The organism is Nonomuraea fastidiosa (assembly GCF_042751225.1).
GTDB classification, from domain to species: Bacteria; Actinomycetota; Actinomycetes; order Streptosporangiales; family Streptosporangiaceae; genus Nonomuraea; species Nonomuraea fastidiosa.
Genome location: NZ_CP170570.1, coordinates 7613738 through 7668773, shown reverse-complemented (window position 1 = coordinate 7668773; position 55036 = coordinate 7613738). Strand labels below are relative to the sequence as shown.

56 protein-coding genes and 1 pseudogene (2 of these 57 cut by a window edge) are annotated in these 55036 nt (G+C 72.3%); 27 read left to right on the top strand and 30 right to left on the bottom strand.

The genetic code is table 11. The annotated features are described in order from the left end of the window. The 6 genes from ACFMQL_RS35240 to ACFMQL_RS35215 form a co-directional block, all read right to left on the bottom strand. A protein-coding gene (locus ACFMQL_RS35240) for a DUF6596 domain-containing protein (protein ID WP_364057373.1) crosses the window boundary here: on the bottom strand, window positions 1-541 show its beginning. Its footprint begins 596 nt before the window's first position; the window shows 541 of its 1137 coding nt (coding positions 1-541); its start codon is at window positions 539-541; the stop codon falls past the left edge of the window. Between the two features lie 7 nt (window positions 542-548). Then, window positions 549-956: a YciI family protein gene (locus ACFMQL_RS35235; RefSeq protein WP_364057376.1), complete on the bottom strand. Its 408-nt coding sequence runs from the start codon at window positions 954-956 to the stop codon at window positions 549-551. 105 nt (window positions 957-1061) lie between these two features. After that, a complete protein-coding gene (locus tag ACFMQL_RS35230; protein WP_364050744.1) occupies window positions 1062-1553 on the bottom strand; it encodes a hypothetical protein in 492 nt (163 codons plus the stop codon). Then, window positions 1550-1885 carry a hypothetical protein gene (locus tag ACFMQL_RS35225; RefSeq protein WP_364050747.1) on the bottom strand — a complete coding sequence of 112 codons (336 nt, stop codon included), beginning with the start codon at window positions 1883-1885 and terminating at the stop codon, window positions 1550-1552. Before ACFMQL_RS35225 ends, ACFMQL_RS35230 begins: the two co-directional genes overlap by 4 nt. Before the next feature lie 139 nt (window positions 1886-2024). Then, on the bottom strand, window positions 2025-2189 hold the full coding sequence (locus ACFMQL_RS35220; RefSeq protein ID WP_364050750.1) for a hypothetical protein: 165 nt from the start codon (window positions 2187-2189) through the stop codon (window positions 2025-2027). Next, the gene (locus tag ACFMQL_RS35215; protein WP_364050753.1) at window positions 2176-2598 is read right to left on the bottom strand and encodes a hypothetical protein; all 423 of its coding nucleotides are present in this window, start codon (window positions 2596-2598) and stop codon (window positions 2176-2178) included. The genes ACFMQL_RS35220 and ACFMQL_RS35215 overlap by 14 nt, the downstream gene beginning before the upstream one ends. A gap of 36 nt (window positions 2599-2634) precedes the next feature. On the opposite strand from ACFMQL_RS35215, the gene ACFMQL_RS35210 reads away from it, so the two are divergent. Next, window positions 2635-2838 (top strand): hypothetical protein, encoded by a 204-nt coding sequence (locus ACFMQL_RS35210; protein WP_364050756.1) that lies wholly within the window; start codon window positions 2635-2637, stop codon window positions 2836-2838. Here ACFMQL_RS35210 and ACFMQL_RS35205 read toward each other — a convergent pair. Then, a complete protein-coding gene (locus ACFMQL_RS35205; protein WP_378789117.1) occupies window positions 2832-3458 on the bottom strand; it encodes a GNAT family N-acetyltransferase in 627 nt (208 codons plus the stop codon). The genes ACFMQL_RS35210 and ACFMQL_RS35205 overlap by 7 nt on opposite strands. A gap of 180 nt (window positions 3459-3638) precedes the next feature. On the opposite strand from ACFMQL_RS35205, the gene ACFMQL_RS35200 reads away from it, so the two are divergent. The 3 genes from ACFMQL_RS35200 to ACFMQL_RS35190 all read left to right on the top strand — a co-directional run bounded on the left by ACFMQL_RS35200 (window position 3639) and on the right by ACFMQL_RS35190 (window position 7381). Next, window positions 3639-4562, top strand: a complete 924-nt coding sequence (locus ACFMQL_RS35200) for a GntR family transcriptional regulator (protein ID WP_378789115.1) — start codon at window positions 3639-3641, stop codon at window positions 4560-4562. 95 nt (window positions 4563-4657) lie between these two features. Next, window positions 4658-6187, top strand: coding sequence for a phosphodiester glycosidase family protein (locus ACFMQL_RS35195; protein WP_378789112.1), 1530 nt, complete (start codon window positions 4658-4660; stop codon window positions 6185-6187). 66 nt (window positions 6188-6253) lie between these two features. Next, window positions 6254-7381, top strand: coding sequence for a winged helix DNA-binding domain-containing protein (locus tag ACFMQL_RS35190; RefSeq protein WP_364050768.1), 1128 nt, complete (start codon window positions 6254-6256; stop codon window positions 7379-7381). 11 nt (window positions 7382-7392) lie between these two features. Here ACFMQL_RS35190 and ACFMQL_RS35185 read toward each other — a convergent pair whose 3' ends face one another. The 4 genes from ACFMQL_RS35185 to ACFMQL_RS35170 form a co-directional block, all read right to left on the bottom strand. Further along, the gene (locus tag ACFMQL_RS35185; protein WP_378790245.1) at window positions 7393-8631 is read right to left on the bottom strand and encodes an FAD-dependent monooxygenase; all 1239 of its coding nucleotides are present in this window, start codon (window positions 8629-8631) and stop codon (window positions 7393-7395) included. Between the two features lie 28 nt (window positions 8632-8659). Then, the gene (locus tag ACFMQL_RS35180) at window positions 8660-10753 is read right to left on the bottom strand and encodes an NACHT domain-containing protein (protein ID WP_378789110.1); all 2094 of its coding nucleotides are present in this window, start codon (window positions 10751-10753) and stop codon (window positions 8660-8662) included. Window positions 10754-11234: 481 nt separating this feature from the next. Then, window positions 11235-11927 (bottom strand): hypothetical protein, encoded by a 693-nt coding sequence (locus ACFMQL_RS35175; RefSeq protein WP_364050774.1) that lies wholly within the window; start codon window positions 11925-11927, stop codon window positions 11235-11237. Continuing rightward, window positions 11918-12958: a WD40 repeat domain-containing protein gene (locus ACFMQL_RS35170; RefSeq protein WP_378789108.1), complete on the bottom strand. Its 1041-nt coding sequence runs from the start codon at window positions 12956-12958 to the stop codon at window positions 11918-11920. Before ACFMQL_RS35170 ends, ACFMQL_RS35175 begins: the two co-directional genes overlap by 10 nt. Between ACFMQL_RS35170 and ACFMQL_RS35165 the strand changes: the two genes are divergently transcribed. Then, window positions 12917-14215: an ATP-binding protein gene (locus ACFMQL_RS35165; protein WP_378789106.1), complete on the top strand. Its 1299-nt coding sequence runs from the start codon at window positions 12917-12919 to the stop codon at window positions 14213-14215. The genes ACFMQL_RS35170 and ACFMQL_RS35165 overlap by 42 nt on opposite strands. Before the next feature lie 50 nt (window positions 14216-14265). Here the strand turns inward: ACFMQL_RS35165 and ACFMQL_RS35160 are convergent, their stop codons facing one another. Further along, window positions 14266-16614, bottom strand: a complete 2349-nt coding sequence (locus tag ACFMQL_RS35160; RefSeq protein ID WP_378789105.1) for a glycoside hydrolase family 65 protein — start codon at window positions 16612-16614, stop codon at window positions 14266-14268. After that, window positions 16611-17363, bottom strand: a complete 753-nt coding sequence (locus ACFMQL_RS35155; protein WP_364050786.1) for a beta-phosphoglucomutase family hydrolase — start codon at window positions 17361-17363, stop codon at window positions 16611-16613. Before ACFMQL_RS35155 ends, ACFMQL_RS35160 begins: the two co-directional genes overlap by 4 nt. 429 nt (window positions 17364-17792) lie before the next feature. On the opposite strand from ACFMQL_RS35155, the gene ACFMQL_RS35150 reads away from it, so the two are divergent. Then, window positions 17793-18299: an AAA family ATPase gene (locus tag ACFMQL_RS35150; RefSeq protein WP_364050789.1), complete on the top strand. Its 507-nt coding sequence runs from the start codon at window positions 17793-17795 to the stop codon at window positions 18297-18299. Here the strand turns inward: ACFMQL_RS35150 and ACFMQL_RS35145 are convergent. Beyond that, complete coding sequence (locus ACFMQL_RS35145) at window positions 18296-18661, bottom strand: MerR family transcriptional regulator (RefSeq protein WP_364050792.1); 366 nt, start codon at window positions 18659-18661, stop codon at window positions 18296-18298. The two genes, ACFMQL_RS35150 and ACFMQL_RS35145, sit on opposite strands and share 4 nt — an antisense overlap. A gap of 93 nt (window positions 18662-18754) precedes the next feature. Here ACFMQL_RS35145 and ACFMQL_RS35140 point away from each other — a divergent pair, with 93 nt between their 5' ends. Next, complete coding sequence (locus tag ACFMQL_RS35140; protein WP_378789102.1) at window positions 18755-19651, top strand: NAD(P)-dependent oxidoreductase; 897 nt, start codon at window positions 18755-18757, stop codon at window positions 19649-19651. A 238-nt stretch (window positions 19652-19889) separates the two neighbouring features. Next, entirely contained in the window at window positions 19890-21203 is a 1314-nt protein-coding gene (locus ACFMQL_RS35135) for an MATE family efflux transporter (protein WP_364050798.1), read from the top strand. A 57-nt stretch (window positions 21204-21260) separates the two neighbouring features. Here the strand turns inward: ACFMQL_RS35135 and ACFMQL_RS35130 are convergent, their stop codons facing one another. Continuing rightward, entirely contained in the window at window positions 21261-21893 is a 633-nt protein-coding gene (locus ACFMQL_RS35130; protein ID WP_378789100.1) for a TetR/AcrR family transcriptional regulator, read from the bottom strand. 57 nt (window positions 21894-21950) lie between these two features. On the opposite strand from ACFMQL_RS35130, the gene ACFMQL_RS35125 reads away from it, so the two are divergent. Further along, window positions 21951-22568 (top strand): maleylpyruvate isomerase family mycothiol-dependent enzyme, encoded by a 618-nt coding sequence (locus ACFMQL_RS35125; RefSeq protein ID WP_364050804.1) that lies wholly within the window; start codon window positions 21951-21953, stop codon window positions 22566-22568. Window positions 22569-22586: 18 nt separating this feature from the next. Here ACFMQL_RS35125 and ACFMQL_RS35120 read toward each other — a convergent pair whose 3' ends face one another. Continuing rightward, on the bottom strand, window positions 22587-23033 hold the full coding sequence (locus ACFMQL_RS35120) for a MarR family winged helix-turn-helix transcriptional regulator (RefSeq protein ID WP_364050807.1): 447 nt from the start codon (window positions 23031-23033) through the stop codon (window positions 22587-22589). Between the two features lie 93 nt (window positions 23034-23126). On the opposite strand from ACFMQL_RS35120, the gene ACFMQL_RS35115 reads away from it, so the two are divergent. Continuing rightward, window positions 23127-23564 carry a hypothetical protein gene (locus ACFMQL_RS35115; RefSeq protein WP_364050810.1) on the top strand — a complete coding sequence of 146 codons (438 nt, stop codon included), beginning with the start codon at window positions 23127-23129 and terminating at the stop codon, window positions 23562-23564. Between the two features lie 45 nt (window positions 23565-23609). Next, a complete protein-coding gene (locus tag ACFMQL_RS35110; protein ID WP_378789097.1) occupies window positions 23610-24383 on the top strand; it encodes a MerR family transcriptional regulator in 774 nt (257 codons plus the stop codon). A gap of 29 nt (window positions 24384-24412) precedes the next feature. Here ACFMQL_RS35110 and ACFMQL_RS35105 read toward each other — a convergent pair whose 3' ends face one another. Both ACFMQL_RS35105 and ACFMQL_RS35100 read right to left on the bottom strand, forming a co-directional pair. Continuing rightward, window positions 24413-24823, bottom strand: a complete 411-nt coding sequence (locus tag ACFMQL_RS35105; RefSeq protein WP_378790244.1) for a MarR family winged helix-turn-helix transcriptional regulator — start codon at window positions 24821-24823, stop codon at window positions 24413-24415. Window positions 24824-24828: 5 nt separating this feature from the next. Next, window positions 24829-25209, bottom strand: a complete 381-nt coding sequence (locus ACFMQL_RS35100; RefSeq protein ID WP_378789095.1) for a hypothetical protein — start codon at window positions 25207-25209, stop codon at window positions 24829-24831. A 149-nt stretch (window positions 25210-25358) separates the two neighbouring features. Between ACFMQL_RS35100 and ACFMQL_RS35095 the strand changes: the two genes are divergently transcribed. The 6 genes from ACFMQL_RS35095 to ACFMQL_RS35070 all read left to right on the top strand — a co-directional run bounded on the left by ACFMQL_RS35095 (window position 25359) and on the right by ACFMQL_RS35070 (window position 34144). Then, window positions 25359-26423, top strand: coding sequence for a sugar ABC transporter substrate-binding protein (locus tag ACFMQL_RS35095; RefSeq protein ID WP_378789093.1), 1065 nt, complete (start codon window positions 25359-25361; stop codon window positions 26421-26423). Continuing rightward, the gene (locus tag ACFMQL_RS35090) at window positions 26423-27958 is read left to right on the top strand and encodes a sugar ABC transporter ATP-binding protein (protein WP_378789091.1); all 1536 of its coding nucleotides are present in this window, start codon (window positions 26423-26425) and stop codon (window positions 27956-27958) included. The genes ACFMQL_RS35095 and ACFMQL_RS35090 overlap by 1 nt, the downstream gene beginning before the upstream one ends. Window positions 27959-28012: 54 nt before the next feature. Next, on the top strand, window positions 28013-28924 hold the full coding sequence (locus tag ACFMQL_RS35085) for an ABC transporter permease (RefSeq protein WP_378789089.1): 912 nt from the start codon (window positions 28013-28015) through the stop codon (window positions 28922-28924). Between the two features lie 58 nt (window positions 28925-28982). Next, window positions 28983-31025, top strand: a complete 2043-nt coding sequence (locus ACFMQL_RS35080) for a hydantoinase/oxoprolinase family protein (protein WP_378789087.1) — start codon at window positions 28983-28985, stop codon at window positions 31023-31025. Further along, window positions 31025-32752: a hydantoinase B/oxoprolinase family protein gene (locus ACFMQL_RS35075; protein ID WP_364050831.1), complete on the top strand. Its 1728-nt coding sequence runs from the start codon at window positions 31025-31027 to the stop codon at window positions 32750-32752. Before ACFMQL_RS35080 ends, ACFMQL_RS35075 begins: the two co-directional genes overlap by 1 nt. A 147-nt stretch (window positions 32753-32899) precedes the next feature. After that, window positions 32900-34144, top strand: a complete 1245-nt coding sequence (locus ACFMQL_RS35070) for a hypothetical protein (protein WP_364050834.1) — start codon at window positions 32900-32902, stop codon at window positions 34142-34144. Window positions 34145-34483: 339 nt separating this feature from the next. Here the strand turns inward: ACFMQL_RS35070 and ACFMQL_RS35065 are convergent, their stop codons facing one another. Beyond that, window positions 34484-35398: an SDR family oxidoreductase gene (locus tag ACFMQL_RS35065; protein WP_364050858.1), complete on the bottom strand. Its 915-nt coding sequence runs from the start codon at window positions 35396-35398 to the stop codon at window positions 34484-34486. 120 nt (window positions 35399-35518) lie between these two features. Between ACFMQL_RS35065 and ACFMQL_RS35060 the strand changes: the two genes are divergently transcribed. Beyond that, window positions 35519-36088: a TetR family transcriptional regulator gene (locus ACFMQL_RS35060; RefSeq protein WP_364050861.1), complete on the top strand. Its 570-nt coding sequence runs from the start codon at window positions 35519-35521 to the stop codon at window positions 36086-36088. Window positions 36089-36242: 154 nt separating this feature from the next. Here the strand turns inward: ACFMQL_RS35060 and ACFMQL_RS35055 are convergent, their stop codons facing one another. After that, the gene (locus tag ACFMQL_RS35055) at window positions 36243-36602 is read right to left on the bottom strand and encodes a hypothetical protein (RefSeq protein ID WP_378790290.1); all 360 of its coding nucleotides are present in this window, start codon (window positions 36600-36602) and stop codon (window positions 36243-36245) included. A gap of 208 nt (window positions 36603-36810) precedes the next feature. Beyond that, window positions 36811-37083 (bottom strand): annotated as a pseudogene (locus ACFMQL_RS35050) (OmpA family protein); the annotation flags it as partial. 28 nt (window positions 37084-37111) lie between these two features. Here ACFMQL_RS35050 and ACFMQL_RS35045 point away from each other — a divergent pair. After that, complete coding sequence (locus ACFMQL_RS35045) at window positions 37112-37384, top strand: hypothetical protein (protein WP_378790289.1); 273 nt, start codon at window positions 37112-37114, stop codon at window positions 37382-37384. A gap of 721 nt (window positions 37385-38105) precedes the next feature. Further along, a complete protein-coding gene (locus ACFMQL_RS35040) occupies window positions 38106-38570 on the top strand; it encodes a hypothetical protein (RefSeq protein ID WP_378789085.1) in 465 nt (154 codons plus the stop codon). Between the two features lie 58 nt (window positions 38571-38628). Here the strand turns inward: ACFMQL_RS35040 and ACFMQL_RS35035 are convergent, their stop codons facing one another. From ACFMQL_RS35035 to ACFMQL_RS35025, 3 genes are all read right to left on the bottom strand, one after another. Next, a complete protein-coding gene (locus ACFMQL_RS35035; RefSeq protein ID WP_378789084.1) occupies window positions 38629-39999 on the bottom strand; it encodes a hypothetical protein in 1371 nt (456 codons plus the stop codon). 218 nt (window positions 40000-40217) lie between these two features. Beyond that, window positions 40218-41093 (bottom strand): hypothetical protein, encoded by an 876-nt coding sequence (locus tag ACFMQL_RS35030; RefSeq protein WP_378789082.1) that lies wholly within the window; start codon window positions 41091-41093, stop codon window positions 40218-40220. After that, on the bottom strand, window positions 41090-41647 hold the full coding sequence (locus ACFMQL_RS35025) for a sigma-70 family RNA polymerase sigma factor (RefSeq protein ID WP_364050875.1): 558 nt from the start codon (window positions 41645-41647) through the stop codon (window positions 41090-41092). Before ACFMQL_RS35025 ends, ACFMQL_RS35030 begins: the two co-directional genes overlap by 4 nt. A 276-nt stretch (window positions 41648-41923) precedes the next feature. On the opposite strand from ACFMQL_RS35025, the gene ACFMQL_RS35020 reads away from it, so the two are divergent. Further along, on the top strand, window positions 41924-42922 hold the full coding sequence (locus ACFMQL_RS35020) for a putative FMN-dependent luciferase-like monooxygenase (protein WP_364050878.1): 999 nt from the start codon (window positions 41924-41926) through the stop codon (window positions 42920-42922). A 19-nt stretch (window positions 42923-42941) separates the two neighbouring features. Here ACFMQL_RS35020 and ACFMQL_RS35015 read toward each other — a convergent pair whose 3' ends face one another. Beyond that, window positions 42942-43568, bottom strand: a complete 627-nt coding sequence (locus ACFMQL_RS35015) for a lactate utilization protein (protein WP_364050881.1) — start codon at window positions 43566-43568, stop codon at window positions 42942-42944. Window positions 43569-43721: 153 nt separating this feature from the next. On the opposite strand from ACFMQL_RS35015, the gene ACFMQL_RS35010 reads away from it, so the two are divergent. Further along, window positions 43722-44108: a helix-turn-helix domain-containing protein gene (locus ACFMQL_RS35010; RefSeq protein WP_364050884.1), complete on the top strand. Its 387-nt coding sequence runs from the start codon at window positions 43722-43724 to the stop codon at window positions 44106-44108. Between the two features lie 4 nt (window positions 44109-44112). On the opposite strand, the gene ACFMQL_RS35005 is transcribed toward ACFMQL_RS35010, so the two are convergent. Beyond that, the gene (locus tag ACFMQL_RS35005; RefSeq protein ID WP_378789077.1) at window positions 44113-45576 is read right to left on the bottom strand and encodes a multicopper oxidase family protein; all 1464 of its coding nucleotides are present in this window, start codon (window positions 45574-45576) and stop codon (window positions 44113-44115) included. A 256-nt stretch (window positions 45577-45832) separates the two neighbouring features. Between ACFMQL_RS35005 and ACFMQL_RS35000 the strand changes: the two genes are divergently transcribed. Beyond that, entirely contained in the window at window positions 45833-46450 is a 618-nt protein-coding gene (locus ACFMQL_RS35000) for a class I SAM-dependent methyltransferase (protein ID WP_378789076.1), read from the top strand. A 30-nt stretch (window positions 46451-46480) separates the two neighbouring features. Here the strand turns inward: ACFMQL_RS35000 and ACFMQL_RS34995 are convergent, their stop codons facing one another. From ACFMQL_RS34995 to ACFMQL_RS34980, 4 genes are all read right to left on the bottom strand, one after another. Continuing rightward, a complete protein-coding gene (locus ACFMQL_RS34995) occupies window positions 46481-47407 on the bottom strand; it encodes a BTAD domain-containing putative transcriptional regulator (RefSeq protein WP_378789074.1) in 927 nt (308 codons plus the stop codon). A 250-nt stretch (window positions 47408-47657) separates the two neighbouring features. Next, the gene (locus ACFMQL_RS34990) at window positions 47658-48596 is read right to left on the bottom strand and encodes an aromatase/cyclase (protein WP_364050896.1); all 939 of its coding nucleotides are present in this window, start codon (window positions 48594-48596) and stop codon (window positions 47658-47660) included. Between the two features lie 69 nt (window positions 48597-48665). Next, window positions 48666-49832, bottom strand: coding sequence for an MsnO8 family LLM class oxidoreductase (locus ACFMQL_RS34985; protein WP_378789072.1), 1167 nt, complete (start codon window positions 49830-49832; stop codon window positions 48666-48668). Next, complete coding sequence (locus ACFMQL_RS34980; protein ID WP_378789070.1) at window positions 49829-51442, bottom strand: ABC transporter substrate-binding protein; 1614 nt, start codon at window positions 51440-51442, stop codon at window positions 49829-49831. The genes ACFMQL_RS34985 and ACFMQL_RS34980 overlap by 4 nt, the downstream gene beginning before the upstream one ends. Window positions 51443-51719: 277 nt before the next feature. On the opposite strand from ACFMQL_RS34980, the gene ACFMQL_RS34975 reads away from it, so the two are divergent. The 4 genes from ACFMQL_RS34975 to ACFMQL_RS34960 all read left to right on the top strand — a co-directional run. Beyond that, the gene (locus tag ACFMQL_RS34975; protein WP_364050904.1) at window positions 51720-52376 is read left to right on the top strand and encodes a TetR family transcriptional regulator; all 657 of its coding nucleotides are present in this window, start codon (window positions 51720-51722) and stop codon (window positions 52374-52376) included. Window positions 52377-52497: 121 nt separating this feature from the next. Continuing rightward, window positions 52498-53412 carry an NADP-dependent oxidoreductase gene (locus ACFMQL_RS34970; protein ID WP_378789068.1) on the top strand — a complete coding sequence of 305 codons (915 nt, stop codon included), beginning with the start codon at window positions 52498-52500 and terminating at the stop codon, window positions 53410-53412. Window positions 53413-53516: 104 nt separating this feature from the next. Next, entirely contained in the window at window positions 53517-54542 is a 1026-nt protein-coding gene (locus tag ACFMQL_RS34965; protein WP_378789066.1) for a DUF6081 family protein, read from the top strand. 10 nt (window positions 54543-54552) lie between these two features. After that, a protein-coding gene (locus ACFMQL_RS34960) for an SRPBCC family protein (protein ID WP_378789064.1) crosses the window boundary here: on the top strand, window positions 54553-55036 show its 5' portion. Its footprint extends 398 nt past the window's final position; the window shows 484 of its 882 coding nt (coding positions 1-484); it begins with the start codon at window positions 54553-54555; the stop codon falls past the right edge of the window.

The following is a 55036-nucleotide window of genomic DNA, read 5'->3' as shown; positions in this document are numbered from 1 at the left end:
GGTCCACGTCGCCGGAGTAGCCCTCGTTGAAGACCAGGTAGAGCACGCGCAGCACGGTGGCGACGTCGCCCGGCCGGTCGAAGCGGACGTTCGCGACGGTCCGCTTGGCCCTGCTGATGCGCTGCGCCATCGTCGCCTCCGGCACCATGTACGCCTGCGCGATCTGCCGCGTGGTCAGCCCGCCGACCGCGCGCAGCGTGAGCGCCACGGCCGAGGACGGCGACAGCGACGGATGCGCGCACAGGAAGTACAGCCACAGCGTGTCGTCCACCGCCGTGCCGGGGCCGGGCGGCGGCTCGGCCCCGGCACGCGCCTCGCGGTCGCGGCGCGCGGTGTCGGCGCGGGCGGCGTCGAGGAACTTGCGCCAGGCCACGGTGACCAGCCAGCCCTGCGGGTCGCGCGGCGGGCCGTCCCGCCAGCCGCGCACGGCCTCGACCAGCGCCTCCTGTACGGCGTCCTCGGCCGCCGCGAAATCCGCTCCGCGACGGACGAGGACGCCGATCACGACGGGGGTGAGGCTGCGCAGCAGGGCCTCGTCCACCATGCGGCTACTCCGTGATGGTCTCGGGCTCGTGGAGGAACGGCCGCACCTCCAGCCATTCGTGGATCGGCTCGCCGCCCGCGCCCGGCGCCGCCGACAGCTCGGCGGCCAGCTCCAGCGCCCGCTCCTGGCTGTCGACGTCGATCACCATCCAGCCGGCGATCAGGTCCTTGGTCTCGGGGAACGGGCCGTCGGTGACCGGCGGCCGGCCCTCGCCGCCGTATCGGACCCACATGCCCTCCGGAGCGAGCGCCTGGGCGTCGACGAACTCGCCGGTGTCCTCCAGCCGCTTGGCGAAGTCGCGCATGTACTGGATGTGCGCCGAGACCTCCTCCGGCGTCCACTGGTCCATCGGCACGTCGTTGACCGGCGCGGGCGCGCCCCGGTAGTGCTTGAGCAGCAGGTACTTGGCCATCGCGTTCTCCTTCGTACGGTCGGTCGTCATCGCGGTGTTCATGCCGGGGACGGAGCCGCCGCCGCGTTCTCGACATCTTCGCCGCGACTTTTTTGAAGGGCGCGATCAGGCCCTGGATCGCAGCCGCCGCCACCACGGCGGCCCGGAGACGCGGGCGGCCGTCCCGTGCGGCGGCTCGCCCGTGCGCGCGTACGCGAAGAACGCCGCGAGATCGTGCGCGGGGCCCTGGCCGATGCGCTTGGCGACCTTGTTGTGCGGGTAGCCGCGCAGCCCGTCGGGGCTCTCCACCGCGGCGGCCCGCTGATCGGTGCAGTACACCCACGACCAGCCGCAGTTCCTGACGATCATCTCGCCCAGGTACGCGCCCGCACCCATGATCACCTCGTGCGCGTCCTCGGGAGCCGGCTTGGTGGCCACGAACGCGGCGCAGTAGTTGTCGAGGTGATGCAGGAACGCCGGGTCCCAGTCGAGCGCGAACCCCTCGGCCCGCGCCCGCTCCACGAAGCCGTCGGCCAGGACGCGCATGTGCTCGGCGGTCTCGGCATCGCTGGGCGGCTCGCGCCGCGGCCCCCTGCCCAGCAGCCGGCCCAGCGTCATGGCAGCTCCTCGCGCAGGAGGGCGCGGGCGAACGGCTCCCCGGCGGCCCGCGCGTACGCCTGGCGCTCGCGTACCTCGGCGAGCGTGCGCGGCCGGTAGCCGGGACCGTCGCCGCACCCCATGGGGAACCGGATCCCGGCGTGCAGCAGCACCGACAGCACCCGCCAGCCCTCGACGTCGCGCCGGGCCGGCGCCGCAAAGGCGGATCCGACGTGGATCAGCGGCCCGGCGCACCCCGGGCACACCCGGTCACCCTCGCCCCTGGCGAGGTGGGGCTGCTTGTACGAGGCGCGGCACGGCAAGCAGACGAACGACGTCTTCCCATGACCCATGCGCCTACCTTAGGCCCTTGATCGACTCAGGTCGCGGTCATGCGGGGTGGGTCTCGGGCAGGACGGCGTCCACGGCGTGACGAACGGCGCGCGGCCGGGCCCGGCCCCGCGTAGCCGCTACGTGTCCGTGGCACAGACGTCACACGTACGGCGCCTCAGTGCTGACGCGCGCCGCATCACCGGTGGCCAGGCGGGTGAGGAGCTTCAGGGCGGCCGCGTCGGGGGAGCCCGGGGCGGCGGTGAAGACCGCCAGGCGCCGGCCGTCGTCCTGGGGCAGCTCCATCAGCTCGTCATTCAGCGTCATCGACGCCCACCAGCGGGTGACGGAAGGCGCGCGTGGGCGGGATGCAGGCGGGTACGTGGTGAGCCGCCCACAGCGCGGCGAACTCCGCGCTGTTCAAGGTCAGCTCGCCGATCAGCTCGGCCAAGTCCGGATCGTCGGGGTAGCGGGCGGCGATCAGGCGCAGGTCGGCCACGGTGTCGCGGGCCTTGCCCCGCCAGTCGGCGTACAGCTCGCGGGTGTGCGGGTCGAGGAAGACCAGGCGTGCGATGTTGGGGCGCTGCCAGGGCTGCTCGGGCGCCTCGTACGGCAGATGCCCGGCCAGCAGCGCGTGCGCCGTGCGGTTCCAGGCCAGCACGTCGGTGCACCGGCCGATCACGAGCGCGGGCACGTCGCCGAACGCCTCGATCATCAGCCGGAGGACCGGCCGCACACGTTCGGGACGCGGCCGCCGGCGGCGCTTCGGCCGGTGCGGGCCGCCGCTCGACGAGGAGGCGCGATCGGCACCGCGGGGCTGGCGGCCGTCGCGACCGCGCGTACCGAGGCGCTGGCGGCGGCGACGCCCGTGCTCGCCACGCTGGGCGGGCTCCACGCGGCGATGCTCGTGGCGGGCGTGGTCTGCCTGGCCGGGGCCGTTCTGGCGGTCGTGCTGCTCGGCCGGTCGTCTCAGTGACGCTCGTCGACGGCCCGCCTTTCGGCCTGTACGAGCCGCAGGGAGATGTAGTAGTTGATCCCGGTCTTTCGGGTGTGGCGCACTTTGGTGCGCTGGAACTCGCGGAAGCCGAGCTTGTCGTACAGGCGCAGGGCCGCGGTGTTGACGTCGGAGATCTCCGCCAGGACGTACTCGTCGTACTGGGGGAGGGCGAGCAGGTGGGTCAGCAACGCCGTCGCGACGCCCCGGCCCCGGTACCGGATGGCGGTGGCCACGAACTCCAGGGAGGCCATCCCGTCCTTGGCGTAGGGGAGAGGTTTGGCGAACTCGCGGCGGAAACCGATGTCGGCGATGGTGCCCTTGTAGAACCCCAGGTGCCTGCGCAGCTCGCGCCTGTCGTGCTGGAACGACGGCCGCCTGCCGTCCGTACAGGCGGTGATCCCGGCGGGACGCCCGTCGACCAGGGCCACGTAGAACACGTCGAGGACCAGCGCGTGCTCCAAGGCGTCGGCGAGCTTGGCGGGGTCGTCGGAGAAGGAGGAGAAGTCGGGGCCGAACCCGTCGACGAAGACCTCGGCGATGGCTCGGCGATGGCTCTCGCCCAGCTCGGCGGCGCGTACCACTTCGATGGCGTCGGGCAATGCTCACCTCGGAGGAGTCGTTGTACGGTGTACGAACGGAGACGGTAGCCCGCCCCGCGAGGCGGCGCCTGCCATGAGCGGCGGTGTGCTAGGCCAGCTCATCAGCCCTCCACCAGGGGCGATCCCGTCACTGTGGCCGGTGCGCCGCTGCCCTAGTACAGGAAGAGGACGCGATCGGTCATGCGGAGAAGCCTCCCGCCCTATCAGCGGATCGTGCGGGAGATCGAGCGGCGCATCGACACGGGCGCGCTGCGGCCCGGCGACCGCGTCCCCTCCATCAGGCAGGCCGCCGCGCAGTGGGGCGTGGCCACCGCGACCGCCGCCAAGGCGCTCGACACGCTGCGCAGGCGCGGCCGGGTGGTGGCCGTCCCACGCGTCGGCACCGTCGTCGCGGAACCCGCGCCAGCCCCGAAACCCCGGCCGCGCCGGGAGCGCCGCCCGGTCGCCTCCGGCCCGGACGACGAGCGGCGGCGGGTCGTGCGGGCCGCGATCGCGCTCGCGGACGAGCAGGGCTTCGAGGCGGTGTCCATGCGCGGCGTCGCGGCCAGGCTCGGCATGCCCACCATGTCCCTGTACGGCCTCGTGGACGGCAAGGAGGAACTGGCCGCGCTCATGGCCGACACCGCCTTCGGCGAACTGGACCTGCCCCAGGAGCCGCCGCCGAGCTGGCGGGCGCACCTGGAGCTCGCGGCGCGCCTGCAATGGGGCCTCTACCTGCGCCATCCCTGGCTGCCCCGGGTCATGTCGCTCACCCACCCGCAGCCCCTGCCCAACATGCTCAGGTTCGGCACCTGGGGCATGAACGCCATACTCGGGCTCGGCCTCGATCCCGAGACGGCCCGGATCGTGTGGTGGGCGGTGGCCAACCATGCCAGGGGGACCGCCACCAACCTGGAGGCGCAGCGCGACGCCGAGCAGCACACGGGCCTGTCGCCCGACCAGTGGTACACCGCCCACCTGCCGTCCCTGCACGCCGCGCTCTCGACGCCCGCGGCGCCCATCGACGACACCCTCGGATTCGACCTGACGGTGTTCTTCGAGGCCGGGCTGCGGTTGCTGCTGGACGGTGCCGCCGTGCTGATCGGACGGCGGCACCGCGCGTAGCGAGCACTTGGCGAAGCCCGCCGTTCACGTGATCTTCAGCGCCGGAAACAGGTATGAATCCCGCAACGTAACCCTTTTCCGGTGGAGTGACACGAATGAACGGCAAAGCCCTCCTCTCCCTCGTGGTGGCCGCGGCGCTCCTGGCGCCGACCGGCCCCGCGCAGGCATCTCCCGCTGAACCCGTCACGGTGGCTCCCGGCGTCACGCTGACGCAGCTCAGCCTCGGCGCGAAGGACTCGGACGACGTCTGGACCGTCCACGTGTACCTGCCGGCCACCATTGACGGCCCGCTCGACCGGGCCGCCACGGCGCTGGGCCCCAGGGAGATCGCCGACCGGGTCCACGCGGCCCTGGTCGAGAAGGGATTCGAACCCCGCATCGAGCAGGTCGTCATGCCCGCCTTCGCCGACCACCCCGGCGGCCCGCTGGGCTGGATCGTCCGCATCGGCCGGTACGCCACCGCCGACGAGGCCGCCGCCGAACTCGCCGAGGTCAAGGCGGCCGGTTTCGCCGGCGGCACCCGCTACACGGCGCAGGACGGCACCGACACCGGGGCGCCGCAGAAGGTCCACGTGCTCCGCGTGGACTTCCGCGACTTCCACGGCACGGTCGAGACCGGCTTCGGGCCCACGCTGAACGGGATGGAGACCCTCACCGACCTGGTCTCCTCGACCGGCGCGGTGGCGGGCATCAACGCCCAGTGGTTCCTCAACGGCTCACCCACCGGCCTGTACGTCAAGAACGGCAAGCTCATCGGCTCGGCCACCCAGGGCCGCGGCGGCATCAAGCTCACCAAGGGCGGGCGGCACGTGGAGGTCGACTCCTACACCGCCCACGTGACGCTCCGCGCCGGCCGCGCCACGGCCGAGATCGACGGCGTCAACCGGATACCCGGCGAGGTCTGGAACTGCGGCGGCGTCGGCGGCGACCAGCCCACCGAGAAGCCGCAGCACGACTTCAAGTGCACCGACGACAGCGAGCTCGTCCGCTTCACCCCGGAGTGGGGGACGCCGCCGGCCGGTGAGGGCGCGGAGGCCGTACTGGACGCCCACGGCAAGGTCCTCGCGGTGAACGCGACGCGCGGCGCCGCCGTCCCGCCCGGCGGCTCCACCATCCAGGCCATCGGCGACAGCGCCGGCTGGCTGCTTGCGAACGTCAAGCCGGGCCGGCGGGTGACCGTCACCGAACGGGTCGAGGACGGCCGCGGCCACCAGGTACCGCTCACCAAGGACACCACGATCCTCCAGGTCGGCCCCACGCTCGTCCGCGACGGCCGGATCTCGGTCAACGCGGCCGCCGACGGCATCATCCGCGACGGCAGCGACCAGACGTTCACCTACAACTGGACCGTACGCGCCAACCCGCGCTCGATGATCGGCGTCGACCGCCAGGGCCGCCTGCTGCTCGTCGTCGTGGACGGCCGCCAGGACGGCTACAGCGAGGGCCTCGGCATCGCGCAGACGGCCGCGCTGATGAAGCGGCTGGGCGCGGTGCAGGCGCTCAACCTCGACGGGGGCGGATCCAGCGTCATGGCCACCGCCCGATCGGGCATCATCAACCGCCCGTCCGACGCCACCGGCCAGCGAGCCCTGGGCAACGTGTTCCTCATCCATAAGGGACGGTGATCGCGGCGGCCATCCGGGAGGGTGATCGGGGGCGTTTCTGTCGGTCCCGCTCGGAAGAATGGCCGCATGCTCTCCCCGCGTGCACTCAACCGCTCCACCCTCGCCCGCCAGTTCCTGCTGGGGCGGGAGGCCGTCGATGCCGGCGAGGCGGTTCGCCGGGTGGTGGGGTTGCAGGCACAGCATGCGGCCTCGCCGTACCTGGCCTTATGGAACCGCGTCGCCGGCTTCGACCCGGCCGATCTGGACGCGGCGTTCACCGAGCGCAAGATCGTCAAGGCCACGCTCATGCGGATCACGCTGCACGCCGTGCACGCCGACGATCACCCCTGCTTCCACGAGGCGATGCAGCCCACGCTGCGCGGCTCCCGGCTCGGTGACCGGCGCTTCACCGGCAGCGGCCTCACCGCGGCCGACGCCGACGCGCTGGTCGGCGACCTGCTGGCCTTCGCCGACCGGCCGCGTTCGACCGGCGAGCTTCGTGCGTGGATCGAGCAGCGGCTCGGCGTTCCGCCTCAGGGCGTGTGGTGGGCTTTGAAGAGCTTCGCGCCGCTGGTGCACGCGCCCACGGGCCCGCCGTGGTCGTTCGGCCTCCGCCCGGCCTACGTCGCCTCCGGCCTGCCGCCCACGCTCGGAGCGGACGCCGACCAGGCCCTGCAGACGCTCGTTCTGCGGTATCTAGCGGGGTACGGCCCCGCGTCGGCGCTCGACGTCGCCCAGTTCGCGCTGGTGACGAGGAAACGCGCCCGCGCCGCGCTGGACGCGGTCGCCGACCGGCTCGAGCGGCTGACCGGCCCGGGCGGCTCGGAGCTGTTCGACCTGCCCGGCGCGCCCCGCCCGGCCGAAGACACGCCCGCGCCTGCGCGGCTGCTGCCGATGTGGGACAACGTCCTGCTCGCCTACGCCGACCGCAGCCGGGTCGTCCCGCCCGAATACCGCGGGTTCGTCACCCGGCGCAACGGCGACGTCCTGCCGGCACTGCTGGTGGACGGCTACGTCGCCGGAGTCTGGCGACCGGTCGGCGGCGGGATCGAGGCCACCGCCTTCCACCGGCTGCCCGACGAGGCGTGGGCCGAGCTGGCCGCCGAGGCGGAGGCGCTGACGGCGCTCCTGGCCGGCCGCGACCCGGCCGTCTACCGCCGCTACGACCACTGGTGGTCGGACATGCCGGGCGCGCAGGTCCGGATGCTCCCGTAGAGGGGCGGCCATCAGCGGTGTCCGTGAGGGGCGGGCGTTTCGGGCGCGGTGGCGGCGGCGTTCGCCGGAAGCGGGTAGTCGTCCACGGCGATCGAGTCGTGCAGGCGGGCCGTTTTGCTGGCGAGGCGGGTCAGGGCGCGGCTGGGACCCGCAGGCAGGGCGGAGATCAAGCGGGCGCCCCGGGCCAGGCCCCACACCCCGAGGCGCGAGGCCGGGACGAGCGTGCGCGCGGCGCCCAGCGCGACGTCGCGGCTGCGGCGCACGTACTCGGCCATCGCGCGCTCGTACGCGGGAAAGGCGCGCTCGTGGTCACCGCCCGCCCTGGCGAGCTCCCCCGCGAGCACGTACGCGCCGACGACGGCCAGGCTGGTGCTGCCGCCGACGGCCGGGCCGGGGCAGTAGCCGGCGTCGCCGACGAGCGTCACCCGTCCGCGCGACCAGGTGTCCATGCGGAGCTGCGTGATCGAGTCGAAGTAGAACGCGGGAGCGCCGCCGAGCCCGGCCAGCCAGCCGTCCACCTCGGGGTGCATGCCCTGGAACGCCTTGCGCAGCAGCTCCTTCTGCCGGGGCACGTCACGGTGGTCGTAGTCGAGCCGCCCGCTGCGGAACAGGAACAGCACCCGGGCCTCGTCGAGGTGCCGCGCGCCGTACACGCCGGCGGTCCTGCCCACGCCGACGTGGATGCGCAGCTCGCCGTCGAGGTCGCGGCGGCCGGGCATGGACAGCACCGCGAAGTACGCGCCGGCGAAAGCGCTCAAGGAGGACGTGTCGCCGAAGATGAGGCGGCGCACGCCGGAATGCAGCCCGTCCGCGCCCACGACGAGGCCGAAGCGGCGCGGCCCGCCGCGCTCGAAGCGCACCTCGCCGTCCGGCGAGATCGCGGTGATCGCGTCGCCGAAGACGTACTCGACGCCGTCGCGCGTCGCCTCGTGGTAGATCGCGGTCAGGTCGTCGCGCATGATCTCGACGTGCCGCGCGGACGTGGCGCGGAAGATCTTGCCGAGGTCGGCCCGTACGGCGCGCCGTGAGCCCTCGGGGTGGACGCTCATCCGGCTCGTGCCGGTGGCCCGCTCCGCAATGTGCGGCAGTACGCCCATCTTCTCCGAGATGTCCACCGCGGGCCGGAAGAGATCGACGGCGTGGCCGCCGGTCCTGCGCAGCTCCGGGGCGCGCTCGACGACGGTCACCGCGAAGCCGTTCCTGACCAGCCAGTACGCCGGCACCGGCCCGGCCACTCCGGCTCCGGAGATTACGGGCCGAGGCCGGCGGTCTTCGCGGTCAAGAGCCGCTGTCGGCGGAGGTCAGGAAGTCCTGGAGCTCGCGGTGCCGGAACTGGTACGTGGCGCCGCTGACGCGCAGCAGCCGCGCCTCGCACGCCCAGTCGAGGAAGCTCCACAAGCGCAGCGGCAGCAGCCCGCGCGCCGCCGCGACGATGAGGCCGATCACGGTACGGGTCCAGGCGAGCGCGCCGAAGCTGAGCCCGAAGGCGACGCCGCCGACGACCGCGCACGCCAGCGACACGGCGAGGCTCTGGCTCATCACGAACACCAGGAAGGCCGCGACCCCGCCGGTGAGCCCGAAGGCCATCCCGATGGTGGGGTTGCGGTGCAGCGCCTCGCGCGGGTGCGCCAGCTCGGCGTCCATGCTCCACCCACCCGTAGTGATCGTGAAGACGACTCCGAGCGCGAACGCCAGCACGAACGCCCCGGCCACGCCCACGACCAGCGCCGCGGGTCCGGCGTGGGCAAGCCGGAGCGGGGCCAGTCCGGTGAGCGCGCCGCACAGCCCGAAGCCCATCAGCGTGACCGGCTCGGCACGGATCGCCTCGGCGACCGTCATGCGCCCGGCGCCCACCCGCCCGGCGGCGGTCAGCCCGATGACCGACCCCAGCGCCAGCCCGCCCGTGCCGCCCGCGACGACCGCGAAGAGCGGGCCGAAGACGTCGCCGCCGGTCAGCAGCAGCCCGGCCAGCCCGCCGAGCACCGCCCCCGTCACCCGCCTGCGGCGCGGCACGTTGGCCCGGCCGCCCGCGGCCGACGGCCACGGCGACAGCGACAGGCCGCTCACGATCACCACCCAGGACGCCATGATCGCCAGCGTCAAAGCCTGCTCTCCGCCCCCGGCCGCGCCAAGATCCGGCGCGCCGAGCGCCGAACCCGTCCAGAACGCGACCATCGCCACGATCGCGAGCGCCACCGCGCACAGGCCGTGCAACGCCCGTACCAGGAACCGCCCGCCGATCGGCCACAGCAGGTGGGGCACGATGTCGATGGCCGTCAGCCCGGGCGGCGGCCGGTCCGACCTCGCGCTGACGGCGGCCTGCCAGCGCAGGTGGGCAGCCAGCCGTTCAAGCCAGGCCCGCACCTGATCCGGCCGGTACGCGGCGCCGTGCGCGTCCCGGGGCGTCAGCCGGGTCGCCGCCGGGACGTACGCGTCGAGCAGCCGCCCGGCGATCGCGTCCGCCCCCTTGCGGTGGTCGGCGTGCGGATCGACGCGCAGCAGCTCGTCCGGGTCGGCGCCGGACTCCACGGCGGTGACGGTCAGCAGCAACCGCCACGGCGTGGCCAGCGCCAGGTGAACGGCTCGGCCGGCGGGTCCGGTGAGCGCCGCCTGAACGGCGTCGCGGTCGCCCGCGCAGGGGTGGCCGTCCGGCCAGCGGGCCTTCAGGTAGGCGGCGATCTGCTCCACGGTCAGGTCGTGGAGCCGGATCAAGGTGGCGTCGTCGAGCCAGACACCGGCCGCGCGCAGCTCGGCGTGGCGGTCGGCGCGGCAGGTGACGACCACCGCTCCGGCGCGGCGGCCGGACAGGTCGCTGTAGCGGTTGAGCTCGGCGAGCAGGCTCATCGCCCGGCGCGGGGGCCCGGCGGGCGGGCCGGGGTCCAGCTCGTCCAGGCCGTCCACCACCGGCAGCACCTTGCGGTCGTGTACGAGCCGGTGCGCGTCGTCGCCCGCCAGGCCGAAGTCTTGGACGAGCTGCTCGGCCAGCCAGCTCTCGAACGGCCTGCCCGGGGTCCAGCGGGCGGCGTTCAGGCGTACCGGGACCATGCGCGGGGGCTGACCGGTGGCCAGGGGGGACTCCAGGAGCTGCAGCACCAGCTCGATGGCGAGGACCGTCTTGCCCGCGCCCGACTCGCCCACCACCAGCAGCCGATGGGGATGGAGATCGGTGAAGAACCGGCCGATCGTGTGCAGGTCGTCAGGGCCGGGAGCGGCGGCCTCGGTGTGGCCGGGACTGAACGAGACCGGTGCGATGTCATAGCCGCCGAGCAACCCCTTGCGGGCCCGGTCCTCCTCGCGCAGCACCCGCCGTACCAGCAGCTCGACCGCCGCATCCCGCCCCTGCACCGCCCCCGCCCATGGCGCGGCGGGCACGGCCGGCGGGGAGGGACGGCCACACCGCCCCCGGACCGTCCCGCAGCAGCCGGACACGCCTCGCCCGGAGCCGCTGGGTCCGCGGCGGACGGAGGCGGCGCCGCGGCATCGGTACCGGCCGCAGGCGGTGAGTGCGGGGGAGCGGCACCTTGGGTGAGGGCGGCGCGGGCGAGGCGCCACCGTTCCAGCTCCTCGGCGATCAGCTCCTCGGGATGATCGCAGGACCGCAGGCAGGCCGTGACGAACGCCCGTACGAACTCCCACCGCGGCAACCGATCCCGCTGCCGCAGCACGTGCGAGGTGGTGCTCTTGGGCAGCGCGTCCACCAGGGCGCCGTCGGCGGCGGGGATACGGCCGCCGAGCGCGCGCAGCCGGCTCAACGAGGGCTCACCCGCCCACTGCCGGAGAAGTACCAGCGCGGCGACGAACTCGGCCGCGGAGCCGGCCTGGGACGGGTCGGGCGGAAGTGGACGGTCCGCGCTCACCGTTCCTCCGTCCTGACCAGCGCCCACGTGAACGCCGCCCGCCCGCGTCGCGGCCACCGCCCGGGGACGCACACCCCCTCCAGCGTCTGGACGTGCCGCGACTCCATGAGGAAGTTGCGCGCCTCGTCGGCCTCCACCAGCTCCCGGCCCACCGCGATGGGCACGAACCCGTGCCGGGGAATGTAGACCCAGCGTCCACGATCCCAGTCGTAGGGGTCGAACCAGCGGTGCCGCACCGTCCCCGACATCCGCACCTGCGGCCCTTCCCTGGTCAGCACGAACGACCCCTGCGACCGCAGCAGGCTCATCCTGCTGACGTAGAACAGCTCGGTGCCGATGAAGGCGTTGATGCGGGCGTCCCAGTAGTCGTGCAGCCAGTCGGAGGCGTGGTCGTCCAGGGTCGCGGCCCGGCGCAGGAGCTGGCGTTCGAAGCGGCGCTGGTTCCTGCGCTCGGCCTTCTTGATCACCTTGAACGAGCGCAGCCAGCGCAGCGACATCGTCCTCGACTCGCCCGCGCCGTCCATGAAGTGCTGCAGGAAGTCGGAGGCGATGGGATGGAAGTCCCGTCCGCCCTCGATGATCGAGCGGAACAGCTCCACCAGTTCGGGCACCGGCTTGCCCGTCCGCCGCCGCAGCCCTCGCAGGAACATCCCGGCCCTTCCCCTGGTGAGATCGAGCGTCACGTACACGTCGGGCGGAACTCCTCCTCCGGGAGGAGGGTCTCCCATTCGGCGCGGGTGAGTGCCCGGCCCGCGTTGGCGCAGGCGGCGGCCACGAGGTCGGCGGGCATCCCGGTGTGCCACAGCCGCGCGGTGCCGTCGGTGGCGACCGAGGCCACCTTCGCGCCGTCGGCGGCGTAATCGAGCGCGATCACGCCGCCCGTGTGGCCGGTCATCGGGTGGCCGATGGGCCGGTACGTGCGCAGATCCCACAGCAGCACGTCACCGTTCCGCAGGCCGGTGGCCAGCACCTCGCCGTCGCGGCTGAACGCGAGCGCGTTGGGCGCGGCGTCCTCGGGGATCAATGCGACGCCTTTGACGCGGCGGTGCCGCACGTCCCACAGCCGCACGGCGTCGTCGGAGGCCGTGAACGCGAGCGTCCCGCCGTCGGGGCTGAAGGCCAGGCCGTTGACCAGCCCTCCGGCCGCGGCGGGCGGGCTGCCTTCGATGGGGCGGCGGGTGGCGACGTCGAAGAGCCGTACCCGCGAGTCGAGGCCCGCGCTCGCCAGCGTCCTGCCGTCGGGGCTGATGGCCATGCCGGTGATGACGTCGGTGTGACCGGGTACGCGGATGCGCGGCCCGATCTCGCGGCGGCTCGCGACGTCCCAGAACGCGATGGCCTGCTCGTGCTGGACGGCGGCGAACCTGCCGTCGGGGCTCAGCTCGGCCACCCCGCCGAACGCGGGGTCATGGGCGAGCACGCGGCGGCCGGCGACGTCCCAGACGCGCAGGCCGTCCGTGGCGGAGGTGAGGAGCGTGCGCCCGTCCGGCGTGAACGCGATCTTGTTGACGGTGCCCTCGGCGCCGGGCGCGAGCAGCGGGGGGCCGATGGGGCGCTGGGTGGCGGCGTCGTGCAGCCGTACAGCGGGGTCGTCGCCGGGGCCGCCGGTGGCCAGGATGCGGCCGTCGGGGCTGAGCGCGACCGCGCCGCCCGCGGGCATCGGCGTGCCGATCTGCAGGTGGACCTGCGGGTCGGCGCGCGGGGAACCGGCGCCGCGCACGCGGTGGGCACGCTGCTACGGGGATGGCGCAAGCGGGCGCTGCTGACGCAGGAGCAGCTCGCCGAGAAGGCGGGGCTCAACGTCAGGACCGTACGAAGGCTGGAGAACGGCGGGCTGTGGCAGCCGCGCAGCAGGTCCGTCCTGCTGCTCGCGCAGGCACTTGAGCTGGGCGGCGAGGAACGCGAGCAGCTCGCCGCCGCCGCGCGCGGCCTGCCGGTCGCCGGGACCGGCGAGGTGGCCGCGCGCCCGATCGTGCCCCGGCAACTGCCCGCGGGGCTCGCGGCGCTGGCCGGTCGCGAGCGCGAGCTGGCCGTCGTCGAGGACGCGCACCGCGCGCGGACGGCGCTGGTCGTCGCCATCGACGGCATGGCGGGGACCGGCAAGACGGCGCTCGCCGTGCACGCCGCGCACCGGCTCGCACCCGGCTTTCCCGACGGCCAGCTCTACGTGGACCTGCACGGTCATGGCGCGGCCCCGGTCGAGCCGGGCGAGGCCCTGGCCCGCATGGTGCGCGCGCTCGGCGTGCCCGCCGAGGAGATTCCCGACCACGACGAGGACCGCGCCGCGCTCTACCGCAGCGTGCTGTCCGAGCGCAGGGTGCTGATCGTGCTGGACGACGCCGCAGGAGCGGAGCAGGTCAAGCCGCTGCTGCCCGCCGGTCCCGGCTGCCGGGTGATCGTCACCGGCCGGGGGCGGCTGAGCGGGCTCGGGGACACGCGCGCCGTGTCGCTGGACGTGCTGCCCGCCCCGGCGGCGGTCGCGCTGTTCGCCGAGGTTGCCGGGCATGAACGGGCGGCGGGCGCGTCCCCCGGCGAGCTGGAGGAGGTCGCGGCCAGGTGCGGGTGGCTGCCGCTGGCCGTGCGCATCGCCGCCGAGCGGCTGCGGGCGCGGCCTACATGGAGCGTGCGCGACCTGCTCAAGCGGCTCGCCGGTGATCGGCTGGCCGAGCTGGCGGCGGGAGGGCACGACGTGGCCGCCGCCCTGGACCGCTCCTACGACCGGCTCCCCGCCGAGCTGCGGCGGGCGTACCGGCTGCTGGGGGCGCGCGCCGGCGACGGCGCCGACGACGGCGCCGACGACAGTGCAAACCTCGACTCGCGCACGGCCGCCGCGCTGCTGGGGACGAGCGCGCCGCACGCGGAGCGGCTGCTCGAACGGCTGCTGGACGCGCACCTGCTGCGGGAGTCCGCGCCCGGCCGCTACCGCTTCCACGACCTGGTACGGGACCACGCCTCGCGTTCGAGCCGGGTGGCCTAGCGCTCAGAGAAGGCGGCGGGGGCGGGGCTCGCGGCCGGGCGGCGTGGCGCTCAGGAGCGGGGGCGGGGCTCGCGGCCGGGCGGCTGGCGTACCTCCTGATCCGGCTCATGGCGCGGCGGGTTGGGCCGGGTGACCTCCTCGGCGCCCAGCTCGACCTCCTCGCCGTGGTGCAGCAGCGTGAGCGGCGGGCCTTCCAGCAGCCGGTACGTCGTCGCCTCCCGCGTCGCGCTGACCGACAGCCGGCTGCCGCGATAGCGCAGCCGGAAGCCGAGCCGGGTGATCCGGGAGGGCAGGCACGGCGAGAAGCGCAGCCGCCCGCCGCCCGCGCGCATCCCGCCGAACCCCGACACCAGCGCGATCCACGCCCCCGCGAGCGAGGCCATGTGCACGCCGTCCACCGTGTTCTTCTCCAGGTCGTCGAGGTCCATCAGGGCGGCCTCGCCGAGGTAGCGGTAGGCCAGCTCCAGATGGCCGACCTCGGCGGCGATGACCGCCTGCGTGCAGGCCGACAGGGACGAGTCGCGCACGGTCAGCGCCTCGTAGTAGGCGAAGTTCCTGGCCTTCTGCTCGGGCGTGAACGCGTCGGGGCGCAGGTGCATGGCGAGCACGACGTCCGCCTGCTCGACCACCTGCCGGCGGTAGAGGTCGAAGTAGGGGAAGTGCAGCAGCAGCGGGTACTTGTCGGGTCCGGTCGCGTCGAAGTCCCACGGCGCGTGCCGGGTGAAGTCGTCGCTCTGCTGGTGCACGCCGAGCCGCTCGTCGTAGGGGACGGTCATCGCCTCCGCGCCCGCGCGCCAGCGGCGGATCTCCTCCTGGGTGACTCCGAGCTCGGCCGCCCGCTCCGGGTGACGCTCGGCCGCGGCGGCGGCCTCGCGGAGGTTCTGCTGGGTCAGCAGGTTCGTGTAGAGGTTGTTGTCGGCGACCGCGGTGTACTCGTCCGGACCGGTCACGCCGTCGATGCGATAGTGCCCGGTCGTGTCGTGGTGGCCGAGCGAGCACCACAGCCGGGCGGTCTCGACCAGCAGCGGCAGGCCGGTGTCCCGGTCGAACTCCTCGTCCTGACGGGCGTCCACGTACTGGGTGACCGCGTGCGCGATGTCGGCGTTGACGTGGAAGGCGGCGGTCCCGGCCGGCCAGTAGCCGGAGCACTCCTCGCCGTGGATGGTCCGCCAGGGGAAGGCGGCGCCGCGCAGTCCGAGCTGCCGTGCCCGCTCCCTGGCCAGGGGCAGCGTGGCGTACCGCCAGCACAGCGCGTCCGCGACGGCGCGGGGATAGGTGTAGGTGAGCACCGGCATGACGAAGATCTCGGTGTCCCAGAACGTGTGGCCGTCGTACCCGGAGCCGGTCAGGCCCTTGGCCGGGATCGGCCGCTTCTCCAGCCGCGCCGATGACTGCAGCAGGTGGAACATGCCGAACCGGACCGCCTGCTGCACCTCGTCGTCGCCCTCCACCTCCACGTCCGCGCCGTCCCAGAAGGCGTCGAGGAAACGCCGCTGGTCGGCGCAGAGCCCGTCCCAGCCGGTCAGCCGGGCCGCCGCCAAAGCCGCGGCCACCTGGTCGTGCAGGGCGGGCCGCGAGCGGCGGCGCGACCAGCCGTACGAGAAGAGCTTCACCACCCGCAGCGTCTGGCCGGGCGACAGGCGCGTGGCCACGGTCATCCGGCTGACGTCGTCGCCGCCCCGCCCCTCGGCCAGCGTCTCGTCCGGACCGTCGATCTCGTGCCACATGCCTGCCGCCAGGCGCAGGCCGCTGTCGCGGGTGCGGTGCACCATGATCGCCAGGCCGTCGTCGCTGGTGACGTTCTCCTCACCGATCAGCGGGGAGCGCAGCGGCGCGGCGGCTCGCGGGTCGCCGGAGGCCGGCGTGCCCATCTCGTTGGCGACCAGCTCCGACTGGACGACGACGCGGATCGGGCGGCCGACGGCCTGCACCTCGTACCGGATGGCGGCGACCGCGCGATGGGTGAACGACACCAGCCGCGTCGATCGGATGCGCACCGGCGTGCCGGTCGGTGAGCTCCAGTGCACGTTGCGGGTGAGCGTGCCCGCCCGCAGGTCGAGCACCCGCTCGTGCTCGTGGAGCGTGCCGTAGCGCAGGTCGAACGGCTCGTCCTCGACCAGCAGCCGGATCACCTTGCCGTTGGTGACGTTGACGACCGTCTGGCCGGACTCCGGGTAGCCGTAGCCGGCCTCCGCGTACGGCAGCGGGCGCAGCTCGTAGAACCCGTTGAGGTACGTGCCCGGCTCGGCGTGCGGCTCGCCCTCGTCGAGGTTGCCGCGCAGCCCGATGTGCCCGTTGGACAGGGCGAACACCGACTCGGTCTGGGCCAGCACGCCCAGGTCCAGCCGCCGCTCCCGCAGGGCCCACGGCTCGATCGTGAACGCCGGATGCCGGATCATCGCGCGTCCTCGTGCGTCAGCAGCTCTCGCAGGTCGCCTACGACGACGTCGGCGCCGTTGGCGCGCAGCGCGTCCGCCTGGCCGGCGCGGTCGACGCCGACCACGAACCCGAACCCTCCCGCGCGGCCCGCCGCCACCCCCGCCAGCGCGTCCTCGAACACCGCGGACTCGGCCGCCTTGAGCCCCAGCGCCTCGGCCGCCGCCACGTACATGTCGGGCGCCGGCTTGCCCGCCAGCCGCCGCTCTTTCGCCACGACGCCGTCGATCCTCGCCATGAACCTGTCGGCGATCCCGGCCGCCGCCAGCACCTGCGCGGTGTTGGCGCTCGACGACACCACCGCCGTGCGCAGCCCGGCCCGCCTGACCTCGTCCACGTACCGGACCGAGCCGGGGAAGACCTGCACGCCGTCCCGCTCGATGACGGCCTGGACGAGCTCGTTCTTGCGGTTGCTCAGCCCCTGCACGGTCATCGCGCCCGGCGGGTCGCCGGGCGTGCCCTCGGGCAGGTCGATGCCGCGCGACCGCAGGAAGCTCCGCGCCCCGTCCGCGCGTTTCTTGCCGTCCACGTAGCGGTCGTAGTCGGCGACCTTGTCGAACGGCACGAACGGCGTGCCCGTCTTGGCGGCCCACGCGCGGAGGAACTCGTCGAACATCGATTTCCACGCGGCGGCGTGGACGGTGGCCGTGCGCGTCAGCACGCCGTCCATGTCGAACAGGCAACCGCGAATTCCCTCAGGCAACCCCAGCATGCGCTCCTCCGGCCCCGGCATCTACCCGCCCGACCTGCGAATATCCCGCCCGAGGGCTGCTGAGGCCGGGAGGGTTTGCCGCATCGTTTTTCCGATGCCGGCCTACCAGCACGTGGTGGCCACGTCGCCCAACGCCTACGGCATCGGCCTCGGCGACGAGGCGTTGCGCTCGCGGGCGTCCTGCGCACGGGTGTACGGATGCGCGGTGACCTGGAAGGCACCGTCTGATGGCGCCGGCCGGGACCGACGCCCACGCCATCACCGTCCACCTCGACCGGCTCCTGGCCGAACCGGAGTGCGGCAGGCCGAGAGCGCGCCGGTCATCAGGGTCGGCAAGCGGGTGGCCGCCGTCCGGCCGTAAGTGACCTTTCCGGCCGGGGCGCGGTTGCGGGAGGATTTTCAGGGTGACGTTCAGGCCGGAGGTGCCCCATGGATGGCGAGCCCAGGATGATCCTGCTGTGCGGGTTGCCCGGCTCGGGCAAGACGACGCTGGCCAAGCGGCTGGCGCGCGAGATCCCCGCCGTGCGGCTGTCCCCGGACGAGTGGCTGGCGGACCTCGGCATCGACCTGTTCGACGAGCCCACGCGGGCCCGGCTGGAGCGGCGGTTCACCGTCCACACCCAGGATCTGCTGCGGCTCGGACAGAGTGTGGTGCTGGAGTCCGGGTTCTGGACGCGGGCCGAGCGCGACGAGATGCTGGCGGTCGGGCGCGCCCTCGGCGTTCGCACCGAGTTGCGTTACCTCACCGCGCCGTTCGAGGAGCTGTGGCGGCGCGTCGATGCCCGGAACCGGGAGCGAGTGCCGGGGACGGCGCCGATCAGCCGCGAGGCGATGGAGAGGTACGCCAAGATCTTCCAGGCTCCCGGCGATGACGAGCTCGCGCTCTTCGACGACCCACCCCGCGAGACGGCGCGTCGTGGTGATACGGCCTGCTAACGGCTCGCGAGTGCCTTTCCTGCGGTGATGATGCCGGTCAGCGCCGACCGTACGTCGTGCAGCTCGGCGATCTGCGTGTCGATGCGCTGTAGCTCGCGTTCGAACTCGGCGATGAGGTCCTCACAGCCGGGCGCCAGGAACTCGCCGTCGGCCACCATGCAGGGCAGGATCTCGCGGACCATGTCGCTGTTGAGCCCCGCCGCGAGCAGGATCCGGATGCGGCGCACGGTCTCGACGTGCTCTTCGGTGTAGACGCGGTAGCCGGCGGACGTACGTTCGGGGACCAGCAGCCCCTTCTCCTCGTAGTAGCGCAGCGCACGGGCGCTCACCCCCGTACGCCGGGCCAGAGCACTGATCCGCACCTGCCGCCGCCTCCCAGCTTGACCTTCACGCCAACGTGAACGTTTAGCGTAACGGCGAACTTCGGCGTCAACGAATGACGGGGGATCACCACCATGACTCAGCAGCTTTCGCATGCCCCGGTGTCCGTGCTCGGCATGGGGCCGATGGGACGGGCGATCGCCGGGGCGTTCCTCGCCGCCGGCCACCCGACCATGGTGTGGAACAGAACGGCGGGCAAGGCGGGCGAGCTCGTCGCCCGCGGCGCGGTACTCGCCGACGGCCCGCTGGCCGCGCTCGACGCCGCCGAACTGGCCATCGTCTGCGTCATCGACGCGAACGCCGTGGAGGCCATCCTCGACCAGGCGCGGGCCGAGTCCGGCGGGCCGCTGCCCGCGACCACGCTGGTGAACCTCACCTCGGACGGGCCAGGACGCGCGCGCGAGCTGGCCGCCAAGGCGAACGACCTGGGCGTACGCTATCTCGACGGCTCGATCATGACTCCCGCGGCGGCCATCGGCACGGAGGCGACGCGCGTCCTCTACAGCGGCCCCGCCGGCCTCTTCGAGCGCCACCGGCCCACGCTGGCGGCGCTGGGCGGCGCGGCCGTGCACCTCGGGGACGACCCCGGCAGGGCGGCGAGCTTCGACGTCGCTCTGCTGAACCTGTTCTGGACCTCGATCGCCGGGCTGATGCACTCGTTCGCGCTCGCGGCCCGGCAGAACGTGCCGGCCACCGCGCTCGCGCCGCACGCCCAGCAGATGGCGGGCCTGGTCGCCGAGCTGCTGCCCGGACTCGCCGCCGACATCGACGCGGGACGCTTCTCCGGGGCGGACTCGGCCTCCCTGACGTCGGTGGCCGCGAGCCTCGACCACATCGTCCACGTCCTGGAGGAGACCGGGATCTCCGCGACGCTCACCCGCACCGCCAAGGGCACCGTGGACGCCGCCATCTCGGCCGGACACGGCGGCGACGCCCCGGTCCGCCTCGCCGAGTTCCTGAGCAGGACCTGACGACCGGAGGAGCAGCGCGGTCGCCGGCTTGACCGTCGCGACCGCGAGCGACCCGGTCGGTGGGGGTGCGGCCGAACGGGGACGTCACCGGCTCATTGCGCGCCGGCCATCGACGCGGCCCGGCGCGCATGGACATTCCACGAGGAATCTCGTTATCGTCCGCGGGTCCGTCCCCGCCCGAGCCGCCGCGTCCCCGGAGGTCCGCATGGTCTCCTCGCCCGCCCACGAGAGACGGCAGGTGCGGCGAAGGATCTCCGGCCTCGCCGGTCCCCTGTTCGTGGCCGGGTCGCTGAACTTCGCCGCCCAGCTCGGCGTCATCGCCGTTCTCGGGCGCATGGGGGGAGAGGCGATCTACGTACGCTCCCTGTACCAGCCGGTCAGCCTCATCGTCCTCGCCCTGAGCGTGGGCTTCGCGGTCAGCAACCAGGTCGCCGCCGCGATCAGCAAAGGGGCCGGACGTCCCCAGGACGTCATGGCGAACGCGGCCGGCCTGGCCCGAGTGTGGCTCGGCCTTGGCGCGGCCCTGTGCCTCGTCCTCGCGGTCGCCGCGCCCGCCCTGCCCGGTCTGCTTGACGTGGACGCCGGGTTGCGGGACACGTTCGTCTCCTTCCTGCGCTGGACCAGCGCCGCGGGTCTGCTGATCGCCGGGGAGGAGCTGTGCGCGTCCAGCCTGCGCGGCTACGGGTACGTACGGCAGGCCACCGTCCTGGTCGCCTGCACGGCGGGCGTGCGGGTCGGCCTCGTGGCCGGGCTCGGGCTCGGCACCGGCATCGGGATCGCGGCGGTGCCCGTCGCCGAGGCGGCGGCCGCTGTGACCGGCCTGGCCATGGGCTGTGCGCTGCTGCGCCGCACCGAGCTGTGGCATCCGGCGGCCGTACGCGTCTGGCGGCGCGAGGTGCTCGCCGACCTGCGCCGGATCGGCGTGCCCATCGCGCTGTCCTTCCTCGTGATCTCCGCGTACAACCTCGCGGCCATCGGCGTACTCGGAGACTACGGGGAGAACGCCGTTGCCGGGTTCACGGTCGTCGCGACCATCCAGAACGTCGTGCTGCTGCCGGGCATGGCCCTGGGCACGGCCACGGCGATCATCATCAACCAGCAGCGCGGCGCGGGCGAACGGCGGCGGCTGGGTACCTCGATGCGCGGCGGCATCGAGGCCACCGTCGTGACGTACGTGGCGATCGCGGCCCTGGTGTGGTCGCTGCACGACCCGCTGGCCCGGCTGATCGGCGGTGACGCGGGGGTGGCCGTGGAGGCGGGCGCCTACCTGGGGGCCGTGGCGCTCACGTACGCCGTCCAAGGGCCCGTGCTCGCCGCGCTGACCATCATGGAGGAGACCGGCGGCGGCTTCCTGGCCATCGCGCTCAACGCGATCTACTTCGGCCTGATCGTCGCGACCGGCGCGGCGGCGGCACGCGCCACGGGCAGCGCGGACGGCTTCTACGCCGCGGTGGCGTGGTGCAACCTGATCGGCGTGACGGTGCCGCTCGTGGCCGTACGCCACGTACGGCGGCTGGCGGTGTACGGCGTGAACCGCGCTGGTTCACCATGACCACGACAGCGGAGCGGAGCGCCGGCGCGGCGCAGCGCATTTCAGCGTGCGGCGCGTTCACCTGGAGCTCGGCGGCTGAGCGGGGCCGAGGACGGCGGGGGTGACCAGGGCGCGGGCGGCGGCGGCGAAGTAGTCGGCGGAGGCGTTCTCGGCGAGGCCGAGGATGACGCCCTGGCTCAGGCCGACCAGCAGCGCGCGCAGGGCGGTGGCCAGCCGGTGCGCCTGGGCCGGGGTGAGGGCGTGCCCGTCGTGGGACCTGCCGGACAGCAGCGCGGTCAGGCGTTCCTCGTGCGCCCGTACGGAGGCGGCGAGCTTGGACCGTAGCCCGGGGTCGCGCAGCGCCAGGTCCTGGAGGCTGATCTCGAACGACAGCCGGCGCAGCGCGTCGGGGTCGTCGCACGTGCGGCGGTAGTGGCGGGCGAAGACCTCCACCGTCTCGGCCACGCCCATCTCGGGGGAGACCGCCTGCTCGATGCCGTCGTAGTGCGGGGCGAGGTAGTCCGTGACCAGGGCGATGAGCAGGTCGTTCTTGCTGCCGAAGAGCGAGTAGACGGCGCCGGTGGTCAGGCCGGCCTGCTCGGCGATCTCGTCCAGGCGGGCGCGGTGGCCGTCGCGGGCGACGATGCGGTGCGCGGCCTCCAGCAGGGCCCGGCGGTTGCGGTCCTTGGTCTCCGCCCTTGTTTTTCTCATAATCCCATTATTACCGTAATCTCGTTATCAAGACGCCTATGAGGAAGAAGCGACCACGTGGACATCACCACCGCCATCGCCGCCGAACGTACTGAGCTGGCGGAACTCCTGGACGACCTCTCACCGGCCCAGTGGGACGCGCCGACCCTGTGCACCGGCTGGCGGGTACGGGAGGTCGCGGCGCACATGTCGATGGGCTTCAGGTACTCGCTGCCGAAGATGGCCTGGGAGCTGGTCAAGGCAGGAGGCGGCGTCAACAGGATGGCCGACCGCCGCGCCCGCCTCGACGCCGCCGCCATGTCCACGGCGGAGCTGGCCGGCGCGATCCGCGACAACGCCCGCCACCCCTGGAGGCCGCCGGTCGGCGGGATCGCGGCGGCGCTGGGGCATGACGTGGTGCACGGCCTGGACATCTCCGTCGCGCTCGGGCTCGGCCGCCGCGTTCCCGAGGAGCGCGTGCGCGTCCTGTTGGAGCAGGTCAGGCCCTTCACGCTGCGCTTCTTCGGCGCGAAGCTCGACGGGGTGCGGCTGTGCGCCGACGACCTCGACTGGTCGTACGGTGACGGCGTCCCGCTGATCGGCTCGGCGCAGGACCTGCTGCTGCTCACGTACGGCAGGAAGCTGCCGCCCGGCCACCTGCGGGGGGAGGCGAGCGATCGCTACGTCGCCGCCTGAGGCGGGCGTACGCGATGGTCAGGCGTGGTGCTCGACCAGACGGGTGAGGAGGTCGGTCAGGGTCCGCCGGTCGGCGGGGGAGAGCGGGGCGAGGTATGCGTCCTGGGCGGCGGCGAGCAGCCGGTCGAGGTCGGCGAGGCGCTTCCGGCCCGCCGGGGTGATGGTGATGATGTTGCGGCGGCGGTCGTCCGGGTCGGGTGCGCGTTCGAGCAGGCCCTGGGCGGCGAGGTCGTTGACGGCGGCCACCACGTCGCTGCGGTCGATGCCGGTGCGGCGGCCGAGCGCGGCCTGGCTGGCCGGGCCGTACTCCTCCACGGTGGCGAGCAGGGCGTAGTGGTAGCGGCGCGCGCCCGCCTGGGCGAGCGCCTGGTCCACGATCCGGTTGGCGATCAGTGCCGCGCCGTTGGTCAGCCTGCTCGGCAGCGTACGCAGCCGCTCGGGCGGCGGCCCTTCGGGGGTGTTCACGGGCCGAATCTAGCAAAAACGTTGGCGCCACCCACGAATGGCGCTATCGTTGGTTAGGCCAACATTGGCTCAACCAACGAAAAGGATGCCCGTATGACCACCGACCACACCTTCAGCACCCGAGTCGTCGGACAGACCGAGAAGGCGCTCAACGCCCTCCTCGACCGGCTGCTGGCCGGGACCGGCATCACCGAACCCCAGTGGGTGACGCTCACCCTCGCGGCGACCAGCGGCGAGCCCCTCTCAGGTGACGCCCTCGCCGAGCAGGCGGCCCACTCGCTGAAGGTCGACCACGCCACGGCGCACCGCCGCATCGCCGAGCTGGCCGGCCACGGCCTGCTGCGCATCGGCCAGGACGGCACCGTCGAGGTCACCGAGCGCGGCCAGGCCCAGTGGGGTGAGGTCCGCGCCGCCATCACCCGCATCACCGGCGAGCTGTGGGGCGACCTGCCGGAGGAAGACCTGGCCACCGCCGGCCGCGTGCTCGCCACCGTCCTGTCCCGCGCGAACGCGCTGCTCGCCGCCGCTTGAGCGGGGGTTTGACCCGCACGCCGCGTCAGGCGGCACAGTGTGCGCATGACCGCACGCGAGTACACCGTCGGCGTCATCGCCGACCTGACCGGCGTCTCCGTACGCACGCTGCACCACTACGACGAGATCGGCCTGCTGACGCCGAGCGAGCGCAGCCCGGCGGGCTACCGGCTCTACTCCGACGACGACCTGCGCAGGTTGCAGCGCATCCTGTTCTACCGGGAGCTGGACTTCGGCCTCGACGCGATCGCCGCCATCCTGGCCGACCCGGCCCGCGACGACACCGACCGGCTGCGGGAGCAGCGCGCGCTGCTCGGCGAACGCATCCAGCGGCAGCAGGCCATGGTCGCCGCCATCGACAGGGAGCTCGGCGCGCGCAGGCTCGGCCTCACCCTCACCCCCCAGGAGCGGCTGGAGATCATCGGCAGCACCCGTCTGGAGGACAACGCGGCACGGGCGGAAGAGCTGTTCGGCGGCTCCGCGCAGTGGCGGCAGCGCCGGGAGCGCTCATCGGCGTACTCGGCCGCCGACTGGGCCGAGATCCGCGAGGAGCAGGCGGGCATCCACCGGCGGCTGCTGGAGGCGATGAACGCCGGCCTGCCCGCTGACGACCCCGCCGTCATGGACCTGGCCGAAGAGCACCGGCTGCACCTGCACCGGCGCTTTCACGACTGTGACCACGACGTCCACCGCGAGCTGGCCAGGGCCTACCTCGCCAACCAGCGGATCGGCCGCAACTACGACGACATGGCGCCGGGGCTGTCCCGGTACATCCACGACGCCATCATGGCCAACGCCGACCGCGCCCGTCAGGGCTGACGGCTCAGGCGTCCAGCGCGTACGAGCGGTCAGATCAGCTCCTCCATCGCCCGCTGGAAGTCGCGGCGGCGCTGCTCGCTCCAGCCCTCCGTCAGCCGTTCGAAGACCTGCTCCTGCCATTCGTGGGCCTGGTCGAGCAGGGTGTGACCGAGGGGCGTGAGCGCGGCCTCGCGCCGGCGGCCGTCCGCCTCAGACGCGCGCAGCGTGAGGTACCCGGCCGCCACCGCGCTCTTGACCAGCCGGGACGCGCCGCTCTGGTCGATGCCGATCTCGTGCGCCACCGCGTTGACCGTCGCCTCGGCCCCGCGCCGGGCCAGCGCGTGGACGGCCTCGGTGACGAGGACGAGCCGGCCGTGTTCGGACACCTTGCCGCCGCCGGTCAGGGCGGGCCTGCGCGACCAGTGCCGGACGAACGCGAACAGCACCTGCCCCGGCCCCATGGCGCTCACTCGGTGGCCGCCATCTCGCGGCAGATGTACGCCAGCTCCAGCGCCTGCCGCAGATCCGGCAGCCGGAGAGCGGCCGTCACCTTGCCCCCGGCCACCCGGAAGACCGTCGCCACGCGTACCGGCTCCTGGCTCTGCGGCCAGGTGGCGTCCTGCTCCACGACCATGAGGCGCTCGCTGACCGGATGCCACGAGCGCGGCCGCAGCCTGATCCCGGAGCGCTCCACCCACTGCGCGAACTGCTCGGGCGTGATCGGTCCCGCGCCCTTCGGCCCCAGGACGACGACCGGATCGCCGACCGCCCGCGCCGAGCGCTCCAGGTCGCCGTCGTTCACGCTCGCGTGCCACTCGTTGACGGCCGCCTCCAGTGCCGACTTCATACCGAAATTCTATGCAAAACGCATATATCTCGGGAAGCGGCGGCGTCTATCGAATGACATTGCACCGTTGACCCACGAGTTGCAGTGTGACATGGTACTGATTCAAGACAGGTCGCTACCTGCGGAAACATACGCACCATGAAATAGAGGTGCCTGTGAAACCACTGTCCAACCCCCAACGCAGACTGGTGATCGCGGCCTCCGCGCTTGTCAGCCTGACCCTCGCGGGCTGCAACTCCGACGTCTCCCAGGTCTACTCCTCCGCAAGCGCCGCCCCCAGCGGCAAATCGGGCCAGGTGCGCATCGCCCTGCTCGCCTCCTCCAGCCAGAACGGCTTCAACAAGGCCGTGTACGACGGCGCCGTGGCCAAGGCCAAAGAGTACGGCGACGTCGAGGTGACGATCTTCGACGGCAAGTTCGACAGCCAGACCCAGTTCAACCAGGTGCAGAACGTCGCAAGCCAGGGCACCTACGACGGCATCGTGCTGGTGCCCAACGACAACGTCGGCATCGCGGCCGCCATCCCGGCGGCGGCCCAGGCCAAGATCCCCGTGGTGACCACGCTCTTCCCCGTCGGCCCGAACCTGACGGAGTTGAAGCCGCAGGTCGAGGGCATCGTCTCCACTGTGGCGGCCAACACGGAGGAGAACTCCAAGAAACTCGCGGAAGGCGTCGTCGAGTACTGCGAGGACAAGGACCCGTGCCGGGTCGCGATCCTCATCGGCCAGCTTCAGTTCCCGTTCGACAACCTGCGCAACAAGGCGTACCGGTCGGTGCTCGACGGGCATCCCAACATCAAGGTCGTCGCCACCGGCCAGGGCAACTACGACCGCGACACCTCGCTGAAGGCCATGCAGAACATCCTGCAGGCCAACCCCAAGCTCGACGTAGTGCTGTCCAACGCCGACCAGCAGACCATCGGCGCCCAGGTCGCGCTGGAGAGCGCCGGATACGACCTGAGCAAGATGTACGTGACGGGCGGCGGCGGCAACCAGGAGGCCATCAAGCAGGTACGCGCAGGCACATGGGCCGCCGACCAGGTGGACTTCCCCAACAGCATGGGCAGGGCCGCGCTGGAGCAGGTGGTCAACGCGGTGCGCGGCAAGCCGGTCACCCCGGTGATCGACGCCAACACGCTGGGCCCCGTACCGGTGATCGTCACCAAGGAGATCCTGGACGAGCACCCCGACTTCGCCGGCGAGTGGGCCGATTGATGGGCGGACCGGCACCGGCGGTGGCCGCCACCGTACGCGAGCTGTCCGTCCGCTTCGGCTCCACGCAGGCGCTCGACTCGGTGTCGCTGTCCCTCTTCGAGGGCGAGGTGCACGGCCTGGTCGGCGAGAACGGCGCGGGCAAGTCCACGCTCGGCAAGGTCATCGGCGGGCTCTACCAGCCGGACTCGGGCGAGCTCGAGGTGTTCGGCCGGGCGGTGCAGCGCTGGGACACCAGGCGGGCGCAGGACGCCGGCGTCGTGATCATCGCGCAGGAGCTGTGCCTGGTCCCGGCGCTGACCGTGGCGGAGAACGTGTTCCTCGGCCGGGAGCACCGCACGTTCGGCGTCCTGCACCGGGACCTGGACGCCCGCTACCGGGAGCTGGAGAAGCTCTGCGGTTTCGGGCTGCCCGCCGACGCGCCGGTCCAGAGCCTGCCGATCGCCGACCAGCAGAAGGTCGAGATCATGCGGGCCCTGGCCCGGGACGCGCGGATCATCGTCATGGACGAGCCCACGTCGTCGCTCACCGCCGACGAGAGCGAGCGGCTGCACGAGATCATGCGCTGGCTGCGCGAGCGCGGCACCACCGTCGTCTACGTCACCCACTTCCTCGACGACGTGCTCGCCAACTGCGACCGCGTCACGGTCATGCGGGACGGCCGGGTGATCAGGACGGCGCCCGCCGCGCAGGAGACCAAGGCCGGCCTGGTCGAGGCCATGCTCGGCGAGCCCGCCGACATGCTGCTGCCCGAACGCCCGCCCGCGCCGCCCCCCGACACGCCGCCGGTGGCCGAGATGCGCGACGTGCACGCGGGCGCGGTCAGCGGCGTGTCGCTGCGGGTGCGCCCCGGCGAGATCGTCGGGCTGGCCGGGCTGGTCGGCAGCGGCCGTACGGAGATCGCCCGCGCGCTGTTCGGCTGCGACCGCATCGGCTCCGGTGAGGTGCTGTTCCGCGGGGAGCCGGTCACGGACGCCTCGCCGCGCGCGTCGATCGCCCGCGGCATGGCCATGATCCCCGAGGACCGCCGCGCCCAGGGCCTGGTGCTGCTCCGCCCGGTCCTGGAGAACGTGACGCTGCCGCACCTGCGCCGCTTCACCCGCGCGGGCGTGCTGTCGCGCGGCGGCGAGCGGGCGGCGGTGCGCGAGCTGATCGAGCGTCTCGGCGTACGCCCGGCCGCGCTCGACGGCGACATCGCGGTCTACTCCGGCGGCAATCAGCAGAAGGTGCTGTTCGCCAAGTGGCTGCTCGGCCGCCCCGAGCTGCTGATACTCGACGAGCCCACCAGAGGCGTGGACGTCGGCGCCAAGTCCCGCATCTACCAGCTCATCGTGGAGATCGCCACGGCCGGCACCGGCATCCTGCTCATCTCCTCCGAGCTGGAGGAGGTCGCCGGGCTCAGCCACCGGGTCCACCTCGTACGCGGCGGCTCGATCGTCGGCGAGGTCCCCGGCCCCGGCACGTCCGTCGACGAGATCCTGCAGCGCCTCTTCGAGGTGGAGCAGCCCGCAGAAACTTCCAGGGAGGGAAGGCCATGACCGCCACCGCACCGGCGCGCGCGGGAACCACCGGCGTCAACGTGCCAGGCCCTGGTGCGCCACTACGCCGTCCTCATCATGCTCGTGGCGCTCTTCGTGGTGCTGAGCGTGTCGACGTCGTCGTTCCTCACCCTCACGAACCTGCTGAACATCCTCAACCAGAACGCCCCGCTGGCGATCATCGCGGTGGCCGGGACGCTGGTCGTCATCTGCGGCGGCTTCGACCTGTCCACCGGGGCGATCTTCAGCGTCGCCAACGTGGTGGCCGCCTGGGTCGCGGTGCACCTGGGCAGCCCGGTGCTCGGCCTGCTCGCCGCGCCGCTCGCCGGGGCCGCGCTCGGCCTGGTGAACGGGGTGGCGATCACCCGGCTGCGCATCCACTCGTTCCTGGCGACGCTGGCCTCCAGCCTCGTGTACGGCGGGCTGGCCGTGCTGATCACCGGCGGTTTCCTCATCAGCGTCCCGGCCGGCGGGTTCACCGCGCTCGGGCGGGGCGGCATCGGCCCGGTCTACTACGCGATCGTCATCCTCGCGGTCTTCGCCCTGCTGTCGGGGTTCCTGCTGAACCGCACCGCGTTCGGCAGGTACGTGCTGTCCGTCGGCGGCAACGCCGAGGCCGCCGAGCTGTCCGGCATCCGGGTGAACCGGATCAGGCTGTACACGTTCCTCTACAGCGGCCTGGCCGCCGGCATCGCGGCCACCATCGGGGTGTCGCGGATCGGCACCGGGCAGCCGCAGGCGGGCGACGGCCTGCAACTGCTGGCGATCGCGGCGGTCATCCTCGGCGGCACCAGCATCTACGGCGGCGTCGGCGCGATCTGGCGCTCGGTCTGCGGCGTGTACCTGCTGGCGCTGATCGACAACGGCTTCGACATCCTCAACGCCAACCCGTTCTTCAAGGACCTGACGACCGGCGTGGTCATCCTGGCCGCCGTCGCGCTGAGCGTGGCGAGCAGACGACGATGACCGGCCCGCCGACCCCATCGCTCGCGGCCACGCACGAACTACCCAGAAAGGCGGAACGATGAGCAGGCTTGCGATCGACGTCGGTGGCACGTTCACCGACGTGGTGGAGCTGAACCCGGAGACGGGCGCGCTCAGCTTCGGCAAGGTCCCCACCACGCCGGACGCGCCGGCGCGCGGTGTCATGAACGCCTTCGCGCTGGCCGAGTCCGGCACGCCGGCCATCACGATGTTCACGCACGGCACCACGCTCGGCCTCAACGCGCTGCTCACCAGGACGGGAGCGCGCACCGCGGTCATCGCGACGAAGGGCTTCCGTGACGTCTACCTGCTCGGGCGTACCGACCGCAGGACCAACTACGACATCACCTACCGCAAGCCGCCCGCGCTGCTGGAGCGCTACGACACCTTCGAGGTGCGCGAGCGGTGCCTGTTCGACGGGAGCGTGCACACGCCGTTCGACGAGGAGGACGCCCGCCGGGTGGCCACCGTCATCGCCGAGCGCGGCTATGGCTCCGTCGCGGTGGCGTTCCTGCACTCGTACGCCAACCCCGAGCACGAGCTGCGCATGCGGGAGGTGCTCGCCGAGGTCGCGCCCGGCGTCGCGGTCACGCTGTCGCACGAGCTGTCCAGGGAGTACCGCGAGTACGAGCGGACCAGCACCGCCGTGCTGGACGCCTACGTCAAGCCGATCGTCCACCGCTACCTGCGCGAGCTGGAGGGCGAGCTGGCGGGCGACGGCTTCCGGGGCCGGTTCCTCATGACCCGCTCCGGCGGCGGCGCGATGACCGCGCAGGCGGCCCGCGAGCAGCCGGTCAGCCTCATCCTGTCCGGCCCCGCCGGCGGCGTCATCGGCGCGGCGGCGCTGTCGCGGCTGCTGGACCAGCCCAACCTCATCACCATCGACATGGGCGGCACCAGCCTCGACGCCTCGCTCATCCTCGACCACGAGCCGGTCCTCTACCAGGGCGCGGAGTTCGAGGGACTGCCCATCAACACGCCGTCGCTCTACATCCACACCATCGGCGCGGGCGGCGGCTCCATCGCCTGGCTGGACGAGGCCGACGCGCTGCAGGTCGGCCCGCAGAGCGCGGGCGCGGCGCCGGGCCCCGCCTCGTACGGCAAGGGCGGCACCGCCCCCACCTTCACCGACGCCGCGCTGGTGCTCGGCCACCTCGGCGCCGACAGCCCGCTCGGCGGCACGCTCACCCTCGACCGCGACCTGGCCGACAAGGCGCTGCAGCCCATCGCCGCCCGGCTCGGCCTGTCCACCGAGGCGCTGGCGCGCGGCATCGTGCAGATCTCCACCATGAAGATCATGGGCGCGGTCCGCGCGATCACCGTGGAGCTGGGGCGCGACCCGAAGGACTTCGCGCTGCTGTCGTTCGGCGGGGGAGGGGGCCTGGTGGCCATCGAGGTGGCCAGGGAGCTGGGCATCTCGACCGTGATCGTGCCGCCGGGCCAGGGCGCGTTCTCCGCGTTCGGCATGCTGCTCGCGGACGTGCAGCACGACTACGCCCGCACCCTCGTCACCCCGCTGGCCTCCCTCGACGCGCCCGCCGCCGACGCCGTCTACCGGGAGATGGAGGCGGCGGCGGCCGAGCAGCTCGAAGCGGAGGGCTTCGGCCCCGACCGGCGCGTGCTGACGCGTACGCTCGACGTCCGCTACCAGGGGCAGGAGCACTCGGTCACGGTCTCCTGTCCCGACGACCCCGAGACGTTCGGCGCGGCCGTCGCGTCCGCCTTCGCCGAGCTGCACGAGCGGCAGTACGGCCACACGATGGACGACCCCGTCGAGGTCACCACGCTGCGGCTGCGCGCCACCGGCACCGTCGACAAACCCGAGCTGCCCACCATGCCCGAACGCGCATCGGGCGAGCCGCGACCGGCCGGCACCCGCCGGGTCTACCTGTCGGAGGACGAGCCGGCCGCCGAATACCGCGTCTACATCCGCGAGGACCTGCTGGCGGGCGACCTCATCACCGGGCCCGCGGTGATCACCGAGCACACGGCCACGTCCGTCATCCACGCCGGCGACAGTCTGCGCGTCGGCCGCTACGGCGAGCTGGTCATTTCCGTGAACGACAGGACCGGGAGGCAGTAGTGAGCACCACCACCACGACGGACTCCATCACCACGGAGATCATCCGGCACGGCCTGCTCGCCGCCGCCGACGAGATGGCACGCAACCTGTGCCGCACCGCGTACAACACGGTCGTCTACGAGATCCACGACTACGGCATCGGCATCCACGACGCCCACGGCGACGTGGTGGCCGACGCGCCCGGCATCGCGGTGTTCACCCGGGGCAACGACCACGGCATCAAGCGGGCGATCGAGTTCCTGGGCCGCGACGCGCTGGAGCCCGGCGACGTGTTCATCCTGAACTATCCGTACTGGGCCTCCGCGCACACCCTCGACCCGCTGGTCTTCGCGCCCATCCACCACGACGGCGAGCTGATCGGGTTCGCCTCCTGCCGGATCCACGTGCTCGACCTGAAGCAGAAGGACCCCGGCTACGTCCTGGACTCCACCGACATGTACCAGGAGGGCCTGTTCTTCCCCTGCTCCCGGCTCTACCGGCGCGGGGTGCAGAACGACGACGTGTTCAACATCATCCGCTTCAACAGCCGGATGCCCGAGCGGACCATCGGCGACATCCAGGCGCAGGTGTCGGCGTGCGTGACCGGCGTGCGCAGGACCCAGCAGATCGCCGCCAAGTACGGCGCGGGGGTGCTGACCGCCGCCATGGACGCCATCAACGACCACGGCGAACGGCTGGCCAGGCTGGCCCTGGCCAAGCTGCCCAAGGGCACCTGGACGGCGCACGACTTCGTGGACAGCGACGGCATCGACACCGACCGCCTGATCAAGCTGAACGTCACCGTCACCATCAGCGACGACGAGATGGTCATCGACTGGACCGGCAGCGAGCGCGACGTCAAAGGCCCGATCAACCTGCCGCTCGGCCAGACGGAGGCGTTCTGCAGCCTCATCTTCAAGGCGCTCACCACGCCGGACACCCCCGTCGTCGCCGGCAACTTCCGCCCGCTGCGGGTGGTCACCGAGCCCGGCTCGGTGATGCACGCGGTGCCGCCCATGCCGACGTTCACGCTGTGGACCGGGCTGCTCGGCGGCGAGGTCGTGCTCAAGGCGCTGGCCCAGGGCATGCCGGACCGCGTGCCCGCCTGCTCGGGCGGCGACGTGTGCTCGATGATGGGACTCGGCGTCAACCCGCGCACCGGCGAGGCGTGGCTGGAGGCGACCAACGAGGCCGTCGGCTTCGGCGGCCACGCGGGCGGCGACGGCGAGGACGGCATCATGCACCTGTCGGAGCCCGGCTGCCGCAACAACCCGGTGGAGGTGCTGGAGACCAAGTCACCGATGTTCATCGAGTGGTACGGCTACCGCCCCGACAGCGGCGGCCCAGGCCGGCACCGGGGCGGCGTCGGCGTCGGCCGCACCTACCGTTTCACCGCGCCCTCCACCGGCATCTGCCTGGTCTACAAGACCAAGACCCGGCCGTGGGCCATCGGCGGCGGCAGGCCAGGCGAGAGCAACCACGTCATACTCAACCCGGGCACCGACCGCGAGGTGGTGCAGGGCGGCAGCTACAACCGGCTGGAGGCGGGCGAGGTGCTCGTCAACAACACCGGCGGCGGAGGCGGCTACGGCGACCCGTTCGAACGCGAGCCCGCGCGGGTGGCGGCGGACGTCCGCAACGGGTTCGTCAGCGTGGAGGCGGCGGCCCGCGACTACGGCGTCTCGGTGGACCCGGTCACGTTCGAGGTGGACGAGGAGGCCACCGCCCGGCTGCGCGCCTCCCGCTGAATGTGCCTCGGGCACACCAGGGGCGCGGCGAAAGTGTGGCGGGCGGCGCTGGAACGGCCGCTCGGATCCGGTGACGATAACGGGCGATCTCCGGGGTTGCCGGCACGCCGCCGTGGCGGTCGCCGGATCCCTGTGACAGGAGGCCCGATGCGTTATCTGTGGACGGTCGCGGTGCTGCTCGCCGCGCTGCTGGTGCCGGCCACCGCCCATGCCGCGACCCCGTCGTACCTCACCTTGGAGGCCACGTACACCGGCGTCGCCAACGGCTGGGCCAAGGTCGAGCGGTACCTCGACACCACCCCCGGCTTCACCCAGGAGGACTACCCGCCGGACGGCCGCGGCGACCAGGACGGTCAGCGCCTGACCTTCTTCGGCGGCGTCAAGCGGCCCTTCTCCGGCCGGTTCCTGCTCTACTACGCGCCCGGCTGGAACACCAACCCCAAGACCACCCCGGTCCTGCTGGTGCACGGCGCCAACGACAACCCCGACCGGGCCTGGGCGAATCCCGGCGAATCCGGCGGGTTCGGCTGCGGCGCGCTCACCTGCCCGCGTACGGGGCTGATGCAGCACCTGGTCGACGCCGGTCACCGGGTGTTCGCGATCGGGTTCGCCCACAAGGAGGGCGACAACCTCATGCAGGCCCAGCAGGTCGGCGACGCGATCGCGATCATCAAGGACCGGCTCGGCGTCTCGTCCGTGGACCTGGTGGGGTGGAGCAAGGGCATGATGTCGACCCGCATGTACGTCTCGTCGGTCAAGCCGAGCTGGGGCCGCTCGTACGCGGGCGACGTGCGCAAGCTCATCACGATCGGCGGGCCGAACGCCGGCTACGACTACCCGTTCGCGCACGGCTGGGCGCACGACCTGTCGATCTGGCCCGAATGCGGCGGCCGGATCAACTCGCCGTCGCCGCACACCCACATGACCTGCTACGGCGTCTACGCCTACCATCCGGAGTTCTCGTTCGTGCCGACCGGCGGGCACGACGCCTACCCGGGGCAGCGGCAGATGCTGGCCCGCTTCGACGGCACGTACGGGATCGACCAGACCCAGCAGGACTGGTACACCACCTACTACGGCGGCCAGGGCTTCTACACGGCCGGTCCCGGCATCCAGGCCGCGATCGACGCCGGGTCGCTGATCTCGCGGATCCGGCAGGCCGGGGTGCCGTCGTCGGTGAAGACGTATCTGCTGGCCGGCGGATCGCCGACCGTCGTGGGCATCTACAACGAGAACCGCGGGCCCAGCGACGGCGTGGTGTTCGTCAGCAGCGCGCTGTCCACGACGGGCATCGGCACCGTGTCAGGCACCGCGCTCATCGCCACCGCCAACCACCTCACGCTCGGCTGGCACTCCCAGGTCAAGTCGCAGGTGGCGAGCTGGCTCGCCTGACACCGTTGCGGGGTGGCGGTCCTTGTTGTTGGAGGGGGCCGCCTCCCCAGGTCCTGGGAGGTGGCGGCACCGTCTCGTTGCCGACGTCGTACACCGTGATCGTGGCGGGGTCGTCTCCGGGCTCCCCGGCCACGGGCGTGATCAGGCCGTAGGCGAGCATCGGTGCTTCGTCCATGGCAGGTCCGACGCGGACGGGCGTGAGGGCCGGGGCCGGCGCGATGACTTCCAGCATGCCTCCCCGGCAGGCGGGTCGTGGGCGCGGCGGGTCAGCGCCTGGGCACGGGGGTCGCCGCCGGGCGGGCCGAGGAGGCGGCAGTCGTCCTGACGCCCGGAGAACCGCTAGGCCGCCGGGCCTGCGGCCAGGTAGTCGCCGTGCTCGATGTCGTCGAGCAGCGTGGGGTGCTCGGGCGACCAGCCGAGGAGTTCGCGCGTGTACGCGCTTGAGGCGGGCCCGTCGAAGGCGTACACCCGGGCCAGGAACGGGTTGGCGTAGTGCGTGGCGGCCTCCTCCGGGGTCAGAGAGACCGTGGGCACGCCGAGGCGGCGGCCGATGAGCTCGGCGATGCTCTTGAAGACGACGGCGCTCTCGCCCACGCCGTGCAGCACGCTGCCCGCCGGGGCCTTCTCCAGCGCCAGGCGGAACAGGACGGCCGCGTCCTGCCGGTGCACGGCGGGCCACCGGTTGGAGCCGTCCCCCACGTACGCCGAGACGCCCTTCTCGCGCGCGGTGGCGATCAGCATGGGGATGAAGCCGTGGTCCTGCGGGCCGTGGACGGTCGGGGCCAGGCGCACCACCATGGCGCGCACTCCGCGACCGGCGAAGGCCAGGGCGGCGTCCTCGCTGGGGACGCGGTAGGCGGCCAGGCCGTTCCTGTCGGGCTCGTCCTTCTCGGTGCTCTCGCGGCCCTCGGGCATGACCGCCGTGCCCGAGGTGATGACGAACGGCTTGCCCGTGCCCTCGAGCGGCCGGCCGAGCGCCTCGATCGCGGCGAGGTCGGCGCGCTTCATGCGGTCGGGGTCGGCGAAGTCGATGACGTACGCCATGTGCAGCACGCCGTCGGCGGCCTCCGCGCCCCTGCGCAGGCTGTCGAGGTCCTCCATGGAGCCGCGCAGCGGAGTGGCGCCCAGCGACTCCAGCTTGGCGGCGGCGGCGTCCGAGCGCGCGAGGCCGGTGACCGTGTGACCGGCCCTGATGAGCTCGGCGACGACGGTGGGGCCGGTCTGGCCGGTACCGCCGGTGACGAAGACATGCATGGAACTCTCCCACTTAAAGTCAGTGACTGGCGTAAAGAAATGCCAGTCACTGACCTTAAGTAGTGTCAGTCACTGGCGTCAAGAAGCGCCAGTGACTGACATTCAGCTATTCTGCGGACCGTGCCACGAAGCGGAGCAGAAGCGCGCCGCCGCCTGCAACAGGCGGCTCTGGAGCTGTACCGGGAGCGCGGGTTCGACCAGACCACCACGGCCGAGATCGCCGCGCGGGCAGGCGTCAACGAGCGCACGTTCTTCCGGCACTTCCCCGACAAGCGCGAGGTGCTCTTCAGCGGGGAGGCCGAGCTGCGCGCGGCGCTTGAGCAGGCGGTGGCCGAGGCGCCCGACGGCCTGCCCGTGCTCGACCTGCTGCTCCACGCGTTCCGCGAGGTCAAGCACCTCCCCGAGAGCAACCGGCCGTTCGCGGAGCCGCGCCTTGAGGTCATCGCGGCGACGCCCGCGCTGCGCGAGCGGGAGCTGGCCAAGGCCGCGGCCATCACCGAGGCGGTGGCGCAGGCGCTGCGCAAGCGCGGCGTGGCCGAACGGCAGGCCATGCTGGCCGCCCAGGCCGGGTGGGCCGCCTTCCACGAGGCGATCGCGGCCTGGATCGCCGACTCGTCGCAGAGCCTGGACGATCACCTTCTCCAGGCGTTCGACGACCTGCGCGCCCTGACCGGCCACTCCGGCCGGTGAATCACAGCACCACGCGCAGATGACCGCAACCGTCGTGCCGCCGCGGAGGCTTCTTCTCAGCGGCGACCTGCTGGCCGCCGTACTGCGCTGATCAGTTCTCGGGTGTGGCGCGGCGGAGTGCGGCCTCGCGGGAGCGGAGAAGTCGCCGTGAGGGTCACTCGATCGGTACGTCGGGCACGGAGCCGAGGCCCTCGACCTCCAGCGTGATCGACGTGACCGAGTCGGCGGGCGCGGGGTAGTAGACGTAGCTCCTGTTGACCTCGCCCTTGTCGAGACCCGCGACGAAGTTCTCCACGAACTCCTTGTCCATCTTCAGCGGCAGGTACCGCGCCTTGGTGGCCGGGTCGACGAGGGTGAACCTGGCGTAGTCGGCGTTCATGGAGAACGGGTTCGAGCCGTTGGAGAACGGCGCGGGGACCGCGACGTACTGCCGGTCGCCCTCCGAGACGACGTCGAAGGTCGCCAGCAGGTAGGCGCCGTCGCGGCGGAACGGATGCACATCGATGCGCAGCACGTCCTGGTGGAGCCGCCGCCGGAGTGACCCCACGACCGGCTGGGGGTCGGCAAGGAAGGGGGCCGGTTCCCTGACGGACCCGCGCACCTTGCCCGCCGGCGGGCTCGACGTGCCAGGCCGTGCCCGGGCTCTCCTGCTTGAGCTGGTACGAGATCTCGACGCGGCGGTTGCGGGCCCGGCCCTCGGGGTTGTCGCTGCCGTCCGGCTTGGTGTTCTCGGCGATCGGCTCGCTCTCGCCCTTGCCGGTGGCCTCGTACCGGTACTCGCCGCCCAGCTTGCCGGCGAGATAGCGGCGCACCGCCTCGGCCCGCCGCACCGACAGCTTCTGGTTGTAGGCGTCCTCGCCCTTGCTGTCGGTGTGCCCCTCGATGACGATCGGCGGCTTGGCCGGGTCGGCGCGTTCGCGGGTCTCCTCGACCACCTCGTCGAGCACGGCGGTGGCCTTGGGCGACAGATCGGCCTTGTCGAAGGAGAACAGCACGTCCGTGCGGAGCCCGATCGTCTCTTCGGTGCCTTCTCGCTGCGTCGTCTTCTGCGGGGTCTCGATCAGCTCGTTCACGTCCGAGACCGCCGACCAGATCTCGCCCGACGGCGGCACCACCTGCCACTGGACCGTCGCGCCGGGCGAGGGCGACGCTTCCGGCTCGCGCTCGCGCGCGACGGGCGGCTCGGCGCCGTCGGTGACCGGGATGCCGGTGAACGGCGCGAACGCCAGGTCGGGCACGACCGAGACCTGCCGGACCTCGGCGGGCAGCGGCGGGAAGTACACCTCGACGGGGTAGCGGACGCCCGGCTGGAAGTACTCGGGCAGGCGGTTCAGATCCTTCAGGCTGTGGCGGGTGCCGAACGCCCGGCTCGTGCCGTTGTCCTCCCGCAGCGTGAAGTACACCTTCTTGCCGACCGGGTCGAACAGCCGGAACCTGCCGAACGTCACCGTCTGTAAGGGGAGCCCGTCGTATCCGAAGTCGCCGGAGGAGATCTTGTCCTCCAGGTTGGTGATCTCCATCTTGAGCGCGGTCAGGTCGCGGTGCCGTTCCACCGCCTTCACCTCGATGCGGAACTTGTCCGCGCCGTGGAATCCGACCAGCCCTTCCCGTACGTACGGCCCGCCCGATGCGCTGGGAGACGGCGAGGCCGGGGGAGAGGAGGCGCCGGCCCGGGGCGGAGCGGGCGTCGGAGGAGGGCTGCTCGGGGTTCTGGGGTCGGCACCGCAGCCGCACAGCGACAGGACCGCGAGGACCACGGCCGTCTTCCTGAGGACATGCATCGGCATCAAATCCCACAAGTCGGTCAGGTGTGATCGCTGGCATAGCTTAGGGATCACAAGCGACGCCGGTGACCTGTTCGTGCGGTTTCCAGAGCCGGGTGGCGACGCCGGCCATGACAGGTGAGCGGGCTGTCACTCCCACGGCTACATCACAGAGAGTGAGCGCATGATTACTTAGAGTACGCATAGGCGGCGTGCGGCAAACGCCGCCCCTTCCTACGAAAGGAAGCACCCGCATGGCCCGTACCCTCACCCGACGCTCGCGTTACGCGGCGCTGGCCGGGGCGATCCTCGGCTCGACGCTGCTGACCGTGCCCACCGCCCCACCGGCGAACGCCGTCACGGTCACGGTCCGAGTCGCCTACATCAAGGACGACCCCTTCGGGGTCAACCAGTACGACGTCCGGTTCAACGGGGCCGTCCGCTCCGACGGCCCCAACGCGTACATCATCGAGGGCGAGCTCGACGCCTACTGTCACCATGGCACCCTCACCGGCCAGTCCGTGCGGCTCGACTACGGCGCCACCCGCCGTAGCTGGCAGGACGTCAGGTACTGGTGCACTGACACGCCGGTCCCCATCCGTGTGCGCGGTTCCCGCGACTACGGCGACACCATCGACATCAAGGTCGGCGCCACCAGCGGCAGCTTCAACACCTACCAATTCGGCGAGACCCAGCGGTTCAACGTCGGAGTCGACTGATTCCGCAGCTCCAGGAGGCGGGCCGCGCCCGGACGACCACGTGCCGGGCGCGGCCCCGCTAATTCCGTGACGGGTCCCGCTGGAAGGCGAGGGCGGCGGCCAGGCAGGCGACGGGGACGACGGGCAGCACGTAACGGTGGTCGAAGTCGAGGACCGCGACCGGGCCGACCAGCAGCGCCAGCGCCACGGCCTGCGGCAGCAGCGCCACGCGCGGCCGGCGGATCGCGGCCACCGTTCCGAGCAGCAGGATCGCGGCCAGGAACGGGCCGCGCAGGTAGGCGACGTACTGGTAGGCGATGAGGAAGTCCGCGTACGGCGAGACCGACGACAGGCCCCGGATGTCCGGGTCGTACTCGCGTTTCACCTTGTCGATCAGCGGCTGCGCGGGCAGCTTCCAGTGTCCCTTCCTGAAGCCGAACGCGGGCGTGGTGCGTTCGGGATGCGGGATAGGGGTCCAGGAGAAGGCGATGGCGGTGTCGCGGGCCACGTCTCGCAGGTAGTCGAGCGGCTGGGCCAGGATCGCCCGTACGGCGAACTCGCGGGCCAGGTCGTTGTGCGTGAACCGGTCGCCGGGCAGCAGGTTGAGCGACGCCTGCGGGGCCCAGACGTACTCCGATGCCGCGTCCAGCTCCGTGCCGTTCGGGCACAGGCGGGCCAGGTGGGGCGGCGGCTGGATGCGGGCGCAGTCGGCGAAGGTCATGGTCCGCGCCCACAGGGCGACGCCGTCCGCGCCGCTGATGGCGAAACGGCCGTGGTGCTGGGCGTACCAGGCGGCGTACCCGGTCAGAGGCAGCGCACCCGCCAGCGCCAGCGCGCCCAGCGGCCGCCACCCCACCCGCCGCACGGCCAGCACCAGCACGACGAGCAGCAGCAGGGGCAGCGCGATCGTCCTGGTCAATGCCGCCGCGGCGAACAGCAGGCCCGCGCACGCGGCCGCCCGTACCGAGACCTCCGGCGACCACATCAGGACGGCCAGGGCGGCCACGATGAGGAAGATGAACTGCGTGTCGGACAGGATCCCGGTCTCCAGCCGCAGGAACGAGGCGTCGAACAGCAGCGGCACCGTCGCGGCCGCCGCCGCCCAGCCGGGCACCGACCTGCGCCGCAGCACCGCGTAGAGCAGCAGCCCGGTGGCCAGGCCCATCGCGTGCTGGACGGCGACGATCAGCTCCACGCTGTGGAACGGCAGCAGCGCCCGCAGCAGCAGCGAGTAGCCGATCGGGTGGAAGGACGCCGACGGCGCAGGATGCACCGCCATGTCGAGGTAGGTGAAGGAGTCGTACCAGTAGAGGGTGGCGGGGCGGTAGCCGAGCATCGTCACCACCCGCAGCGCGGCGGCCAGGGCCAGCAGTACGGCGAAGAGGCGGTGGTCCGCGAGGGCGGCGGAGCGGCGCTGCGAGGGCAGCGCGACGCGAGTGTCTACGAGCACGGTGGATCCGATCGTGTACGGGCATGGCGAACCGCACCCATGGCGGTCGCCTGGATGGCATGCGGGGATCAGGTGGCAGGCAAGGCGGCGGCCGGCCTCCGGCGTGCGGTGCCGCCTGCCGGCTTCGTCAGCGGACGTTCAGCGTCCGGCGCGCGCCGGATCCGCCGGTGGGCGGCGCACGCCGGGTGAGGCCGGGCCTGCGTGCTGCGGGCGGAGCGTCAGCAGCCTTTCTGGGGCCGGCGTACGCCGGGCTCGCCGGGCCCGTTGTAGTCGCTGGGCTTGCCGGGCTTGTCGGCGACGAGCAGGAGGGCCTGGTGGTCGGCGCTCATCACGCCGTCGAGCACGTACCAGCCGTCGGGGGGCGTGAAGCCGCGGGGCCTGCCGTACGCGGTGTACGACGGGGTGACGCCGCGCTCGCGCAGCAGGGCCGCGACCTCGGCGACGGTCCGGTTGACGTAGTCCACGCAGTGCAGCGGCTCGCCGGGCATGGCGATGCCGGGCGGCATGCCGTATCGCTCGCCGGGTGCGGCCCGGCGGCCGAGGATGACACCGGCCTTCTTGGTGTAGCCGACCGGCACCTTCAGGCCGATGGGGCAGCCGCCGAAGCGCTCGCAGGGCCCTGGACGGTCGATGGCGCGGATCGGGCCCTGCGCGGGCACCGTCTCGCCCGCCCGCAACCGGTCCACGTCGTTCAGCACGAAGATCTGCCCGGTCATGCTCGCGGAGGTCGGCACCAGCTTGAGCGTGATGTTGATGCCCCTGGCGCGCAGCTCCCGCTCGTACACCTCGGGCTCGGCCATCAGGTCCTTGACCGTGATCACGTAGTGGCCGTCCACGACCTTGATGTCCAGCGCGGCGGACGCGGGGGCCTGCGCGACGCCGAACGACATCAGCACGGTCAGCGCGGCCAGCGCCGGCACCGCCGCCCACCTGCGGATCCGAGAGGTGAGACGGCCTCTGCGGCTCTCGGCGACGGGGATGGAGGTGACCTCCTCCAGCAGCTCCCTGGAGATCGGCGTCATACCGGGACCGGGATCGGGCGCGATGCCGGCGACGAGACGATCGATCTCGTGCATCACAGTGTCCCTTGTCATGGCGTCCCCTTTGTCATCGCGACGGCGCGCAGGCCGATGCGGGTGATGTCGACGTTCTCCGCGAGCAACTGCTTGGCCAGCCGTTTTCGAGCCCGGTGCAACCGCAGGCGGGCGTTGGCGCGGGAGCAGCCGAGCACGGTGGCGATCTCGTCGGAGCCGAGCCGTTCCCAGCCGGCCAGCGCGAGGATCTCGCGGTCGCCGGGGCTCAGCCGGGCGAACGCCTCCTTCACGCCGCGCAGGTGATCGCCGGGCTCGGCGTGCTCCGCCGCCCATAGGGCGAGCTCCTGGCCGAGCCGTTCGACCAGCTCGCTGCGGCGCGACTCGGCGCGGCGGCCGTTGGCCAGCACGCGGCGGGCCACGCCGAACAGCCACAGGCGGGCGTCCCGCCCTTCGGGGATGTCGTCCAGGCGGCGCCAGGCGGTGGCGAACGTCTCCGCGACGGCGTCGGCGGCGTCCTCGTGGGATGCGGTACGCCGCCGTACGTAGGCCAGGATGTCGGCGTAGTTGGCGACGTAGATCACCTCGAAGCGCTGCTTACGGTCCTGGTGCGTCACGTCGCCTGCTTCCCTCCGATGGGTCCGACATCCCATACCTGTCCGGACCCGCCGGATCGTTTCACCTCATCTCCGGCCGTTCGGGGACAGTAAGCCCTACATTCCCTACTAGATGTATGGGTTATAGTGCATGATCGAGAAAGGCGACCCGATCGAAAACCGCAGCTCGTCGCGGTCCCCCCGTGAAGCAAAGGACGCGTCGTTGATAACCGGAAGCACCCAGCCTGGGCATGACAACACCCGTGAGCTGTCGGCCGCGTTCCAGGAGCGGATGCCATGAGACTCGGATTCTTCACCCGGCTGCTGGACGACGTACCGCCCGGCGAGCGCTACCGGCTGGCCGCCGAGCAGATCAGACATGCCGAGGCGTACGGCTTCGACACCGCGTGGGTGGCGCAGCACCACTTCGACGGCGAGGAGGGCGGGCTGCCCGCGCCGCTGGTGTTCCTGGCCCACGTCGCGGCCACGACCAGCCGCATCAGGCTCGGCACCGGGATCATCACGCTGCCGCTCGAACATCCGCTGCGGGTGGCCGAGGACACCGCCGTGCTCGACCTGCTGTGCGGCGGGCGGCTGGAGGTGGGCGTCGGCGGGGGCGGCACGCCGTCGGCATTCGTGCCGTTCGGACGTGACCCCGCCGACCGCGCGGCCCTGTACGCCGAGCACCTGTGGGTGCTGCGGCGCGCCTGGGCGGGGGAGCGGCTCGGCGGCGGCAACCGGCTCTACCCGCCCGCGTCCCGGCTGCTCGACGCCGTGTGGGAGGCCACATTCTCGGTCTCCGGGGGCGCACGCGCGGGCCGGGCTGGGCATGGGCTGATGCTCTCCCGTACCCAGCCCAGGCCCGCGGAGGACCCGCAGGCCACCCTCGCCGACCTGCAGCTCCCGATCATCGCGGCCTACCGCGAAGCCCTTCCGCCGGGGGCCGAGCCGCGCATCATGGCTTCGCGGACCGCGTTCGTCGCCGACAGCCGGGCCGAGGCGCTGCGCTACGCCGAGCTGGGCCTGGGCCGCCGCAGGCTGCCGTACGAGCTGCCGCAGCGCGATCTCCACAGCAAGATCGCGGCCTTCGACGTGCACCTCGGCACGCCGCAGGACGTCATCGAGAGCCTGCGCGCCGACCCCACGCTCGAGCAGGTGACCGACGTGGCCTTCCAGGTGCACTCGGTGGACCCGCCGCACCCGCTCATCCTGCGCTCCATCGAGCTGCTGGCGACCGAGGTCGCGCCCGCGCTCGGCTGGCAGCCCTCGGCGGAGGCCGGCGCGAGGCGGGCGTGACCCGTCGTTCAGTAGCCGTTCAGAAGCCGATCTCCTCGCGTACGAGCACGACCGTGGCGCGCTCCGGCAGGGCCTCGCGCTCGATGATGAGGATCTTGCCGATGAACGACGACTGCCCGATCTCCTGCAGCCGCTGGTGCTCGCGCGGCAGGCTGTACGTGCGCACCCGCCGCAGCCCGGTCTCCAGGTCAGGCACCACCTTCTGCGCGCCCACCACCCAAATGACCTTGCGCGCCCCGGACGCGTACGGCGCGAGCTGGCTGCCGCTGGCCGAGGCGACGACCAGGTGGCCCTCCTCCGTCACCGCGTGCACGCTGCCCACGACGTACTCGGCGGTCGCGCCGAGGCGGAGCACCGCCTGCACGTCGTTCTCCGGCAGCTCGGCGCCGGCGCGGACGGAGGCGTACGTGCCGGACTCGTCGAGGTCGGCGGCGATGCCGGACAGCCGGAGCGTCTCGCTGGAGGTGGTGAAGACGCTCTGGTCGCCGGGGACCAGCTCGCCGACGAGCTTGCGGGCGTCGGCGACGCTGTCCACGACGTGCACGACGAAGCCGTTCTCGCGCAGCGCCGCGGCCGCGCGGTCCAGCCGCCCGTCCAGAACGGGGGCGGCGAAGGTCTGGTCGGGCACGAGAGTTTCCACGGACATGATGAATCCCCTGAATATTGCGACGGTTTCGACTGGTAACCGGCACCATTCTGAGTAACGCTTAATTCCTACCGGAAGTAGGCACTTTTATCTGCCTCGGTGAAACGGAGGGAACCCTTGCACGTCGACAGCCCAGCGGCCCGCGTGAATTCCGTGCTGAAAGCGCGCGACGAGCTGACCTGCCAGGTCCGCGACGTCCTCAACAGGGTGGGGGACAAATGGACCCTGTCGGTCGTCAACGAGCTGGGCGCCGGGCCGCGCCGCTTCAACGAGGTGCGGCGCGCGGTGCCCGGCATCAGCCAGCGCATGCTGACCAGGACCCTGCGCGTGCTCGAACGCGACGGGCTGGTGGTCCGCAGCATCTACGCCGAGGTGCCGCCCAGGGTCGAGTACGAGCTGACGCCGCTCGGCCGCACGCTGCTCGAACGCGTCTCCGGGCTGATCGACTGGGCCGTGGAGCACCACGAGGACGTCGAGAGCGCGCGCGGCCGCTACGACGCCCGGCACCCGGGCGACGCATCCCGAGATTTCGCGGAATGAGGGGTCAGACGACCTCGAACACCGCCATCATCCCCATGCTGGAGTGGTCGAGCTGGTGGCAGTGGAAGACGTAGCGGCCCCGGTGGTCGGCGAACGTGGCCTTCACCCGTACGGTCTCGCCCGGCGCCAGCGCCACCGTGTCCTTCGGTCCGCGTTCCTGCGGCCCCGCCGGCACGCCGTCCCGGTCGAGCACCTGGAACTGCACGAGGTGCACGTGGAGGTTGTGCGGCACCCCGATGGGGTCCGCCGAGTTGTGGATGCGCCAGATCTCGGTGCTGCCCTCGTTGATCGTGAAGTCGACGCGCTCGGGGTCGAAGAGCTTGCCGTTGATGGTGAACCAGCCGAGGTCGACGTCGTAGGCGAGCGTCACATCGCGCTCGATCGTGGCCTCCGGCAGCGGGTCCTGGGGCCGGAGCTCGGAGGGGACGCGGCTGTCGTCGCGCTCGCGCTCGCCCACGTCGAAGCGGAGCACGGGCTGTCCGCTGAGCACGTCGTCGAGTACCAGCTTGGTGCCCTCCGGATAGCGGGAGAAGTCGATGACGACGTCGGCGCGCTCGGCCGCGCTCAGCGTGGTCGTGTCCGTGGGCGCGGGGGCGGGCAGCAGGCCGCCGTCGCTCGCCACCTGCACCAGCTCCTCCCCGCCGGCGAGCCGGAGCTGGAAGACCCGCATGTTGCTGGCGTTGAGCAGGCGTAGGCGGTAGCGGCGGCCGGCGACCGGCAGGTACGGGGCCGGGCGGCCGTTGGCGAGCAGCGTGGTGCGGTTGCCCGAGTCGTCCATGATGAAGACCAGGCCGCCGTCCTCGGCGAAGCGGGCGTCGGTCAGCATGATCGGGATGTCGTAGGAGCCCCTGGGCAGCTTGAGCGCGCGCTCGCCGGGGTCTTCGAGCAGGTAGAAGCCGTGCAGGCCGCGGTAGACGTGCTCGGCCTCCATGTGGTGCGCGTGGTCGTGGTACCACAGCGTCGCGGCGGCCTGCTGATTGGCGTACTCGTAGGTGCGGGTGGTGCCCGGCGCGATGAGGTCGGTGGGGAAGCCGTCGTGGGCGGCGGGCACGTGCGCGCCGTGCAGGTGCACCGATGTGCCCGTCTCCAGGGCGTTGGTGTGGTGCACGATCACCCGCCGGCCGGTGGTGGCGCGGATCGTGGGCCCGACGAACGAGCCGCCGTAGGTGAGCACGGGGGTCCGCAGGCCGGGCAGCAGTTCGGCGACCGCCGGCCGGGTGGTCAGCCGGTAGACGTCGGCGTCGGCCAGCACGGCGGACGGCTTGAGCACGGGAGGCAGCGGCAGGCGCACCGTGAAGGGCTCGGGGGCGGCCGCCGCCCGCCCGCGGAACACGGCGGCGGCGTGATGGTGGTGACCGGCGGGCCGCGCGAACGCCTGGACGCCGGTGTCCTGCGCGGCGAGTGCGGGAATCACGGCGGCGCCGCCCGCGAGGGCGCCCAGTTTGAACAGGTCACGTCGTTTCACCATGGTCGGCTGCTCCCCGTGCTGCTGCGGCCGATCGAACCGCGGGAACGCGGCGAGATCGGAGGTCGGCTGAGAGATCGCTGGTGCGATGTCGTGGGAAGGCTGGCTTTCCGCGCTCGCGCGGGCCTAGAACGCGGCTCGAACCGGCCGCTCCCGCCGCCGCTCACAACGCGGTCCATGGGGTCTTGAGGGCGGCTCTACCGGACGGCGGGAGGCTGGGAGCCGGATCGCAGGGCGCCGCGAGGAAAGGCGGGGTGACATGGGGGAGAAGGACCCTTTCGAGGAGGCGTACCGTGCCGCCAGGACACGGCGGAAGGCGCCGCCGTGGGACGTGGGCCACCCCCAGGAGGTCGTGGTCGGCCTGGAGTGCGCCGGGCTGATCGAAGGGCCCGTGCTGGACGCGGGATGCGGCACGGGCGAGCACACGCTGCTGCTGGCCGCGCTCGGCTACGACGTGCTGGGGATCGACAGCTCTCCCGCGGCGATCGCCGAGGCGCGCGACAAGGCTAAGGAGCGCGGGATCGCGGCCGCGTTCGAGTGCGCGGACGCGCTGCTCGTCGGCGCGCGCGGGGAGTCGTACGCCACCGTGATCGACACGGGGCTGTTCCACGTGTTCGACGCCGAGACCCGGGCACGCTACGCGGCGGCCCTGCACCGGGCCTGCCGCCCGGGGGCGCGCGTGCACGTCCTGTCGCTCTCCGACACCCCGGCCGATGGCTTTCCGCCGGGCGCGGGGGAGGCCGACCACCGCCGGGCGTTCGGCGCGGGCTGGCAGGTGGAGGCGTTCGAGGCCGCACCGTTCACCTGCCTCGATCCCGCCGACCCGCGGCGGGAGGTGGACGTGCCGGGCTGGCTGGCCCGGATCCGCCGCGTCTGACCGGCCTGATCGGTCTGATGGGCGGGCGCATCAGCCGCGCCGCCGCCGGTGCTGCGTCCTGCGGCGGCGGGACGGCTTGCCGCGGGTGCGCTCACCGTCGGCGGGTTCCCCGCTGACCGGGGCCGGCCGCTTGGCCCGCTCCGGCGCCCCCGCGTGCGCGGGCATCCGGAAGAACGACGGGGTGCGGTGCAGGATGGGGTCGTCGGCCAGGATGGCGCGGTGCAGCCGCTGGAGCTTGACCGACGGCTCCAGCCCCAGCTCGTTGATCAGGCTGCCGCGCAGCGTGCGGAAGGCGGCCAGCGCCTCGTCGCGCCGCCCGCAGTGATGCAGGCAGATCATGTACTGCGCCTGCAGCGTCTCGTGCAGCTGGTGCTCCATGCACAGCGCGCGCAGCTCGCCGAGCATCTCGCTGTGCCGGTTGAGCCGGAGATTCGCCTCGATGCGCTTTTCGATGGTGCCGAAGCGGGCCTCCTCCATCCGGACGATCTCGCGGTGCAGCAGCGGCCCCGGCGGCACGTCCACCAGGGCAGAGCCCTGCCACAGCCGCAGCGCCTCGTCGAACAGCCGCACGGCCTCGGCCCCGTCGTTGGCGTCGAGCGCCTCGCGTCCGCGCGCGTCGAGCGCCTCGTAGCGGTGCAGGTCGATGGAGTCGGGCGGCAGGCGCAGCAGGTAGCCGCCGGCGGTCGTGACGAGCCGTTCCTTCGCGACGATGGAGGCGGGGACTTTCATGGCGGCGGCCATGCTTTTCCGCAATTGCATGATGTACGTCTGCAGCGTCGTCACCGCGCTGCGCGGCGGATTGTCGTCCCAGAGCTCTTCCATGATGGCGGCGTTGGGCACGACGCGGTTGGAGTTGAGCGCCAGTAACGACAGGATCTGCCGCGGCTTGTGGGCGCTGGGGGTGATGTCGACCCCGTCGTGATCGACATTCAGTGCGCCTAGCACCCTGACGTGCATGACGACCTCCCGGTCTGTGGGTGTCCGCCTCGGGTTCTCGATGGCGGGCCGTTCAGAACTTTCCCTACCAAATTTGCAGGTTTATAGCGGGATACTAAGTGTTTCGCAGTGAATTGTCACGTTTCCCGGCGGAGGGGATCCGCCTTTCGCCGGGAAATGGAGCCGATTTCTGGCAACGCCGAACAGCGCTATCGGCGTTTCACCGATAGCGCTGAGAAAATCGCCGCGGAATGGCATCCGCGGCGATCTTTCAGGTCGTCTTTTCCACGTGGGCCTTGGCCCGCTGCAGAATCAGTCGTGCGTTCCCTCCCAACGCCCGCTCGATCCACGCCCTGGCCTCCGCCAGGCTCACCTGCGGGCCGAGCACGTCGGCGATGCCCTCCTCTCGGATCACGATGGTCTGGCGCGCGGTCACCTCGACGCCGTCCTCGCGCTCCTCGATGGACCACTCACCCGTGTGGCCGCTCGCCAGCGGCGGGATCACGAGCTGCTTGTAGACGACCTTCCTGCCGGGGACGCCGATCCTGACCTGGCGGGTGGTGTGCGGGTGGCCGTCCTTGTCGGGCGACTCCAGCTCCAGGATGTGCGCCTCCTCGCCGGCCGGCCGGACCTCCGAGCGGGCGATGTGCTCGAAGTGCTCGTGCCACCTGCCGCCGTCGTACAGGAAGTCGTAGACCGCCTGCGCAGGGCCGGCCACGTGGACGATGTCGCGCAGTTCGAGCAGCACGTCGGACGCGCGAGGCTCCAGATCCGCCGCGGCGAGCAGCGCGGCCAGCTCCGCCGTGCTGTTGTCGTCCAGGACCTCGTCGATCCAGGCCACGGCGTCCTCGCTGACCGGCCGGTAGTCGTGCAGCAGCCGCACCAGCGACCGCTCGGGGCCGTCCGGCTCGACGATCCAGCCGCCGCCCATGTCGGCGACGGGATGCTGGGCCACCTCCTGCCGGTAGAAGACGCTCAGCGACTCGGGGGCGAGGGTCCGCAGCGCCACCCACTGGCGCACGTCCTCGCCGCCGTGCAGCCAGATCCTGGCCCGTTCGCGCTCCGCCGTCCGCTCCAGATACTCCACGTGAACGATCGGCGGGAAGATGCGCGGCCACACCGTCAGGTCCGCGAGCAGCCCGTAGACGGTCTTCGCCGGAGCGTGCGCGGTGCCCCGGTGCTCCACCTCGTGCTTGTCGGGTTGCGCCAATGCTCTTTCCTTCCTGCGGGTGTCTGTGGCCGCCATCGTGGTACCGGGCGCTGGGGCCGCTGCCGAACCTCACTCGACCGCCGATCGAGCCCGCTGCCCGCCCCACGCCTCGGCCAGCAGCTCATACGAGCGCACCCGGTTGGCGTGCCGCGCGGTGATCGTGGTGATGAGCAGCTCGTCGGCGCCCGTGACCGCCGCCAGGCGGCGCAGCTTCGAGGTGACCGTGGCGGGCGAGCCGGCGATATGCGTGCTGATGCGATCGGCCACGTACGTGCGCTCCTCATCCGTCCACTCGTGCGCCTCCGCCTCGGCCTCGCTGGGGAAGGGCCCCGTGGCGAGGCCCCGCCGCATGTTCAGCACCCACAGCGCGGTCGGGGCCGCGAGCCGGGCGGCGCTCTCGTCGTCCTCGGCCACGATCACGTCGGCCGACACCATCACGTACGGCTCCGCCAGCCGCTCCGACGGCCGGAACGCCGCCCGGTAGGCCGCCACCGACTCCAGCACGGTCGCCCCGCCCAGGTGGTAGTTGGCCGCGTACGGCAGGCCGTGCTCTCCGGCCGCCGCCGCGCTGGCGCCCGCGCTCGACCCCAGCACCCACACCTGCAGGTCGGCGTTCTCCGCGGGCAGCGCGCGCAGCGATATCCCCTGGTCGGTGCGGTAGTCGCCGCGCAGGAAGCGCAGCACGTCGCGCACCTGACCCGAGTAGTCGTCGTCGGCGCCGTCCACCTGGCCGAGCAGCCTGGCCTTGATGCGGAACAGCTCGGTGTCGAAGGAGATCGCGGTCCTGGCGGGGATGACGACGCCGTCCACCACCGCGCCCCGGCCGATCGGCGCGACCCCGCCCGCCGGCACCTTGGCCGACTCGGCCGCGACCTCGGCGAACCGTTTGGAGCCCGATCGTCCCAGACCCAGGTCCACCCGGCCGGGGTGGAGCTGGGCGATCGTGCCGAACTGCTCGGCCAGCAGGAGCGGCGTGGAGTTGGCGATCAGCGCCGCGCCCGAGCCGACCCGCAGGCGCTCGGTGGCCGAGACCACCAGCGCGATGAGCACGGCCGGAGCAGCAGCGGCCACGCTGGGGCTGAGGTGGTGCTCGGCGATCCAGTAGCGGGAGTAGCCGAGCCGTTCGGCGTGGCGGGCCAGGTCGAGCGTGTTGTGCAGGGCGTCGGCCGCCGTGCCGCCCGAGGTGATGGGCGACAGGTCCAGGACCGACAGCGGGATCGCGTTCGCGCCGCTCATGAGGCCAGCCAGGCGTCGTGCAGGCGCAGCCGTACGGACGGATCCAGCGTCAGCCCGCGCACCGCCTTCGACACCCCCACGACCTGCGCCAGCTCGAACACCGGGATGGCGTAGCCGCGGTCGAGCACGGTCTTCTGGATCTCCTTCACCACCTCGTTCCTGCCGGCCTGATCCAGTGTGGAGATCTGCCGGTCGAGCCGCTTGTCCAGGTCGGTGGCGGGAAGGTAGGCGGCGGCGGAGAACTTCGTGGAGAAGACCGTGCGCAGGATGTCGGGGTCGGCCCTGGTGCTGTTGCCCCAGCGGAAGTCGATCTGCTTCTTCTCCTGTGCCTCGCCGAACCCGGCCGCGTCCACCGGGCGGAGCTGCAGCTCCACGCCGATCTTGCGGAGCTGCTGGGCGATCAGCTCGAGGATCGTGGTGTTGGGGTTGAAGCCGGTGGTGAAGTAGACGTTCAGGCTGAGCCTGCGGCCGTCCTTCACCCTGATGCCGTCGGGTCCCGGCTGCCAGCCGGCCTTCTCCAGCAGCGCCGTGGCCCCCTCGGGGTCGTAGGCGAGGTCGGCCCCGAAGTCGGCGTAGCCCGGGGTGGAGCTGGTCAGGATGCTGGTCGCCGGGCGGTAGGTGGAGGTCAGCACCACGTCGACCACCTGCTTGCGGTCGATGCCCTTGCTGACCGCCTTGCGCACCGCCTCGTCGCCGAGCAGCGGCCGGAACGTGTTGGGGTAGAGGGCGTAGGGCAGGCCCGGGTTGTGGCGGCTGAGCACCTCGAAGCGGCCCTGCCGGAACTGCCGCTCGGTCACCGGCTGCACGTCGGTGATCGCGTGCACCTGGCCCGAGGTGAGCACCCCTGTACGCACGCCCTGCTCGGGCACGATGCGGAACTCCACCGCGTCCAGGTACGCCTCGCCCTGGTGGGCGGCCAGCGACGAGGGCCAGGCGTACCCGGCCCGCCGCTTCACCGTGACGCTGTGGTTGGTCTGCAGCCTGTCCAGCACGAACGCGCCGGAGCCGATCGGCGCGCGGCACCGGTCGGCCGGCGGCTTGGCGAGCGAGGCGGGGGAGCTGAGCCCCAGCGAGGTGGTCGCGGTGGCCTGGAGGAACTGGGCGTTGGGGGCGTCGAACTCGACCTTGGCGGTGTGCTCGTCCACCACGGTCGTGCCCTTGTAGCCGGACAGGTACGTGGAGGCGAACAGCGACTTCGCGCCCAGCCTGACGATCTCGTCGAGGTTGGCCTTGACCGCGGCCGCGTTCACCGGCGCGCCGTCGCTGAACGTCACGCCCTCGCGCAGGTGGAAGGTGAACGTGGTGGCCTCGGGATCGACCTCCCAGGAGGTGGCCAGCCACGGCTTGATCTCGCCCGTACGCGGGTCCTGGTCGGTGAGGGTGTCGAAGAGCTGGCGCATGACGTTGACGGCCGAGGAGAAGTTGGCCTGCGGCGGATCGAGGCAGACCGGATCCTCGGAGACGGCGATCTTGAGTGTTCCGCCGGGGCGGGGGGTGGTGGCGGCGCTGCCCGCTCCCTCGGCGGAGCCGCCACAACCGGCGGCGGCGAGGGTGAGGGCGAAGGCGAGGGCCGCGGACAGGCCGCGGCCGGCCGGTGACACGACTGTCACTGGGGTGAGCTCCTGTCGAGAACGTGGAACGTACGTGCTCACGGCACGCTTGAGCGGCGCGGGGATGTCGCCCGCGGTGATCAGGGACGAAAGACGAAAAGAGACGAAAAAAGGGGAGCCTGGTCAGCGACAGGCTTGGCCGGCGATCCGGCAGTAATCCACGTGGCGGCGCGAGACGAGACGCAACGGGAAAGGCATGACGACCTCTCTTCCGCAGAGCGGCGATACCGATCACCGTACCGGAGTGGAGTGCTCCGTTCTATGCTAGTCTCGGGATGTGAGAGGGAACACCGCTGGAAAAGGGCCGCGCCGGTCCGACGCCAGCCGCAACGACCAGCGCATCCTCGCCGCCGCCCGCGCCGTGTTCGTCGAGATGGGGCCGGAGGCTCCGGTCTCGGTCATCGCCGAACGGGCCGGCGTCGGCATGGGCACGCTGTATCGCCGCTATCCGAGCAAGGAAGACCTCATGCGCGCCCTGTCGCTGGCGCACATGGAGCAGACCTGGGAGGAGGCCGAGCGGGGCCTCGCCGCCGAGGACGCCTGGGAGGGGTTCGAGGGCTTCGTCACCGCCTGCGTCGAGGCGGGCGTCGACGGCTCGCCCAGGCTGGCCGGCACGTTCGAGATCACCGAGGACGTGCTGGCCGCGAGCAAGCGGGCCCGCGAGGCCATCCAGACGCTCGTGGACCGCGCGCAGGCGGCCGGGGTCCTCCGTCCCGACGTCAACGCCGACGACATCATCACCCTGCTGCACGCGCTGCGCGAGCGGCGCGCGGAGAAGGGCGAGACGGCGGCGGCGCTGAGCCGCCGCTTCCTCGGCATCGTGCTCGACGGCCTGCGCCCGGAGGGGGCCCATCGGCTGGGCGCGCCGGCCACCGACTGGCAGGAGATCGAGGAGGCGATGAAGGGCCGTTCCAAGGAGTCCGGCTCAGGCTGAGGCGCTCCCTCTCATATCGCGCACGACCGGGCCGCGCAGCGCCGCGCCGCCCGCTGTCCCGCATCCCCGCACCGCCCGGGCGCACCGGGCGGTCCGCGGCATGTCCTCAAGGAGGTCTCAGGTGCCTGTTGCCATCGCGTTCTCCGAGTACGGTCCCCCTTCGGTGCTCCACCCCATCGACATCGACGAGCCAGAGCCCGGCGAGGGGGAGGTCCGGGTCAGGGTCCGGGCCGCGGGCGTGACGCCGTTCGACGCCAAGCTCCGCGCCGGGGAGTTCCGCGACTTCTTCCCCGCGTCGTTCCCGCAGCGGCTCGGCAACGAGTTCGCCGGGGTGATCGACGCGGTCGGCGAGGGCGTGACCGGCTTCGCCGTGGGTGACGAGGTGCTCGGCTGGACGCTGGCGGCCGCGTACGCGGAGGTGATCGTCGTCCCCGCCGTCCAGCTCGCCGCCAAGCCGGCGGACCTGCCGTGGGAAGTCGCCGGCGCGCTGTCGGTCGTGGGGCAGGGCGCGTACGGCTTCGTGGACGAGCTGGGCGTGAAGAAGGGGGAGACGTTCCTCATCCACGCGGCGGCGGGCGGGGTCGGCACGGTCGCCGCCCAGCTCGCGGTGGCGCGCGGCGCGACGGTGATCGGCACGGCGAGCGAGGGCAACCACGACTATCTCCGCTCGCTGGGCGTCACCCCCGTCACCTACGGTCCCGGCCTGGCCGACCGGATCCGCGCGGCCGCGCCCGGCGGCGTGGACGCGGCGCTCGACGCGATCGGCGGCGAGGCGACCGAGATCTCGGTCGAGCTGGTCTCCGACCGCCGGCGGGTCGGCACGCTGGTGGACGCGGAGGCGGCCATCGCGAAACACGGCATCAAGCAGCTCACCGGGGCCCGCTCCGCCGAGGTGCTCGCCCACCTGGCCGGGCTGGCCGCACGCAAGGAACTGATCCTGCCGACGACGCCGTTCCCGCTGGCGGACGCCGTACGCGCGCACGAGCGGGTCGATCACGGCCACGGGCGCGGCAAGGTCGTGCTGACCGTGGGCTGACCTCCCCGGGTGCGGTCGAGCCGCGCTCGACGCGGACTCGACCGGCTCCACATTCAATCTCCGCTGCAAGGCCGATCTTCGGCTGCTCAGAACAGGAGATTGCATTGAGGAGTCTGCACCGCGCGATCGGGAGCGTGCTCGCCTCGGCGGCTCTGGTCGCGGCCATCGCCGCTCCGGCCTCGGCGACGGACACGGGCCGCGTCGAGCGCCTCTTCCACGACGACTTCCGCGCCGGATTCGACACGGTGGACACCTGGGTGGTGGACCGCGACGGCGTCCCCACCACCTCCGACGCCGGCCTGAACGTCCGCTCGTCGGGCACCAACCCCGTCACCGGCGAGCCCGCCTTCGTCTTCACCACGCCGCAGGAGGACGACGGCGGGCTCGGCGCGAGCGACGAGGTCAAGTGGGGCGCCACGGTCAACCACACCTCGTCCAACGGCATCCGCGGCTTCGACGTGCCGGACGGGTCGGTCTTCCGCTGCGAGGTGGAGCTGGCGGTGCGCACGTACGGCACCGCCGCGCACCCCTTCGGCGACCTGGCCGGCCCTCCGGACCACGACCTGCGGCTGGCCTCGGCGACCGTGCAGGCCGCCGACCCGGAGACCGGCTCGGTGTTCACGTACTTCGTCACCAACCGGCTCATCTACGCCGCCTACGCCCGGCAGCCCAAGCCCGGCCAGGACCACGCCTCGTTCTTCTACGCCATCCCCGTCGTGCCGCGGGTGCCGTCGCAGAGCAACAGCCTGGCCCTGGAGTACGACAAGGACGCGGGCGTGGTGCACTGGGTGGTGGACGGGCGGCGGGTGCTGCGGCTCGACCGCATCGGCGAGCTTGCCTTCGACCGCACGTACCTGCTCACCGACCACGGCGGCACGCCACGGCTCGCTCACCCGCGCCAGCTCTACTGCGGCTTCAGCACCGTCACCTTCCTCGACGGCGCCGGCCGCGACGGGCGGGGGCTGGTACGCCTGTCGAGCCTGCCCGACACCTACTACGCGCCCCGCGTGGGCGCGCCGACGCCCGCCGAGTTCTACGACGACGAGAGCCTGGAGAGCAACCGGCTGTGGGGCCAGGGCATCGAGATCCAGGTCGATCACGTGACCGTCACACTGCGGCACGGCTCCTGAGGAGGCCGCCATGACCGACCCGTCCCACGTGTCCACCGCGGCGGTCGGAGCGCCGGCCGAGACCGTGCTGCGGCTGCTGACCGCTGTGTCCGCCTGGCCGCGCGTCTTTCCCTCCGTCGTGCACGCCGAGCCGCTCGACGGCGGCGGACAGGCCCGCGTGTGGTGGCTGCGCGGCGACGAGATCGCCCTGACCACCGTCCGGTACGGCGGCGACGGCGCCTCCGTGACGTTCCGCGCGGACGGCGACCCCGTGCCGCCCTTCACCGGTACCTGGACGGTGGAGCCGCGCGGCGAGGGCGAGAGCAGGCTGAGCGCCGACATCGGGCCCGCGGTCCTGCTCGAGCCGGTCAGGATCGCGGCGGAGGAGGAGATCGGGCGGCCGGAGGTGCTGCTGGAGTTCGCCGACACCGTCGAGATCGCGGGAGCCGCCGCCGACGTCTACGACTTCCTGCACACGGTGGAGGGCTGGCCGGAGGTCGTCCCGCACGTCGCGG

Coding starts and splice junctions, on each gene's coding strand:
- ACFMQL_RS35105 (WP_378790244.1), bottom strand. CDS start 24,823: ATGGGGCCGGGGCAGGTGCTGTTCGCGTTCGTCCGGCACTGGTCGCGC.
- ACFMQL_RS35015 (WP_364050881.1), bottom strand. CDS start 43,568: ATGTCCGTGGAAACTCTCGTGCCCGACCAGACCTTCGCCGCCCCCGTT.
- ACFMQL_RS35100 (WP_378789095.1), bottom strand. CDS start 25,209: ATGAAGTCGGCACTGGAGGCGGCCGTCAACGAGTGGCACGCGAGCGTG.
- ACFMQL_RS35005 (WP_378789077.1), bottom strand. CDS start 45,576: ATGGTGAAACGACGTGACCTGTTCAAACTGGGCGCCCTCGCGGGCGGC.
- ACFMQL_RS35020 (WP_364050878.1), top strand. CDS start 41,924: ATGAGACTCGGATTCTTCACCCGGCTGCTGGACGACGTACCGCCCGGC.
- ACFMQL_RS35140 (WP_378789102.1), top strand. CDS start 18,755: ATGACTCAGCAGCTTTCGCATGCCCCGGTGTCCGTGCTCGGCATGGGG.
- ACFMQL_RS35080 (WP_378789087.1), top strand. CDS start 28,983: ATGAGCAGGCTTGCGATCGACGTCGGTGGCACGTTCACCGACGTGGTG.
- ACFMQL_RS35200 (WP_378789115.1), top strand. CDS start 3,639: ATGCGGAGAAGCCTCCCGCCCTATCAGCGGATCGTGCGGGAGATCGAG.
- ACFMQL_RS35230 (WP_364050744.1), bottom strand. CDS start 1,553: ATGACGCTGGGCCGGCTGCTGGGCAGGGGGCCGCGGCGCGAGCCGCCC.
- ACFMQL_RS35160 (WP_378789105.1), bottom strand. CDS start 16,614: ATGATCCGGCATCCGGCGTTCACGATCGAGCCGTGGGCCCTGCGGGAG.
- ACFMQL_RS35235 (WP_364057376.1), bottom strand. CDS start 956: ATGGCCAAGTACCTGCTGCTCAAGCACTACCGGGGCGCGCCCGCGCCG.
- ACFMQL_RS34985 (WP_378789072.1), bottom strand. CDS start 49,832: ATGAGCGGCGCGAACGCGATCCCGCTGTCGGTCCTGGACCTGTCGCCC.
- ACFMQL_RS35040 (WP_378789085.1), top strand. CDS start 38,106: ATGGCCCGTACCCTCACCCGACGCTCGCGTTACGCGGCGCTGGCCGGG.
- ACFMQL_RS35130 (WP_378789100.1), bottom strand. CDS start 21,893: ATGAGAAAAACAAGGGCGGAGACCAAGGACCGCAACCGCCGGGCCCTG.
- ACFMQL_RS35155 (WP_364050786.1), bottom strand. CDS start 17,363: ATGCTGGGGTTGCCTGAGGGAATTCGCGGTTGCCTGTTCGACATGGAC.
- ACFMQL_RS35000 (WP_378789076.1), top strand. CDS start 45,833: ATGGGGGAGAAGGACCCTTTCGAGGAGGCGTACCGTGCCGCCAGGACA.
- ACFMQL_RS35070 (WP_364050834.1), top strand. CDS start 32,900: ATGCGTTATCTGTGGACGGTCGCGGTGCTGCTCGCCGCGCTGCTGGTG.
- ACFMQL_RS35065 (WP_364050858.1), bottom strand. CDS start 35,398: ATGCATGTCTTCGTCACCGGCGGTACCGGCCAGACCGGCCCCACCGTC.
- ACFMQL_RS35225 (WP_364050747.1), bottom strand. CDS start 1,885: ATGGGTCATGGGAAGACGTCGTTCGTCTGCTTGCCGTGCCGCGCCTCG.
- ACFMQL_RS35150 (WP_364050789.1), top strand. CDS start 17,793: ATGGATGGCGAGCCCAGGATGATCCTGCTGTGCGGGTTGCCCGGCTCG.
- ACFMQL_RS35110 (WP_378789097.1), top strand. CDS start 23,610: ATGACCGCACGCGAGTACACCGTCGGCGTCATCGCCGACCTGACCGGC.
- ACFMQL_RS35190 (WP_364050768.1), top strand. CDS start 6,254: ATGCTCTCCCCGCGTGCACTCAACCGCTCCACCCTCGCCCGCCAGTTC.
- ACFMQL_RS35030 (WP_378789082.1), bottom strand. CDS start 41,093: ATGACAAGGGACACTGTGATGCACGAGATCGATCGTCTCGTCGCCGGC.
- ACFMQL_RS35090 (WP_378789091.1), top strand. CDS start 26,423: ATGGGCGGACCGGCACCGGCGGTGGCCGCCACCGTACGCGAGCTGTCC.
- ACFMQL_RS35195 (WP_378789112.1), top strand. CDS start 4,658: ATGAACGGCAAAGCCCTCCTCTCCCTCGTGGTGGCCGCGGCGCTCCTG.
- ACFMQL_RS34995 (WP_378789074.1), bottom strand. CDS start 47,407: ATGCACGTCAGGGTGCTAGGCGCACTGAATGTCGATCACGACGGGGTC.
- ACFMQL_RS35220 (WP_364050750.1), bottom strand. CDS start 2,189: ATGACGCTGAATGACGAGCTGATGGAGCTGCCCCAGGACGACGGCCGG.
- ACFMQL_RS35115 (WP_364050810.1), top strand. CDS start 23,127: ATGACCACCGACCACACCTTCAGCACCCGAGTCGTCGGACAGACCGAG.